Source organism: Nostoc sp. LEGE 06077 (assembly GCF_015207705.1).
Taxonomy (GTDB): Bacteria; Cyanobacteriota; Cyanobacteriia; order Cyanobacteriales; family Nostocaceae; genus Nostoc_B.
The window spans coordinates 57,672-103,865 of the sequence record NZ_JADEWI010000019.1 but is presented as its reverse complement, the minus strand read 5'-3'; the positions used below and the strand labels follow the sequence as shown (position 1 = coordinate 103,865).

Below are 46,194 nucleotides of genomic sequence, written 5' to 3'. Positions count from 1 at the left end.
CCCCACCGCCGCCGCTCGTTTCAATCCCTAATAGGGATTAGTTTGAATTGCAATTTAGCATGATTTGAGTTATTGAAAAATACTAATTGTTTCAATCCCTAATAGGGATTAGTTTGAATTGCAATGCACAAATTGGCGCTTATTTGAGTGTCAAACTTGTTTCAATCCCTAATAGGGATTAGTTTGAATTGCAATTACAAATTCACCGTTGACCCCGATAAAAAATCATGTTTCAATCCCTAATAGGGATTAGTTTGAATTGCAATATTTGACGTTGAACGACCTCAACGTTTTTCGCAGGTTTCAATCCCTAATAGGGATTAGTTTGAATTGCAATCGCCTTTACAATGTCGAAAATATTACTGGTTTCATGGTTTCAATCCCTAATAGGGATTAGTTTGAATTGCAATCTCCACAGACTGCAACGGTGTGTCCCACCGCCAAAATATTCCGTTTCAATCCCTAATAGGGATTAGTTTGAATTGCAATGAACAGGGTCACTTTCTATTATTCTTTCAATAGATGCTGGTTTCAATCCCTAATAGGGATTAGTTTGAATTGCAATCAGTGAATACATACCAAAAATATGAATCGATTAATTTGTTTCAATCCCTAATAGGGATTAGTTTGAATTGCAATTTCAGGGCTGGAAGTAGTATGCGATCGCCACACTATCAGCAGTTTCAATCCCTAATAGGGATTAGTTTGAATTGCAATCTGCGGGGATTGAGTTTGGAATTGAGTTGGAATTCAACGTTTCAATCCCTAATAGGGATTAGTTTGAATTGCAATGCCAGCAAGCTGGATTCTGCACAAGGAATGCCTGCCAATAGGTTTCAATCCCTAATAGGGATTAGTTTGAATTGCAATAATGACGTACAGTCCTAGCTGGCAACATGAGGAAGATGTTTCAATCCCTAATAGGGATTAGTTTGAATTGCAATCTCCTTATACTAGTAACTATCGTTTTTCCAAATCCTCGTTTCAATCCCTAATAGGGATTAGTTTGAATTGCAATCCAAGACCAAGGGCGATGATCAAGCGATCGCTGGTTTCAATCCCTAATAGGGATTAGTTTGAATTGCAATTTTTTGCCCCTGCAAGTTTGTGCCTTTGGTATTGTGAAAGTTTCAATCCCTAATAGGGATTAGTTTGAATTGCAATTTAGTGTAATTCGTAGTTCGTAATTAATACTGCGAGTTTCAATCCCTAATAGGGATTAGTTTGAATTGCAATTATTTTTCATTTTCTCTATGCCCAATAGCTTTTGTTTCAATCCCTAATAGGGATTAGTTTGAATTGCAATCAAAATCTATCAATACCTCAGATAGAGTATGAAGTTTCAATCCCTAATAGGGATTAGTTTGAATTGCAATCCAAAAGCGCAAAAAATCCTCCGATACTGCCGACTGTTTCAATCCCTAATAGGGATTAGTTTGAATTGCAATAGCGGGAGCCGGAAAAGCTTACTGTATTTAGTTTTCAAGGTGCGGTTTCGCGGATGGGTTAATTCTAACATAGTGAAATGTCAGTTGATTTACATGAAATAGCTGAAATATAGACTGTGTAAGGTGCGCGGATAATTTCAATTAAAATTTTCTCTAAAAGCTTGTCCTTAAAGGAATCCAGCCATTGTTGAGCAAAGGCGATTTTCTACACCTACCCATCCGCGCATTTTGCGAAATTTTGTCTTACGCTGTCGATATATCCGACTGTTCTCAAAAGTCAGGTATTTCGATATTACATCAAGATTTACCACAGCTAATCCGCTATTCTAAGCAATAATCTTGCACAGAATCGCGGTAATGACCCACCACATCTTAAAAGCCACCAAAGAAACAGTGCATCTTGGTGGCTTCTCCCATTTATTAGCACCAGCACTGACGATTGATTCTGGCGACACCATTGATGTGGAAACCTTCACAGGTTACTACATTTACGACAAAGCACCGCCAGAGTTTCTCACCCCAGAGTTTGTGGATATCTGCCAAAATCTACCACCCGAACGGAAAATTGCTGGGGGGCCGCATTTACTCACAGGGCCGATTTATGTGCGCGATGCTGAACCAGGAGATGTATTAGAGGTAAGATTAGAAGCGATCGCACCTCGTTTACCAGTTGGGTTTAACGCTATTCGTCCAGGTTGGGGAGCTTTACCAGAGCAGTTTACCCAACCTGCATTGAGATTTATTCCCTTAGATTTAGCTAATAATATCGCCGAATTTCCCGCCAATAGTGGGATTAAAATTCCCCTCAAACCATTTTTTGGTATTCTTGGTGTGGCGACTCCTGCAAGCGATCGCAATTCTATTCCCCCTGGTGATTACGGCGGTAACATCGATAACCGCGAACTCCAAGCAGGTTCTCGGATATTTTTGCCCATTTACCTGTCAGGGGCATTATTTTCTCTGGGTGATGGACATTCCGCCCAAGGCGATGGGGAAGTAAATGTTACCGCCATTGAGACTTCCATGAACGGTAAAATCTCCCTCAAACTTCGCAAAGATTTATCACTCACCACACCCATAGCCGAAACCCCCACAGACATCATCACAATGGGCTTTGCTCAAACTTTAGATGCAGCCCTAGAACAAGCTTTAATCAATATGATTGATTTTTTAAAACATTTTGCCAATTTATCAGCAGAAGATGCATATATTTTATGTAGTTTAGCCGTGAATTTTCGCATCACCCAAGTTGTGAATAGTCCCCAAAAAGGTGTTCACGGAATGTTACCCAAATCAATCTTGTCACATAAAATTAGTTTGTGATTCCACACAAAACAAATACTTTGTATGTCTAATATTCTTGTACAAATGCTGCTCATCGGTCTAGCTGCTGGCGTTGCTGGTGGGATGTTTGGTATTGGTGGCGGTGCAATTATGGTTCCAGCAATGGTACTTTTGGTAGGAATGGATCAAAAATTTGCCACTGGTACATCCATCGCCGCCCAAATTTTACCTATTGGGATTTTAGGCGCAGCAGTTTACCATCGTAGCGGCAACATCAACATTAAATATGCAGTCATGATTGCGCTTGGTTTAGTAGTCGGCAACCTTTTTGGTGCATTATTTGCCAATCAACCATTTATTAGCAGTGAAACCATGAAGAAGTTATATGGCATCTTTTTATTGCTGATAGGTGGAAGATATTTGTTCTTCCGATAATTATCAGGACTAACGCACAAAGATTATCTGTGAAGAATGGGTGTAAGGGTGTAGGAGCATAAGCGCAGCCTACGCCCCTACCATCTTGAAAGTCCTACTAACTGCCCCAAACCCTTGATATTGAAGATATACTCAGCACGGGCTAAACGCCCCGCTACCGCTACCAGCACTCATCATTGCACCTGAGTAGGAAAAGCACCAGGACGCACAGATAAATTCAAGGTTTGTCCATTACGGCGTAACTCTAAGCGCAAATCTCCGCCAATTTGGCTGCTATCAACTGCCTTCTGCACACTACCTGCATCTGTAACAGCGTTACCGTTGAGTTGTTGAATAACGTCACCTGCACGTAGTCCGGCTTTGGCTGCTGGTGAATTAGGCATAACTTTCACAACTAAGACACCTTTATCTTCATCAATACTCAAACCACTATTAGGATCAGAATTAATAGTTTGTTTTAGTTGTGGTGTTAACCCAATCATCTGTATTCCCAGATAAGGATGCTCGACTTTACCTGTAGATATCAGTTGATTAGCAATACGTTGCGCTGTAGCGATAGGAATAGCAAAGCCTATACCTTGCGCTCCTTGAATAATAGCTGTATTCATCGCAATTACTTCACCACGGGCGTTGAGTAGTGGCCCGCCAGAGTTACCAGGATTAATTGCTGCATCAGTTTGAATAAAATCTACACGTTTATCAGGTGCGCCAATTTGGTTACTACTGCGTCCAGTAGCGCTGATGATGCCTGTAGTTACTGTATTATCTAAGCCTAAAGGATTACCGATCGCGATCGCCCATTCTCCGGGTTGCAATTGCTCGGAGTTACCCACTGTGACTGTTGGTAAATTGTCGGCTTGGATTTTGACAACCGCAACATCAGTTAATTCGTCTTTTCCTAAAACCTTACCTTGAAAACTCCGCCCATCTTTGAGGATGACTGTCACTGTATCAGCACCATCAACAACGTGAGCATTGGTAAGGATTCGACCATCACCACTGATAATAAACCCAGAACCAGTACCACGCTCTACTCTTTCTTGGCTTTCTGGTAGTTGCGACCCAAAAAAGCGGCGTAAAAGTGGGTCGTTGAACTCATCTGGTAATTGTGTTTTCACGGTGCGGGAAGAATTAATCCGCACGACTGCTGGCCCTACCTTCTGTACTACCTGAGTGACAAAATTAGGATCTGTACCAGCCACAATTGGTGGTGCAGCATTAACGCGACTCAATGCTAAATTCGATGCACTTTCCGACACCTGCGACTTATGGTTAGCAAGATAACCACCTGTCAAGGTCATACCAGATCCTAACAACACTAGCGATAAGGAAGCTGCTGCTTTCTTCCAAGACGCTTGTTTGCGGTATTTGGTATCTAAATTGCTATTTAATGGGTTATTTCCGTCTGGTATTTGATTTTGCATTGCTGTCTGAAAAGTTATTTGAATCTATTACTAATGTAGACAGCGTTTATTACACTTTTGTTACGGAGTTATAGCATTAATGTGAAAATGTGAAAATTTTCCTAGTCAAGAGCCTTCCTTGGGGTATTTTACCGCTGTGAGAGGATTTAGGCTTGTAACGCGCGGCTAGAAAGTATCCGCAGAAAAACGAAAAATCAAGGGTTTTAACAAGTTTATAGGGGTTTAGGTATCTCAAATCCTTACACCCTTATACCCTTTCACCCCTACACCCAATCTTCACAGACCATCTTTGTGCGTAAGTTCTATAGTCAGGCGACTAAAGCATCGATTCACTAATCAAAAACCTAACCCCCCAGCCCCCTTCCCTAGTAGGGAAGGGGTAGCTTAACTCCCCTCTCCGACTCGGAGCGAAAAGTTTGCGCGTCCGGGTTTCCCGGCGCAAAACTTTTCAAGACAGAGGGGACGGGGGAGAGGTTCTTCCAGGATTACTGAATTGGTGTTCTAAGAATTGAGTGAAGTCGAAATGCGTCTTCTAAATGATTATGTCTACCTACTTATCTCTATCTTCGGAAATTAAGCTTGTTGATTCATCGTTATTTCTTATAACTTCCGAAAGAAGTTTTTATGGCTGCTAAAGTCCAGAATTAAAAAACATTATTTTGGCAAGTATATATCTCATTAGAATGGCAAACTTAATTGAATTTAGATTATTTGCTCCCCGGAATGAACAGGCAACTTTAATTGGTTCTTTTTCTGACTGGCAAGATATCCCATTAGAAAAAACTGAAAATGGTTATTTCCAGACTCAGATACCATTAGAAGATGACATTTATTCATATAAATTTCGGGTGCAAACAAAAAGTCCGCAGTTTGAGATGAATGAATGGGTAGATGTGATTGATCCCTATGCCACAGATATTGATGAAGCCAGAGAATATGGTGTAATTCAGATTAAAAATGGTGAACGAATTGTTGATACATATATTTGGCAGTATGATGATAATCCTCTGTCGCAGAATGAGGAATTAGTCATATATGAATTGCACATTGCCGATTTTACTGGGGATGAAGTTGAGCCTGATAAACGAGGTAAATATTTAGGAGCGATCGCCAAACTAGATCATCTTTGTGAATTAGGCATCAACGCTATTGAATTAATGCCCGTAAATGAATATCCAGGTGATTATAATTGGGGTTATAAAGTTCGCCATTTCTTCGCTACAGAATCTAGCTATGGAACTACAGCAGAATTAAAGCAGTTTATTGATGAATGTCATAGTAGAGGCATTCGGGTTTTTCTGGATGGAATTTATAATCACACAGATGAAGAATGTCCGTTAATGCTAATTGACAGAAATTATTGGTATTACGAACATAAACACTATCCTGAAGACCCTGACAATTATTGGGGGCCAGAGTTTAACTATAATAATTATGATGAAAAATTAAATATCAAACCTGCTTGGAAATATATCGGTGATGTAGTCAAATTTTGGATTGAGGAATATCACATTGATGGTATTCGGTTTGATGCTGTGCGCCAATTAGCTAACTTTGAATTTTTAGAATGGTTGGCGCAAATAGCAAAACAAAGTGCCGCACCAAAGCAGTTTTATAACATTGCCGAACATATTCCCGATACTAGCACTGTAGTGCAACCAGATGGGCCATTAGATGCTTGTTGGCATGAGAGTTTCCACTATTTTATTATTCCCCTAATTTGTGGAGAAAAAGTTGCATTAGAAGAAGTAATATCGGTGTTAGATCCGAGAAAGCAAGGTTATGTTAATAACACAAATGTCATTAATTATTTAGCCACCCATGATCGTGAACATCTGTTGAAAGAATTAGGTGATCGCGGTATTTTTGATCAAGCAGCATTTACCAGAGCTAAATTAGCAGCCACCATCCTCATGACAGCAATGGGTGTACCAATGCTATGGATGGGAGATGAATTCGGTGAATATCAACAAAAAAGTGAAAGCGTCACTCAACCTAATAAGATTAATTGGTCTTTACTCGCAAATGACCAAAATAATGAGTTATTCCAGCATTACCAAAAACTTATCGCTTTACGTCAGCAAACTCCAGCTTTGCAAAGCAACAATATTGAGTTTTTCCACACCAATAAAGAGGCTAAAGTCTTAGCATATATTCGTTCCCATCAGCAAGGTTCTCAAGTTGCTGTAGTCATTAACTTTTCTGATCAACATCTCATTGATTATTGCTTTGCAGATTTTCCAATGACAGAATCTTGGTGTGATTGGTTTGATAACTGTCAAGTCAAATTTAGTGAAGATGGTTTATTAACTAATATCCCAGGCTATAGCGCCAAGATATTCATTTCCCAGTCAGATTAATAATTAGATTGGCGCTGAGGAAATTTTTATGTTATGGTGTCTTTTTTTACAGGGTTCCCTACTTCCAACTCATGATTAATCGCCACCAATTTCCCAAATCTCTAGCATTTTTATGTTTATTAGCAGCGTTAGGTATTGATATAGTAATTCCTAACGCTGTTGCCCAAACTAGTATAAAGACATCTTTCGCTAAAAGTGTAGCATTTACCTGCAATGACAGTGAAACAAGCATCAAAGCGAAAAACGGGCCGAAGATATCTATTGGCGGAAAAACTATCTACATTGGTTATCAGCAAGTTTCATCCCAGAACCAAGATCCTCGGATTATTCGCTTTGATAACGGTGTGAAAAAATGGTGTCGCAGTGACTATGAAACGACCATTGATGATGGTAGAGGTTACGGATTGTTATGGGATGGCGGAAACGTTTTGTATGGCGTTTTTTCTTCAACCGGTAGCCAGACTGGTAACGATTTTCGTCGCTTTGCTAAGAACGGTTGGCTGTCTTCTTATGGTAACGGTGGTGGTGCAAAAGTAGCCGTTATCGCCAAGATTAATCCTACTAATGGTAGTGTTTCTGCTGCCACATTTGTCACTGCTAAAAAGCCTAATGATGGTAAAACTAACTCTTTAGCTATCACTAACTTATCGTGGAATGGCACAACTTTAAAAGTACTTGCAGATTCATGGTGGAGTCCACGGCGTGCTGATAAAAATTCCATGACTTGCACTGGTTCATCACCTTATAAATACACAGCCGTATTTACTGGTGATTTAACAAAGGTAAACTCGGCTACGGCTATTAATTGTAGTTAAGAAGGTTATAGGTTATAGGTTACAGGTGATAAAAAGGGGTGTGAGGGTTTTAAATACCTACATTTCTACGGAGAAGTCAAAATTCAAAAGTAAGAGAATTTTTAACTTTTAACTTTTGACTTCATTTTGCACCTACACCCTGTTTTTTATTCCCGATTAAAACTCAGCATTTTGTGGTGTACGCGGGAATGGTATGACATCACGAATATTCCCCATTCCAGTCATGAATTGCACAAGTCTTTCAAAACCCAAACCAAAGCCAGCATGAGGAACAGTGCCAAACCGCCGTAAGTCTAAATACCACCATAAATCTTCGGGTTTCATATCTTGCGCTATTATTCGCCGTTCTAGCACATCTAAACGTTCTTCTCTTTGAGAACCGCCGATAATTTCCCCAATTTTGGGTGCAAGAATATCCATTGCGCGGACGGTTTTTTCATCTTCGTTTAACCGCATATAAAATGCTTTAATCTGCGCGGGATAATCGGTAACAATTACTGGCTTTTTAAATAGTTGTTCTGCCAGATAACGCTCATGTTCTGATTGTAAATCTAAACCCCAACTCACAGGATAATCGAATTTAACATCAGCTTTTTCTAATAACTTGATGGCATCTGTATAAGTCAGACGTTCAAATTGATTGTTAATTATATTCTCGGCTGTTGCTAAAACAGTCTTATCAATACGCTCATTGAAAAATTCCATATCTTCGGGGCATTTTTCTAACACATAATTAAAAATATGTTTGAGAAATGCTTCAGCTAAATCCATGTCACCTTCTAAATCGCAAAATGCCATTTCTGGCTCAACCATCCAAAATTCTGCGAGGTGACGAGAGGTGTTAGAATTTTCGGCACGGAATGTGGGGCCGAAGGTATAGACATTAGAAAAAGCCATCGCCATGACTTCAGCTTCTAACTGTCCACTAACTGTTAAGTATGTGGGTTTAGCAAAAAAGTCTTGGCTATAATCTACAGCTTGGTTGTCAGTTCGCGGAACATTTTTGAGATCTAAATTGGTAACGCTAAATAGTTCACCTGCACCTTCGCAATCACTGGCGGTGATAATGGGGGTGTGTACCCACAAAAAGCCCCGTTCTTGGAAGAATTGGTGAATGGCTGTCGAACAAGCATTCCTGACGCGGAACACTGCACCAAAGGAATTTGTACGCGATCGCAAATGTCCAATAGTACGCAAAAATTCAAAAGAGTGGCGTTTCTTTTGCAAAGGATATGTTTCGGGATCAGCTTCACCGTAGACTTTCACCGCCTCGGCTTTTAATTCAATGCGCTGTCCCTTCCCTTGGGAAGCCACCAGTACGCCGTTAACTTCAACTGACGCACCTGTATTCAGTTTTTTCAAAATCGCCTCAAAGTCTGGCAAATTCTGATTGATGACAACTTGCAAATTCGCTAGTGATGAACCGTCATTGACTTCAATAAAAGCAAATCCTTTCAAGTCACGCTTTGTTCTTACCCAGCCTTGAACTACAAGAGACTCATCAGGTTGACCACTTCGCAATATTTCTGCAATTCGTCGATTTACCATATTTACCCAGCATAGGATTTTAATATCCAGCCTATGATAACGCCCATTCCCCCAAAGCGTATGACTTGCCAGAAAGGTTTTTTCAAACTACGCCAAGAAAATAGCTGGCTTTCTAAGTTAAGTTCTAACAATTCCAACTGCTTTTGAATTTGCCGTAACTCAGCTTTGATTTCTGGTGTCTGAGGTTTATTGTCTTTTAATTGCTGCTGGCGTTGTTGCCATTGTGCCTTTTGCTCTTGATCGTGCTTAATTTGAGTGTATCGTTCTTTGATGGAGACGAGCGATCGCTCTACTTGGGCTAATTCTTGCTCAAAATCTGGTGATTGATTTTCTTCAGACGAAGAATTATATGACTTTCTCGGCGGCTTCATTGACTGGTAGTAAATTAAGATTAATGTAAGCTCTGCTAATAGTTAAAAGTTACTAGTCAATCCCCAAATTTATAGCTATGGAATCTCTTAATACTCAGCCCTTAGCACCCAGCACTCAGCACGGGCTAAACGCCCCGCTACCGCTAACAGCACTCAGCACTCAGCACGTAGAACTCAGCACTCTAGAACTAGCACAAGCTCTCATGGAAAGACTCACCATCTCTCCTAACGATTGGCATCGCCTCAAGTCTAACCGCAATTCTCGCGCTAGTGAACAAGCTGCGGCGGCTCTAGTATTTCTCCTCAAAAATCAGCCACAAGAAGCCCTCGCCCGCTTAGAACAAGCCGCCGGTTGGTTAGATAAATCAATATCTGCGCCTCCATGTCCCACACATGGACACAAGGAACCAGGAAGTTAATCAGTTTTTATTTTGCGCCACTAAAATACAAAATTGAATTGCGAGAAGTAACGATATAGATAAAAACTTCTCGCAATTGCAGAAAATTATTATATCTTAATCTTGATAGGTGTCCAATTACACCTGTAGCACTTTAATTCAAAAGATGAATATTTGTAAATAGCATAGCAAGTAGTTAATTAAAAATATAACTTTCAATCACAAGTAAATAATTTTACTTTTAATTTATATTGACTCTTTAGAAGATAAGCAATAATCATCTTAAATAACGAAATTAAAACGAACTTAGTAAGTACGCTGATGTTATTTTGGAAGCTAAGAGGGCGAACATTTATAGTAAAGGTAGTTTTTGCTCTTTTATCTATAGAATTAGGGCTTATTGCCATTCCTGGATATGCTCAATTCACAACAAGACAGTGGATAATTGTTGGTAGGACTGATGATGGTTTCTACTATGTAGATGTAAATAGTATTAAAGGAGAAGAAAACTATAGAACTTTCTGGTATAAAAGAGAAGCAAAAGAATCTAGATATTCTCTTAATGGTTCTTCTCCGGGTAAAATATATACCAAACAAATTACTAATTTTTATATAGACTGTGATACTAAAAAAATAGGAATAATTCAAGCAGTAGCATATTATCCTTCAGGTGAAATTGAAAAAAGATATGAATCTGCTTTAGATTCTTATCCCGAAAAATTAGATTCTGTTATCCCTGAATCAATAGGTGAGAATTTACTAGAGTACGTTTGTTCTTTGAGAAGCAATACTCAAACACTTCAAACTCAAAATATACCTAATACTAAACTTCCTACCCAACTAAATAATCAAAATACTAACGTTACTCAACAGGTGTTACCAAAGTTAGAACTCAACTCTACTGGTAGTGCGGTAGAGTTATTACAACAAAAGCTTAAGAAATTAGGTTTCTTTAAGGATGAGATTACAGGTTACTATGGTCTTGTTACCCAAGATGCTGTAATTACATTTCAAAGAAGTAGAGGTATCAATGCAGATGGAATAGTAGGACAACAAACTTGGACAGAATTACTTAAGTGAAAATTGATTATTGCTAGATATCAGATTTTCCTTCTGTACTCCAAGTAATACACTTTAATTCTGAGTTATCTACCCAATATTCACAACCTAACTTAATAAAACCTTGAGGTAACTGCCTTGCTGCTAATGGGTTATGAAGCAACACAAAATCATCTCCAAATTTATTTGGACGATTTAGTGCATCCATACATGAAAATAGTATTGCACTGATACCACTGTATTCCGATTTAAGAAAGATATCAGTTGATACTAATGAACCAGATTTTTTACGTGAACTATCTTGATACTGATAAAATCGCTCTATAGGTATACCAGATTCAGTATCTATATTCATGGATTCATTACCAAAAGGTAAAACACTGCGAATAATTCTTGGAATTTCACGCTCACGTCTAGCAGATGGAATCGAACTTCCATTGATAGCAATAATGTAGCAATCTTCAGGCTTAACAATTTTTTTAGCTAAATAATCTTTATATTTTTTATTATATTTTTCTTCAATGGCTGAACGGTAACGAAGTTTTATTTTCTCATCTGGAACCTTTCTAAGAACACCAAACTCCATCTGAGATACAGCATCCACTCCCTGCCCTGGTTTTGGTGCTACTGCCTCAATCCAAATCTTTAATTCACCTGTATCTATCAGTATATCCGGCCCTTCATCTTTGGAATCAATAGATAGTCCTTGAAATATTAGTGAACAAGCTAAATACATTTCCCATATACGCTGATTAAAATCTATCTTTGATTGCTCTAAAAAATTAGTATCAGCATATTGCTCATAGCTTAACCACATTTCTTCAATAAATTTTTTATCATCCACATATTGTGACTGATCCCTGATGCTTATGTAAGCCCGATCTGCATTTTCAGGAAGAATATCAGAAAAAAAATACGTCATTTATTTTTTTAATTTTACTTGCTCACTCTTATCATCAAGTAAGCCACAAAGAATAGTTTATTCCTTAGAATACATAGCAAATAGAACGTATTCAAAAGGATGAAATAAGCTGTTCAGCATTAAAATAGAGAGAGCAATCTCGACACAGAAATTACAATACTGTAGAGACGTTACATATAACGTCTCTACATATTTTTGGGTTTTACACTTGTACCTTATGTACCCGAAACGTGCTGAATGTTAAATTTCATACTTCACACTTCACACTTCACACTTCATACTTTCTTCATCGCCTCAAAGATAAGCGGGGGCGATTTTCCATCTGTTTACACAATCTTAATTCTGTACCTTTGCGGCTCCATTGCACCTGATCAAAAATTTGATGCAGGAGACATAAACCGCGACCACTTTCTGACTCATCAGATGGTAAATAGTCTGTCGGATCTTCATCAGAACTTGGTTCTGGCTTAAAACCTTGACCTTGGTCTGATATGACCCACCAATACTGATTATCTATCAAAGAAAAACGAACTACGACTCTTTTACTGGGATCGAGATTATTACCATGTTTAGCGGCATTTACTAAGGCTTCTTGGAGTCCTAGCCGCAATTCTGCTTGTAATTTAGCTGGAATTTCTGCCAGCAGTAAATCTAATATGGGACAAAGATAGAGAGTAGAGGCAAAACTAAGTGTGCCCCAATAGCGTCCAACTGGACGGAGCGAAATACTAATCACAAGAGAAACCCCATAGCTTTCAGTTAGCTAGACATCAGTTTGCTTGTACGCGCACCCTGACAAAATTGGAGGTGGTCATGCTGCCTTCAAACTTGCGTCTTTTATACTAAGTTTTGAAAATGCTAGGGAGCATTTACTCTGTTGATGAAATTCGATTGTTGATACATAAAAACGGCTTTTAAAAAACTGCTATTGCAGTCAGCAAATGGGAATTTGCTGGAAACTTTTACAATTATTAGGATGACTTTTGTATTGCCGATTCGTATGTCAGACAACCTGATTCATAACTAGTGAGAGTCTATGCAACGTTAGTTGTTTTAACAAAATCATTTCTATTTTTAGGTTAATACGATTTTAGCATTGTTGCTATGCAAGAGACTACAAATTTGCAATTTAAGATTTTGATAAAGAGTTAGTACTCTTATTTAAATGTCATAACACAAGAAAGGCAGCAGCTTCTACATGAGATGTTTGTGGGAAGAAATCAGCAGGTTGCACCCGTGTAAGTGTATATGTACCTCCTTGACACAATAATTTCAGATCACGCGCAAGTGTGGCTACCTTACAGCTGACGTAAACGATGCGAGCAGGTTTCGATCGCAGTAATGAATCGATGACAGTGCGATCGCATCCTTTACGTGGCGGATCTAGTATGACCACATTCGGTATTATTCCCATTTGCGGCAGTAAATTCTCTACCGCACCGACTTGAAATGTAACGTTATGTATACTGTTGCGATCGGCGTTCAAAATAGCCTGTTCTACAGCTTCGGCTTGCAGTTCCAAACCCACTGCTTGGCGCACTCGCTGGGCTAGGGGCAGAGTTAAGGTACCAATTCCACAATAAGCGTCAACTAGCACCTCATCTCCTTGGAGGTTCAATTCTGATTGAATTACCTCTAATAGTGCTTCGGCTGTTTCCGTGGAAACTTGGAAAAATGTATCTGGACGGACTTGAAATTCTAAATCAGCAAATTTTTCTTTGAGATAGGGAACACCTGCAATGGTGCGAGTTTCTGCCCCAAAGATGGCGTTTGTCCGTTCTGGGTTGCGATTTAAAGCAATTCCCACTAATTGCGGATACCGCTGCAACCACTCCTGGGCTTGTTCAGTAATTCCCGCTAACTTCCACTCAGTAACAACCAAAGTCAGCAACATTTCCCCAGTCCGGCGGCCAATACGTAAACCTAAATGACGAATTTGTCCTTGATGTCGTTGTTCATCATAAATTTTCCAGCCGCGCTTTTGAATGTCTTGCTTCACTTCAGCGAGTAAAGGATTTAAGCGAGAATCTTGGACAGGGCATTGATTTAAGTTAACTAAATGATGGCTACCCTTTTGGTAATATCCTGCTTGGACTTGCCCAGTACTAGAAACACTGACAGGATAAGTGGATTTATTGCGGTATCCCAGAGGTGACACAGCAGTCAATACAGGATCTACTGATGGTGCAGTAAAACCACCGATGCGCTGCAACGCTTGAATAACTTGATTGCGTTTAGCTTCTAGCTGATATTCATAATCAATATGCTGCCACTGACAACCACCGCACTTGTCAGCCACAATGCAACTCGGTCGAATGCGGTGCGGGGATGGGTGCAATAGCTGGATAAGTTTGCCATGAGCATATTTAGGCTTGACGTGTAATAAGCGTACCTGGACGCGATCGCCTGGTACAGTATCTGGTACAAATACCACACGTTCCTCATAACGACCGACACCATCACCAGTATCAGTGAGATCGGCGATCGCAACTTCAATTAATTCACCTTGCTTCCAAATATTAGTCATTGGTCAAAAGTCATTAGTCATTTGTCAAGAGATCGAAGTTTAATTTCACACTTAATACTTCATACTTTTATTTCCCTTCCCCTGTGTACCTCCAACTCGTTAAACTAGCAGATAATATTTCTCCTGATTACAATAATCATGACTGTAATTAGCCAAGTTATTCTCAAAGCTGACGACGAACTGCGTTATCCCAGCAGTGGCGAACTCAAAAGTATCAAAGAATTTTTGCAAACAGGCGAGCAACGGACGCGCATTGCTGCGACCTTAGCTGAAAATGAAAAAAAGATAGTTCAGGAAGCTACCAAGCAACTTTGGCAAAAGCGCCCTGATTTTATTGCACCTGGTGGCAATGCTTACGGTGAACGCCAACGCGCTCTCTGTATCCGCGACTTTGGCTGGTATCTACGCCTGATTACCTACGGCGTACTTGCTGGCGACAAAGAACCAATTGAAAAAATTGGTTTAATTGGTGTGCGGGAAATGTACAACTCTCTGGGTGTTCCCGTTCCTGGAATGGTAGAAGCCATCACTTCTCTGAAAAAAGCTTCCCTTGACCTACTAAGTGCAGAAGACGCAGCAGCAGCATCACCATACTTTGATTACATCATTCAAGCGATGTCTTAATCTAAAGTAATTTTTGCTTCTTTAGCTTTGGCCTCCTGTCTACTAAAGTGAGTGCAGAATATTCGCACTCTCAAGATAAGATCTCTAATTTGATCATACTCTCCCCACAATTGGTAGTGGTTTTGGCCATCTCTGTGTCAAGCTATCAACCAACTGTGGGGAAATTTTATTTGGTCATTGGTCAATAGTCTTTCTCCCATATTTCCCCTACACGCCTAAATACATACAAAAAGCCGACAGATTTTCATCAAAGCTGTCGGCGATTAGTGTGTTCCCTATTAATGACTCGGCTAGAGTTCAGTTGTATGTAATTATGCCAATTTGCCTAGGGGAACGAGACGATCTCAATCATGTTTCTATGTGATTGTCGTCACTCAAGTGTTAATATCGAGCGGTATCTACTTAAGTGAGCCATAGCGCCATAGGTTTGAGTTGAGATCAGGGAGAAGGACTATTGACCATTAACTATAAAATAGTCTTCTGTCCCCTTGGTGCATTATTCCCATGACCACCACCCCAAAAGATCCGTTTTCTCCCCAAGAAATTGCAGCCGAAGGTATTAAGCCAGAAGAATATGCCGAAATTGTCCGCCGTTTAGGCCGCCATCCTAACAAAGCAGAACTGGGAATGTTTGGGGTAATGTGGTCAGAACATTGCTGCTACAAAAATTCCCGACCATTACTCAAACAATTTCCGACTACAGGCCCCCGCATTCTCGTAGGCCCTGGTGAAAATGCTGGAGTTGTTGACCTAGGTGAAGGATTACAACTGGCCTTTAAAATTGAATCTCATAACCACCCTTCGGCTGTCGAACCCTTCCAAGGAGCCGCTACAGGTGTCGGTGGTATCCTCAGAGACATTTTTACAATGGGGGCGCGTCCCATTGCATTGTTAAATTCTCTGCGCTTCGGTTCTCTAGAAGATCCTAAAACCCAACGGATATTTACTGGTGTAGTAGCAGGAATCAGCCATTATGGTAATTGTGTTGGGGTACCCACTGTTGGCGGTGAAGTCTACTTTGACCCTGCTTATGCTGGTAATCCCCTAGTTAACGTCATGGCCTTGGGATTGATGGAAACGCCGGAAATTGTCAAATCTGGCGCATCAGGTTTGGGTAATCCTGTTTTATATGTCGGTTCTACTACGGGACGCGATGGGATGGGTGGCGCAAGCTTCGCCAGTGCGGAATTAAGTGATGCGTCAATGGATGACCGTCCGGCGGTGCAGGTGGGCGACCCATTTCTAGAAAAGTCATTAATTGAAGCTTGTTTAGAAGCATTTAAAACAGGTGCAGTTGTCGCCGCTCAAGATATGGGTGCAGCGGGGATAACCTGTTCTACTTCCGAAATGGCTGCCAAAGGCGGTGTCGGCATTGAGTTAGATTTAAATAAGATTCCGGTGCGGGAAACTGGCATGGTTCCCTATGAATACTTGCTGTCGGAATCTCAAGAACGGATGCTGTTCGTTGCCCACAAAGGTCGAGAACAAGAGTTAATTGATATTTTTCACCGTTGGGGACTTCAGGCAGTTGTTGCTGGTAAAGTGATTGCTGAACCCATTGTGCGGATTTTATTCCGCGGGAAAATTGCCGCTGAAATTCCCGCTGATGCTTTGGCAGAAAACACCCCGCTTTACGAGCGTGAGTTATTAGCAGAACCGCCAGAATATGCCCGCCAAGCTTGGGTATGGACAGCAGATGCTTTACCTGCTTGTACACTTGCGGGTATCGGCAGCCACAGTTGGAATGATATTTTATTCACCTTACTAGATACACCCACGATCGCCTCGAAAAATTGGGTATACCGTCAGTACGATCATCAAGTACAAAATAATACTGTCACTCTTCCAGGCGGTGCAGATGCGGCTGTGGTTCGCTTACGTCCATTAGAAGCCATCCCCAATCTCACATCGCAAAATCTCAAATTAGCTGTGGCGGCTACGGTAGATTGCAATCCCCGTTATGTTTACCTTGATCCCTATGAAGGTGCCAAGGCGGTTGTCGCAGAAGCTGCACGCAATCTTAGCTGTGTGGGTGCAGAACCGCTGGCGGTGACTGATAATTTGAATTTTGGCAGCCCCGAAAAACCAATTGGTTACTGGCAATTGGCTGAAGCTTGTCGGGGTTTGGCAGAAGGTTGTCAAGAATTAGCCACACCAGTCACAGGCGGGAATGTTTCTCTCTACAATGAAACACTCGATTCTCAAGGGAACCCCCAACCAATTTATCCGACTCCTGTGGTGGGGATGGTCGGGTTAATTCCTGATTTCACAAAAATTTGCGGTCAAGCTTGGCAAGCGAGTGGGGATGTCATTTATTTATTAGGGTTAACCGTACAAGCCAAAGTTGAATTAGGCGCATCGGAATATTTAGCTACTATCCACAACACTGTAGCTGGCAGACCACCACGGGTAAATTATGACTTAGAACGCCGTGTGCAGCAGGTTTGCCGTGAGGGCATTCGGGAGGGTTGGGTGCGTTCAGCCCATGATTGTGCTGAGGGCGGCTTGGTTGTCGCTTTAGCAGAATCGTCAATTGCTGGCAACTTGGGCGCGGAAGTGACATTAGAAATCTCCCCAAACCAGTTACAACGTCTTGATGAAGTGCTGTTCGGTGAAGCTGGGGCGAGAATTATTGTTTCCGTGGGATCAGAACAACAAGAAATGTGGGAATCATACTTACAGGCACATCTGGGACAAAATTGGCAAAAACTAGGCACGGTTAATAATTGCGATGCTGGTTTGACGGTTTTAACTACTGATAATCAAACCTTAATCACAGTTAGTATTAAAGATATGAAGGATCGTTACAACAATGCGATCGCCAAACGCCTAGCAGCATAAAAAGTCTCAAGTAATCAGTATGAAGTCTAAAATTTCACACTTCAGACTTCATACTTCATCCTTCTTAAGGTACTGTTTTAATAAGTGGTTAAAGATTTGTTAAGAACAAGTAACCACTTAAAGCCATAATCCCAGTGACTTGACACCCCCACCAGGAGCAAAGCCAGCATGATCCCCATCCATTCCGTCACTTCGGATGAATACCCCGAACAGACTTACAACTCAATTAATAGTCAAGAAAATCGTCCTGACAAGCCAGAAGAAGCTTGCGGTGTCTTCGGCCTCTACGCACCAGAACAAGACGTTGCTAAACTGACCTACTTTGGATTGTATGCCCTCCAGCATCGGGGTCAAGAGTCAGCTGGGATTGCCACTTTTGAGGGTACAAAAGTTCACCTGCACAAAGATATGGGCTTGGTGTCTCAAGTATTCAACGAGTCTGTTTTAGCAGAGTTACCAGGAAATCTCGCCGTTGGTCATACGCGCTATTCCACCACTGGTTCTAGTCGCAGAGTTAACGCCCAGCCGGCGGTAGTGGAAACGCGCTTAGGTTCCATAGCACTTGCACATAATGGAAATCTTGTCAATACAACACAATTGCGCGAAGAATTACTCAAGAGCAATTTTAACTTAGTCACTACCACTGACTCAGAAATGATTGCTTTTGCGATCGCCGAAGCAATCAACGCTGGTGCAGACTGGTTAGATGGGGCAATTCAAGCATTTCACCGCTGTCAAGGAGCTTTTAGTTTAGTCATTGCTACACCCACTGGGGTGATGGGAACCCGTGATCCGAATGGTATTCGTCCATTAGTCATTGGAACTGTCGGGACTAATCCAGTTCGTTACGTATTGGCTTCGGAAACTTGCGGTTTAGATATTATTGGCGCTGAATATCTACGAGATGTCGAGCCAGGAGAGTTAGTCTGGATTACTGAAGAAGGTTTGGCCTCTTTCCACTGGAGTCAACCGCAACGTAAATTGTGCATCTTTGAGATGATTTACTTTGCGCGTCCTGATAGCATTATGCACAACGAAAGCTTATATAGCTATCGAATGCGCTTAGGCAGACAACTCGCCGCTGAATCTTTTGTTGAAGCTGATATTGTTTTTGGTGTGCCTGATTCTGGTATCCCTGCCGCTATTGGATTTTCCCAAGCTTCTGGTGTTGCTTACGGTGAAGGACTGATTAAAAATCGCTACGTTGGACGAACCTTTATTCAACCAACCCAAAATATGCGCGAGTCGGGTATCCGGATGAAACTCAATCCCCTCAAAGATGTGTTGGCGGGGAAAAGAGTTGTGATTGTCGATGATTCCATTGTCCGGGGAACTACTAGCCGTAAATTGGTGAAAGCCTTACGCGATGCAGGCGCAACGGAAGTACATATGCGAATTTCTTCCCCACCTGTTACCCACCCCTGCTTTTATGGCATTGATACCGATAGTCAAGATCAATTAATTGCGGCTACTAAATCAGTTGCAGAAATTACCCAACAACTAGAAGTAAACTCCCTTGCCTATCTCAGTTGGGAAGGAATGCTCACAGCTACCAGAGAAGATACCAATAGTTTTTGTTCGGCCTGCTTTACAGGAGATTACCCGGTTACTATTCCGGAACAAGTGAAACGTTCTAAATTGATTTTAGAGAAGGTAGTCGTCTAAAGCAGTAATTACATAGTTCACTGATCAATAGAATATCCGGCTATTAGACCACCGAAGTAATCTGATAGCCGGATTTTTATCATATAAAAAACTTATATTTCCTAATAGAAATTGTAATAGTAACTTTTTGCTGGCTATATTTATTAACTTTGATCATAAATGTCTGATAATGATCACAAAAATCATCTTTTAGAGGCTTGTGGGAAATAAAGCGATCGCCTTCAGATAAAAGCTAACTATTGGTTTAATAGACTTTTAATTTTATACAATTAAAGTAAAATTATTGACTGTGCCACTTTGTATGGCGGAATGTTAGATAAAAAACAAATAACCAAAAAGTGGTAGCAATATAGCAGTTTCACTCAAAAACTCACCTCTAACCGAAACTTTTCTCACAAATGAGTTCACTATTGCCTCGCCCTGACAAAATTTTGGTTGTCGATGATTCTCCAGATAATGTTTTTTTAATTAAAACCATACTTGAAGAAGAAGGATATGTAGTTAGCACTGCCGAAAACGGTATTGTAGCATTAACACAGTTAGAAGCGTCCCCCTGTGACTTGGTATTGCTGGATTTAATGATGCCAGGTATGGATGGCTATGAAGTCACCAGGCGCATCCGTGGGGAAATGAATTTGCAGCAATATATTCCCATTCTGTTAATTACGGCTCACGATGCGCCCAATGTCGCACGTGGATTAGATTTGGGCGCTGATGATTTTATTCGTAAACCTGTGACGGTAGATGAATTACTCGCCAGAGTGCGATCGCTGTTACGGCTAAAGCATAGTATGGATGAGCGTGATGAAATTGCCCGTCAGCGAGAAGATTTTGTTTCCCGCCTCACCCATGACTTACGTACGCCCTTAGTCGCCGCAGATCGAATGTTAATGCTATTTGAGCAAGGTGCTTTAGGTAACTTATCACCACAAATGCACGAAGCACTCACCATTATGGCGCGTAGTAATACCAACTTGCTGTCGATGGTGAATACCTTATTAGAAGTTTATCGATTTGAAGCCGGACGCAAAACCCTAGCATTTCAACCAGTTGATTTAAAACAGTTAATCGTCGAAGTAGTTGGAGAACTCACTCCTTTAGCACAAGCTAAAACTCTAACTATCAAACAGGAGTATGCAGAGGAATTAACTAACAGTAGTATCATGGGCGATCGCTTAGAACTACACCGCCTGTTAACTAACCTGATAGGTAACGCCATCAAATTTACTGAATCTGGTTATGTAGCAGTTCACCTCTTGCCTGTGCAGGAAAATCAAGAAATTTCCGTCTCTAGACTCTCGTCATCTACCCCTAGTGGTGACTATATTAATATTGTGGTAGCCGATACTGGTTCAGGCATTCCGCCTGAAGAACAAACTACCTTGTTTCAACGATTTCGCCAAGGCAGCCACAAAAGTTCTGGTAGTGGTTTAGGATTATACCTATCTCGTCGGATTGTCGAGGCACATCAAGGCCAAATTTTTGTTAATTCTGTACTAGGTAAGGGTAGTAAATTTATTGTATATTTACCAATAAAACCCTAAAAAAATCATAAATGATAAATTATGAGTTATGGAATCTTTTGATTGCTTAACTCATAATTTATTATTTTCTATTTTAGTTAATTATCAAATTAAATATATTTACAACATCTAGAGGATCACATCATGATTGCTACTGAATTATCTAACATTAATCAGCTGATTCATAAGCAACGCCAATTTTTCCAAACTGGAAAAACCAAAGATATAGCTTTTCGTTTAGATAAACTCCAAACTCTCAAACAAGCAATAGTTGAAAACGAAACAGCTATTGTTCAAGCTTTGCAAGCTGATTTACATAAGCCAGAATTTGAGTCTTACATCACAGAAATCAGTGTCACCAAAGAAATTGATTATGCTATCAAAAATCTCCACTCATGGGCTAAACCGAAAAAAGCCGAAGTTCCCTTAGAGTTTTTTTCCTACTCAGCGAAGATTTATGCGGAACCTTTGGGTGTTGTTTTAATTATTGGCCCTTGGAATTATCCTTTTAATTTGATTATTGCACCCTTAATAGGCGCGATCGCTGCTGGTAATTGCTCAATTCTCAAACCTTCGGAAATTGCACCTGCTACCTCTAGTTTGTTAGCCGAGATGATGGCTAAATATTTTGAACCAGAGTTTATTGCTGTAGTTGAAGGTGGTGTAGAAGCCAGTCAAAAGCTACTGGCAGAAAGATTTGATCATATCTTTTTTACTGGTGGTACAGCTGTGGGCAAAATTGTTATGGAAGCAGCTGCCAAACATCTCACTCCAGTTACTTTAGAATTAGGTGGCAAAAGCCCTTGTATTATTGATGCTGATGTAAATTTAGAACATACAGTTAGACGGCTTACTTGGGGGAAATTTATTAATGCTGGACAAACTTGTGTTGCGCCTGACTATCTATTAGTTGATCAAAAAATTAAACCCGATTTAATCAATGGGTTGAAAAACAGCCTCCAAGAATTTTATGGAGATAATCCCTACAATAGTGCTGATTATGCTAGGATTATCAGCCAAAAACATTGTGAAAGATTAATTAAACTTCTTGATCAAGGCGAAATTATTGCTGGTGGAGAAAGCAAACTAGAAGAACGCTACATTGCGCCGACAATTATTGATCAAGTCTCGTTAACAGACCCAGTAATGCAGGAAGAAATATTTGGGCCGATTTTACCTGTAATTGAATATACAGATATTACAGAAGCGATCGCCTTAATTAATTCCAAGCCCAAACCCTTAGCTTTATACTTATTCTCACAAAACAAAAACCTGCAACAGCGAGTTTTACAAGAAACTTCTTCTGGCGGTGTTTGTATTAACGACACAGTACTGCATCTTGGTGTCTCATCTTTACCCTTTGGTGGCGTTGGCGATAGTGGTATTGGGAACTATCATGGCAAAGCTGGTTTTGATACCTTTTCTCATCATAAAAGCGTCCTACGTAACTCCTTTTGGGTAGATTTAAAATGGCGCTACGCTCCATATCAAGGTAAATTGGCTTTCTTGAAGCGATTAATTGGGTAATACCAGAAGAGGCGTTGCATTGCAACACCTCTTACTAACAAAGTCTCAAATCAAAACCTACCGCTATAACGTTCTTCAGCCCAAGGTTCACCCCGGCGGTGATAGCCGTTACGCTCCCAAAAACCCAGTTCTTCTTTTTTCAGAAACTCTAAACCATTAATCCACTTGGCACTTTTCCAGGCGTAGAGGTGGGGAACAACTAAACGTAAGGGGCCACCGTGTTCTGCGGGTAATGGCTCGCCAAATAATTGAAAAGCAAAGAAATTTTCTGCCCGTACAAAGTCTTCTATGGCGATGTTAGTAGTATAGTCACCATAGCAATGTTCCATCACATGGGCTGCTTCTGGCTCTAACTCTATCAGATTCATCAAGTCTGTCACCTTAAAACCAGTCCACTTGACATCCAGTTTTGACCAGCGGGTGACACAGTGGAAATCTGCTGTAAATTCGTGCTGTGGTAGCGCCATTAAGTCTGACCAAGTGAACACAGCCGGCTTGGCTAAACCCCAAACGCGAAATTCCCACTCTTCTATATTGATTTGGGGAGTTGCACCATAGGTGAGTACAGGGAAACCTTTAGCTAAGTGTTGTCCTGGTGGAACTCGTTCTCCCTGTGCTTGATCTGGTTTTTGAAAAAACTTTCCTAACATATTTTCATCTGAGGGGTAGGGGTTTAGGGTGTAAGGGTGTGAAAACCAATTATCTGCTTGCTTACACCCTGACACCCAATCTTAATAAGTAGTCTTTATGCGTAAGTCCTAAGAGTGTCAAATAGCCTGAGTATCAACAGATAGGCTCAGGCAGAGAAAAATATTAATTTTGCTGAACAGCCAATAATTAGGATATCTAGATACTTTACTGTTTGATTATGATTATCTGATCATCAGTCATGGGTAAGAGGTAATGGATAACGGATTTTCCGAATTATTCATTACCGATTTTTTTGTCCAATTAGCTGCTGCACACCACGCATAACTTTTTAATTTATTAGGCAATTTACGATAAACTGCCGAAAAGCCTGAGCGGTAGAAGTCACCGCTCAAATCTTCGGTGATGCTAGTTTTTTTCCCAATTGGAAATTATGATTCTTCGTCCTCTTCTTCAGGAGTAGGATAGACAAATGTAGAACGTCCAGTCAAAATTGACTTGCCAAGGGAGAGAGCTTTTTGAGCTTCAACAGCAGCTTTATGTCTCCAAGTAGCTCGACGTTTATCGCGTTTAGATTTGGAAGTTTTCTTCTTAGGGACAGCCATAGTAGCGGATATCGCAGTTTTTGACAACCTTTCTATTTTAAGCCATCTCTTGGGATCTGCAATGGTCTTCCCCATCATGAAGGAATATTTAAACGCAAAGGAGCGCTAAGGTCAACGCAGAGGGACGCTGAAAGGAAAAATATTACGGTGTGGTAGCTGCTGGTGCGACTGTGGTGATGGGAGGGAGATTAACGGGATTGCTGGGGGTTGTTTCAAAGAATAAAAGCGATCGCGCGGTTTTAAAGTAAGTCGCCCAACGTTGGGCATCAGGACGAGAACGCCATTGGGGACGGCTCACATCTAAAGCTAAAATTGGGGCGATCGCTCCGTAACTTTGTACGGAAACAATAATCGATACTTCTGTAGCTAATATATCTTGATCAAAACTGCGTTGCGCGGCTGCTCTAGCTGTTGCCTCGGCTCTCCGTAGTGTAGTTTCATAGTTTTCATCTGGTAATCTATCAATAATTAAGTCAACTCTGGCGGTGTAAGCTCTTACCATCTGTGATGAAATCGCTTCTGCTACAATCCATACTGGTAGGCTAGAAAGGAGCAAAAATATTAATGGAAATATCCGGATTTTTTTGGCAACTTGGCTAATAAATAAACAGGAAATGATCGATGATAGTTGGTAAGCAACATTCCTGGTCATAACCTTAAAGCTCCTGACTAATTAATGGCCTGTAATTGAAATTGTCTGAGAATTTTTACTGAAATTAAAGGCAATAAAAATTACTTAGTTTTTAGGGTTCCATGAGAAACTCTTAGACTATAAGACATAGGTTAGCTTTGTTTTTTCAGCAAAGCCAACCGCAATTTTAGGCAAGTCAACTACAACCTACAAAGAGCGGATGGCAAATTACTGGGCGATCGCAATCGGCATCAATCAATATCAATTCTTTCAACCTCTACGTTGCGCCCAAGCTGATGCCGAGGCGCTAAAAGAATTTTTGGTTCAAGAAGCAGGTTTTTCACCCCAACGCTGTCTATTAATGACAGATACTTCGGCACCAATTAGCGATAGATCTACCTATCCGACAAAAGACAATATTCTGCTGTTACTAGAAGATTTAGCGGCAGCCTGTTGGCAACCAGGCGACCATTTGTGGTTTTTCTTTAGCGGTTATGGTGTCAACTACGCAGGTCAAGATTACCTAATGCCAGTGGAAGGCAATCCAGAGTTGGTTCAGGAAACTGCCATAGAAATGCGATCGCTGTTGCAAAGTCTGCAAATCGCTGATCTCAATGTTTTGGTGCTGCTAGATATTAACCGCGCTTCCAGTACCCAAGCTGATGCGACCGTTGGGCAAGAAACCATTGAACTAGCGAAAGAATTACAGCTGGCGACGATTCTATCTTGCGAACCAGAACAATTTTCCCGTGAAAGTAGTGAGCTAGGTTACGGATTTTTTACCGCTGCTTTGTTAGCTGCTTTGCGTTCTGGTCATGGCAGTAGTTTGACAGATTTAAATAGCTATTTAAATGTTTTCACTCCAGAATTATGCCAACACTATTGGCGACCTACACAAAACCCAGTAGCGATCGTACCTGGTGATCCCCTGGCTATTTTGCCGCACCTAGAGGTAAATCATAGCGTTACACAAGTTCCCAGTACTCTGGAACCAACAGAAGCCGCACCGCATGAATTAGAGTCAAGTGAAGCGGAAGGAAATATTTTCCCAGAGGAAAACTTTGCGATGGCTTTAGCGGCTCCCCCTTTAGCACCATCACCCAAAAATCCAGCTAATTCGCCGCAAATAGATATTTGGGAAGAATCCTTGTCTTTACAGTCTGTTGTGAGTGCTAGATCCCCGCAGCTGACATTCCCAAATTTCCCCTTGGGAGAACAAAAACTGTCTAAATCACCGGATTTAGTCGCCAAAGCAGAGTATGGCAATCAACGGCCTTCATTAGCTAGTTCCTCCCCAGAAACAGCTACGGGAAACAGGTTCATTCCCGATGTTCCCCAACCCTACATCTCGCGTTTGTCGCAGAAACAAGCGAACACCTCGTTTTGGCAGCAGTTCTGCTTTTGGGGAGGTGGTATGATGTTGGTAACAGCTTTAGTGGCAGTGGTTTTGCTTCGCAATCAAGAAAAATTGGTTGCAGGTCGAGAAATGTTATCGGCTTCGCCACAGGATCGGTTAATTCCCGCCAAAAATCAATCTAACGCCCAAATAGCCTCTCTTTCTGAGTCAAAGAGTCGCAATCAAGCAGTATTAGACTTGGCAAAAATGTCTCTCAGGCAAACTCAAGCCACTGACCTGAGTTTAGCGATCGCCACTGCACGTAAAATTCAGGCAGGTGAACCGCTGTACGAACAAGCCCAAGAAAATATCAATATTTGGAGCAATATGATCCTCAACTTAGCTGAGGGTCGCGCTAAACAAAGACAATATGCTAATGCGATCGCGGCGGCGCAGTTAATCAGTAAAGAGGGATCACTTTATCCCCAAGCCCAAGCAGCAATTAAGCAGTGGCAACAAGAAGCCAAGCAATATGTGGCTAACAAAACTTTGCTAGATGCCGCAAATGCCTTAATTAAGCCAGGACAAGCTTCTACATATAATCGCGCCATTGAAGTAGCCAAAAGAGTTCCTCAAGGTCAACCAGGGTTTGATTTAGCGCAAAAATCAATCAACAAATGGAGCGAGAAAATTTTAGATCTGGCGAAAAGTCGTGCTGCTGAAGGTGATCCCCAGTCTGCTATTGCCACCGCATCCTTAGTTCCAGAGGAGACATCTGTTTACGAAGATGCTCAAGAAGCAATCCGCAAATGGCAAAAAAAATAGTTATTAGTCCAAAGCAAATAGTCCATAGTCAAGAGTAATTAGCTTTGACTATGGACTATTGACTATTGAATTCTTGTATAGCGGTAGTCAGATATGTGAGGACAATTTGAAAGCTTGAATGCCAGGAATAGTAAGACTTTTTCTCCTGCCTTCTGCCTTCTGCCTCCTGCCATATTAACAGTACTGCGAAATGTCTTCGCCGCATTCATCTGCTAAGTAGCACATAGCCCGGAACCGCAAACTCACGACTTCCTCATATAAAGGGTTGAGTTTGCACATTGGCGGGATGTGTAAGATGGTTTTGCCGAATAATTTAATATCGCGTTCAAAAGGACATTGGGCGGGGATCATTCGGCACAAACGATGAGCTAATTCGCGATCGCGGATTTGAATGTTGTTTAACCTTCGTCGTAGAGGGAGGAAAATATCAAAGCCTGACTGGGGATTTGGATGGTGCAGCTGGGTTACATGGGTTTTGCTAACCTCTGCCGGACTTATTGAAACCCAGCTGGCAAGAAAAATCTTTTTTGTGGTATTATCGAATACCTTCATGGTTCAGCCTCTGTATTATTGAGGGTATTCACCTTTCTGATGAATATATACAATGTGACAACCACATTTACCGGAAAAATCTCGTTCTGACAGAGATACAATAAGACATTAATGTAACTATTGAGGTCAGAACCTATTTCTTTCTACGTTAAGTAAATCGCAATTTTCTCGGAAACGGTAGTGTAGTAATACGATCTTGTTTATAACTTGACACAGTTTAAATTTTAATAAAGACATCTATCATTGGACGGAATTTAGAGTAATAGTTACAAAACTTAATATAACAATGAGAATCTGTATTTACCGCAGATATAAATCTCAAGCTATAGCGAGTAATTTGCAGATAGACAAACTGTGTCGAGATAGATTAACAGATAATCAGATTTTATTACTATAAATAGCGTGAATCATTAGGGCGATTGTCAAGAGACTTAGTACAGTTTAAATTCGCAGTAAACACAATCAAACAAACTTTGCGCTTCTCTGCGCTGACCTTTGCGCCACTTTGCGTTTAGATTTCCCACCTCAATTAGCGTGGCAAGATATCTGTAGGCTGAATATTGGGCAATCTCTACTTAAAACAGTACTATTGTTCTAGTATAAGCAGAGTAAAAATAGTATTATTAAGAACTGTTTCACACTGCCTCTCACTATCAGCCTGCCAATATGTCAGATAATCAGTTAGCCGCATCCCTCCTGAATGGTCATCTTCCCCACACTCATCACAATAGTCAAAATACCATTAGGATTCGGGGCGCTAGGCAGCATAATCTGAAGAATATTGACTTGGAATTGCCGCGCGATCGCCTGATAGTGTTTACTGGTGTATCAGGTTCGGGTAAGTCGTCGCTGGCGTTTGATACGATTTTTGCGGAAGGTCAACGGCGTTATGTCGAATCTCTCAGTGCTTACGCCAGACAATTTTTAGGACAATTAAATAAACCCGATGTAGAGGCGATTGAAGGTTTAAGTCCGGCGATATCCATTGACCAGAAATCTACATCCCATAACCCCCGTTCGACAGTGGGGACAGTAACGGAAATTTACGACTATCTGCGACTGTTGTATGGTCGGGCTGGTGAACCCCATTGTCCCATATGCGATCGCTGTATTGCGCCCCAAACCATTGATGAAATGGTAGACCGCATCATGGACTTACCAGAACGCACTAAATTTCAAATTCTTGCGCCTGTGGTGCGGGGTAAAAAAGGTACTCATCGCAAGCTGTTATCGAGTTTAGCTTCCCAAGGTTTCGTGCGGGTGCGGGTTGATGGCGAAGTGCGGGAACTATCAGATTCTATTGAATTAGATAAAAATCTTAACCACACCATTGAAGTTGTTATTGACCGTTTAGTGAAAAAAGACGGTATTCAAGAGCGTTTAGTTGATTCTTTATCTACGTGTCTGAAACAATCTGGTGGTATTGCAACTATCTTGGTCGCTCTGGCTACGGAGAATCCAGAAGAGCAAGAAGAAATGGTATTTTCCGAAAACTTCGCTTGTCCTGAACATGGAGCGGTGATGGAAGAGTTATCGCCGCGTTTGTTTTCGTTTAATTCTCCTTATGGCGCGTGTCCGCACTGTCATGGTCTTGGGACTTTAAGAAGATTTTCAGCGGAGTTAGTTATACCTGACCCTGAAGCACCAGTATACGCGGCGATCGCACCTTGGTCAGAGAAAGAGAATTCTTATTACTTAGAATTACTTTATAGTTTAGGTCAGGCACACGGCTTTGAATTACAAACAAATTGGAGCAAGCTGACAGACGAGCAACGGCTGGTGATATTAAATGGAGAAGAGAAAAATAAAGAGACAGCCAAAACTCAATTTAAAGGTGTTCTACCAATTTTACAGCGTCAATATGAAGGTGGTTCAGAATTAGTTAAACAAAAATTAGAGCAGTATTTAATTGACCAACCTTGCGAAGTCTGCGGTGGTAAACGCTTGAAAACCGAAGCTTTAGCGGTAAAGTTGGGACAATACGGAATTTTAGATTTAACAGGCGTATCAATTCGAGATGCACAGGAAAGAATTGATCAGTTAAAATTAAGCGATCGCCAATTACAAATTGCTGATTTAGTCTTACGAGAAATCCGAGCTAGATTGCAATTCTTGTTAGACGTTGGCTTAGATTATCTCACCCTTGACCGACCCGCCATGACTCTCTCTGGTGGGGAAGCACAACGCATTCGCCTAGCCACACAAATCGGTTCTGGGTTAACAGGAGTTCTCTACGTTTTAGACGAACCAAGTATTGGTTTACATCAAAGAGATAACGGCAGATTACTCAAAACTTTAATTAGATTACGTGATTTAGGTAATACCTTAATAGTAGTTGAGCATGATGAAGAAACCATCCGGGCTGCTGACTATTTAGTTGATATTGGCCCCGGTGCAGGAATTCACGGCGGACATATTATTGCTGAAGGTGATTTACAAGCCTTACTCACAGCAGAAAAATCACTAACTGGCGCATACTTATCAGGAAGACAGGTAATTCAAACACCAAAAGAACGCCGCGAAGGTAACGGGAGAAGTTTAATAATTAAAAATGCCCGGCGCAACAACTTAAGAAATATTGATGTCGAAATTCCTCTAGGTAAACTTGTCGCTGTCACTGGCGTTTCCGGTTCAGGTAAATCAACTTTAATTAACGAATTACTTTACCCATCCCTACAACATCACCTCACCAAAAAAGTCCCTTTACCGAAAGAATTAGAAAAAATTCAAGGCTTAAATTCAGTTGATAAAGCCATTGTCATTGATCAATCTCCCATCGGACGCACACCACGTTCTAACCCGGCAACTTATACAGGTGTTTTTGATGTAATTCGAGATGTGTTTTCCCAAACCGTCGAAGCCAAAGCTAGAGGTTATAAACCTGGACAATTTTCGTTTAACGTTAAAGGTGGACGTTGCGAAGCTTGTAGTGGACAAGGTGTGAACGTCATTGAAATGAACTTTCTTCCTGATGTTTACGTGCAGTGCGAAGTTTGTAAAGGTGCAAGATATAACCGCGATACTTTGCAAGTCAAATACAAAGATAAGTCTATTTCTGATGTTCTCAATATGACAGTTGAAGAGAGTTTAGACTTTTTCCAAAATATTCCCAAAGCAGTTACAAGACTACAAACTTTAGCTGATGTTGGCTTAGGTTACGTTCAACTCGGACAACCTGCAACTACCTTATCTGGTGGTGAAGCACAGCGCGTTAAATTAGCCACAGAATTATCTCGCCGCGCCACCGGAAAGACACTTTATTTAATCGATGAACCGACAACAGGCTTATCTTTTTACGATGTCCATAAATTGTTGGATGTGTTGCAAAGATTAGTCGATAAAGGTAATTCGATTTTAGTCATTGAACACAATTTAGATGTGATTCGTTGTGCTGACTGGGTAATAGATTTGGGGCCAGAAGGTGGGGATAAAGGCGGAGAATTAATTGCAGTGGGAACACCAGAAGATGTGGCGAAAAACCCCAAGTCTTATACTGGGCAATATTTACAGCAGGTTTTACAACAATATCCGGCTGTAAAGAGGTAGTGCGGTTAGGACTGTATTCGTAAATTTAAGGCTCCTTCTATGTGCCGCGTATGCCTTATATATTGATAAGTATTTTAGTTTGCAAACTTTAAATAGATTTTGCTTCAATACTTGTGTGATTATTTTTGTAGCATCATTGTAGTATGTTAAATTTGAATCACTTACAAGTAAATTTTATTACTTATGAACTCAAGTACTTCAATATATGATAGCTTGATAAACCCTGATAATCTCAAACTTGCTTGGGAGCGCGTTCGCTACTGTGATCGTTCTGATTCACGAGATTGGGTTGGGTTAAAAGTATTCGCTGCTAATCGTGACTACAACCTTGAACTCATCAGACAAAGTTTGATGGGTAGAACTTTTGAACCTTCATATCCAGAAATTAAGTACTTTCCTAAAGCTTCTCAAACTCTACGTCCAATGGCAATATTAGCAGTCAGTGATCGTATTGTATATCAGGCTATAGCTAATGTTGTTGCAGAACGAGCCAGACCGATGCTGTCTACAGTAACTAATCGGCAGTCTTATGCTAACGTTTTGTCAAATCCAGAAGAAAAACGTATGTTTATGCCCTGGAAAAAACAATATCACCTATTTCAAAATAAATTTAAAAGTCTCTACCAAGAAGGTAATGTCTGGTTAGCAGAAACAGACATGGCAGCTTTTTATGAAACGATTGACCAATCCAGATTAATCAAGTATCTGCTTGAAAAAGGTCTTCTTGACGAATTAACATCTGAACATCTTGAAAAATACTTACCTATTTGGGCTTCAGTTAAGGAATCAGAACAAATACGTCGTGGGCTTCCACAAGGGTGCTTGGCATCAGATTTTTTTGCAAATATTTTTTTGTATGAATTTGATAAAGAATTATCTATTCAAGAATATCATTACATTAGATATGTCGATGATATCAGATTACTTGCGAGGACTAGAGAAGCAGTTCAGCAAGGGCTTATTCGAGTAGATAGAACCTTAAAAACTTTAGGACTCTTAATACAAACAACTAAAACAACGGTACGTCAAATTAGCAATTTTGACGAAGAAGCAGATCGAATGGCATCTAAATTATCTGAGGTAGATCGTAGACTTCATGAACTAGATGATTTATCAGACATAAATGATACTTTAGAAGAACCATCATTACATGACGTAGCCCTTTTGGGTGAAGACTTTGATGTTGAGAATGAAAATCTTGATTTATTAGTAGCTCATTCAGCATTACAAAAAGATTTACTTGATCTGTTTTGGCAATCAAAAAAATCTATTGATGGTAGTGCTAGTGATCCGTTTGCTGAACGTCATTTAAAGTTCTGTCTGAATCGGTTAGATCCAAACCTTGAAATTGTTACAGCAATATTACCATATTTACTTGATCGACCTTGGCTAACTGAACAGTTACATCGGTATTTAAGAAAATGTGAGCTTGACAAAGATACCATTGAGTATCTTGAAAAAAATATTATTGCTACAAACACTGTATATGACAGCACAGTGACATTTGCACTTGAAACTCTGATTCGTCAAAATGTTTCACTTCGTTCTCATCATGGTTTATTCAGAACATGGCTAGCTGATAATAAGCGGGACTGGCCACTACTCTGTGCTGCTGCAATGGCATTAGGTGAGAACGAAGAGAATATGAGTATTTTGCTCAAAGTAATTTCATCATCTTTATACAGTCCATCCATAAGACGCACAGCAATTATACAAGCCTTAAGGTTGGCAATTGATGAGCATGAAGCATCATGTATCCTGCAACAAGGTATCTATGACCAATCTCCAATTGTGATTGATGCTTTGCTTTACCAGCTATATGTTGAATATGGTCTAACAATTGATATGTTAGGTCTTGATAAAAGTCAGGATATTAATGAATATACTATTAATTCTGCTAGAGGATATGATAATTCATTACCTCATCTTAAACAATGCTACATACGTTACACTTTTACAAAGTTCTACAAAGTCAAGTTCACTGAGCCAATAGATTTTCACACTTTATTAGGTTTAGAATATAAACGTGCAACTGACTTTCTATGGCAATCTGAAAAATCATATCTTTCTAATCCTTCACGCTATGTTTCACAGTTGGATTTATTTCATGAAGAATTACTATATCCCATATTAGTAGACAAACTAAAGTGGAAACCTAATAGAGAAGATATTGCAAAAGTATCTTTACCAGACCGAATGAAGCATATACAAAGCAAAGAACAACAACTTCAGATTTTTGCTAGTAACTTGTTGAAGTGCCATCAGTTAAGATCATCAAGTACAGAAGCTCATACTAGATTGGATAAAATTTTAGATCCAACCAATCCAATTAAGTGGAACGAGCGCGATACTCTGAAGAAGCAGCTATGCGGAGCTTATCAAGAGTTGGTAGATTGGCTAATAATTCAGAGTAGAAGTAATGGTACGTCTACTTAAAAGTTGTTTATTGTGCAATTTAAGCTTTAGTGCGATCGCAACTATAAAAACCTTCAAGTTACCAAATAACATTTATTCCAGATGAAGTTATTTTGGAGTCTCGACTAATTAAGGGTAAACCTAAATGCTTGGCGGTAGCTGCAATAATTCTGTCAGGCATATCAGGAATACTATTTCGTGATATTGTTGCCAATGCTGCAACTACTTCACCTGTAAGATTTGCTAGAATTAAACTACTATTTTCAGCTATTAACGCAGCATCTAGCTGAGTCTTCATTTGTGCTGATATACGCCCTTTCTCTTGTAAATAAACAATTTCTACAAGACAAATTGTGGGAATATAAATAACAATCTCACCGCGATCGCATCTTTCAAAAGCCTGGTTAGCAGCAGTGCTGAGGTTTGGACTATCTTCTAAATACCAAATCAAAGCATGGGTATCAGTTACTAAATTAGACATCAAACATCCTCGCGGGGAAAGTTTGACCACATTTGCTGTCTCACTTCAGCAATATTTGACTCTGTTATTTCACTACCCTTCCATATTCCTCTTAAGGAAGTTCGCTGTTTAGGCTGAACTGTTATCAACTCTTCTTCAATTTGGGGTGCAACTTGTTCAATCAAACGTATTTTATCTACTAACGAAAGTTGCTTTACCAAAGCAAGAGCATCTTCTAACGTTACTGCTTTCTTCATTCTTGATGACCTTAGCTCTGATTAACAGCTTATCATTCTACTGAAAGGTTGTGTGTTGTACGATTTCAACTAAGTGCGATCGCCCATTTTCCACGCTGCAATTTACCAGATAATTGCCTAGAAAAGTTTCTAGCATAAAAGCTACTTGATTCAACAACATCTGGGAATATAGCTTTACTCTCTAATTTTAGGGATAGTCATAACTTTAAGCTATATAGAATAAATTATGAATAAATTTTAATCTGTAGCAAATGATTCTAATTTAGGTTTCGTTAAGAGTTAAGATGGCAAAATTACGTTAAATTGTGGTTAAATCTACAAAAAATTGTCACAACAATTAATTCATCCGGGTTTTCCAGCCTCCATTTTTCGACTCGACAATGGTTTAACGTTTATTCATCAAGAGATTCCGACTACTCCTGTAGTTGTGGCGGATGTATGGGTGCGTGCTGGAGCAGCCAGAGAGCCAGAACAGTGGTTTGGGATGGCTCATTTTTTAGAACACATGATTTTTAAAGGGACAGCTACACTCGCCCCTGGAGACTTTGATCATAAAATTGAAAATCGTGGTGGTGTGAGCAATGCAGCAACCAGTCACGACTATGCTCATTACTGTGTGACAACAGCTGCACCCTACTTAGCAGATACTTTGCCTTGTCTAGCAGAACTACTAGTAAATGCGTCAATTCCTGATGGTGAATTCTTGCGCGAACGGGATGTAGTGCTAGAAGAAATTCGCTCTTGTCAAGATGATCCTGACTGGCTGGGATTTCAGTCGCTTATCAAAAATATTTATCAGCACCATCCTTATGGACGTTCGGTGTTGGGTACAGAGATGGAACTTATGCAGCAGTCACCCGATGATATGCGCTGTTTTCATCGCGCTCACTATCAGCCAGAAAACATGACTGTAGTAGTTGTTGGTGGCATTGAGCAAGCCAAAGCCTGGGAATTGGTGAATTGCTCATTTGCTAATTTTACCGAACCTCTTGATTGTCCACCATCAATCCCCATAACACAACCAGTCATTCAAGGTATCCAACGTCAAGAACTGTGTTTGCCCAGGATGGAACAAGCGCGGTTGCTGATGGCGTGGACTGCACCGGGAGTTGATCAACTCCGCACCGCCTACGGCTTAGATGTATTATCTGTATTTTTAACAGAAGGGCGCACTTCTCGCTTAGTCCGTGACTTGCGGGAAGAGCAGCAATTAGTACATGGAGTTTGTAGTAATTTTTCTCTCCAAAAAGAATCCAGTTTATTTACTATCACTGCTTGGTTAGAATCAGAAAATCTTGAACAAGTTGAGTGCTTAATTCGCAACCATTTACATGATTTGCAAACGGAAGGCATTACCGAACAAGAATTAGCGAGAATGCGTCGGCTGTTATGTAATGAGTATGCCTTTTCGACAGAAACACCCAATCAACTGACAGGACTTTATGGTTACTACAACACTATTGCTCAAGCTGAAGTGGCGATAACTTATCCGCAGCAAATTCAGTCATTTACTACCCAAGAACTGCAACAATTAGCTAAACAGTATCTCTCACCGCAAAATTATGCAGTGACTATCCTGAAACCATGTTAGTCCAGATTTTTTTCTAGAAAAGGCAGGGAAACAGGAAGGCGGAAGCGCATAAAGACTATTGACTATTGACCATTGACTATTGACTATTCACAAATGACAACTGTAAAACCTTCCCTTTCTCACTCCTTTATTCATCGCACTGTACTCAACAACGGCATTGTAGTGTTGGTAGCGGAAAATCCAGCTGCGGATATTATTGCTGGGCGGATTTTTCTCCGGGCTGGTAGTTGTTACGAACAACGAGAACAGGCGGGGTTAGCACATTTACTTTCCGCAGTCATGACTAAAGGCTGTGATGGGCTTTCCAGCTTAGAAATTGCTGAACAAGTAGAATCTGTGGGAGCAAGTTTGAGTGCAGATACATCTACAGATTATTTTTTGTTGTCGTTGAAAACAGTCACCTCAGACTTTGCGGAGATATTAGGGCTGACAGGGCGAATTTTGCGATCGCCTACCTTCCCCGAAGAACAAGTAGAATTAGAACGGCGGTTAGCCTTACAAGATATTCGCTCCCAAAAAGAACAGCCTTTTACTTTAGCCTTTGAGCAAATGCGGCGGGCAATATATCAAAATCATCCCTACGCTACATCATTGCTAGGTGATGAAACGACAATGAGTCGCATTACCCGCCAAGACTTAGTGCAGTATCACCAAACTTATTTTCGTCCAGATAATTTGGTCGTAAGTATTGCCGGCAGAATTACTTTAACAGAAGCAATTGCATTAGTAGAACAAGTATTCGGTGATTGGCAAATACCCACACAACCACAACCAGTTTTGAATTTGCCAGAAATTCCAGTTAACCCGCAACAGCTACTCAAGCCGCTACAAACACAACAATCAATAGTCATGTTGGGTTATTTAGGTGCAGCCGTCAATTCTCCAGACTACGCCCCACTCAAACTGCTTTCTACCTACTTAGGCAATGGCTTATCCAGTCGTTTATTTGTGGAATTGCGAGAAAAACGCGGTCTAGCTTACGAAGTCTCGGCCTTTTACCCAACGAGGTTATATCCTGGTTCCTTTGTCGTTTACATGGGAACAGCCCCAGAAAATACTACCATTGCTATTGAAGGATTGCGGGCAGAAGTCGATTTACTTTGTACTACAGAAGTCTCAGCCAACGCCTTCCAAGCTGCAAAAAATAAAATTCTCGGACAGTATGCTTTAGGTAAACAAACTAACGGGCAAATTGCTCAAATTTACGGCTGGTATGAAATCTTAGGCTTAGGCATTAATTTTGACAGCCAATTTCAAGAGCTAATTGCTGCTGTAAGTGTGGAAGATGCTCAAGCCGCCGCTAGTCGATATTTAGCAACACCTTACTTATCTTTAGTTGGTCAAGAAGAGGCAATTAATCGGGCATTAAACTAAAAAAAGCAAGGTTCATCATAGCAGAGGACAGGTGAGAGGTGACAGAGTGAAAAGTCTTTTATCATCCAAGTTTTATCGTTTACCGATGTCCTAACTACCTGGACTTGATATTCAGCCTTTGAGCCATTTTTAAGTAGATTCTTTTAATTACAAGACTGAGTTAAAAATGCTTGAATACGGTTAACCAAATATTCCAGTTCGGAAATTAGTTCAGTACTGCCTCTACGTTCTTGATACACAGCCAGTTGTTCTAATTTTTCAGCCACTAAATGCATAGATTTAGCCCCGATATTGTTACTACTGCCTTTAATTTGATGGACTTGTTGCGCCATTTGCTGAAAGTCACTGTTTGCGATCGCCTCTTTAGTTAACTCTAAACGAACGTACATATCTTTAACAAAGATATCTAACAGTTGCTCTTCAAATTCAGAATCATTTTCGGAAAGTTGGTGTAAGTGTTCCCAATCAATAGGCAAGGTATCTAAATTTTCTTCATCTGGAGAAACTGCATTGTCAGAGGGAATTTCTGTAGTAATTGTTGTGAGAAACTGGCTCCAATGTTCCAAGACTGCGGCTAGATTTTCTTTCATCACAGGTTTACTCAGATAATCATCCATACCAGCATCTAAACATAATTGTTTATCTTCTTTCATGGCATTAGCTGTCATGGCAATGATTACCGGACGACGACGGTTAGCAAAATAACTTTCATACCAGCGATGAATTTCTTTTGTGGTTTCCAAACCATCAAGCACCGGCATTTGGCAATCCATCAAAATCACATCGTAAGGAATTTTTTCTAATAGTTGCAGAACTTCTTGACCATTAGCGGCAACATCGGCAGTGTAGCCCAGGCTTTGAAGTTGCTTAAGAGCGACTTTTTGATTGACTAAATTATCCTCAGCGATGAGAATTCTTAATTTAGAGGAGCCAGCCGCAAGATGAACGCGGCTATTTGGCAAATTTTTCATTTCTAACCCCTGATTACTTGGTAGATGCTGTTGTTCTGGTGGTGATTGGAACCCTAAAATATTTGTGAGAGTATCAAGGAGACGGGATGGCTTCACCGGTTTGACTAAATAAGCAGCAAATCCCATTGTGAGCGATCGCTGTATTTCATCCCGTTGCTGAGTAGATGTGAGCATAATTAAAGGTATCTCAGTCATAGCAGCCTGAGCCTTAATCGTTTCTGCCAACGCCATCCCATCAGTTTGGGACATCTGCATATCAATTAAAACAACATCATAGGGATTTCCTTGCTGGTCAGATGTTTCCATAGCCCTCAGAGCCACTTCTGCACCATCAGCTTTGTCTACCTGCATTCCCCAAAGGGTGGCTTGATAATCGATAATTTTGTAGTTAGTCTTGTTGTCATCCACTAATAGCAAGCGGCGATCGCGCAAAATTCCGCGATCGTCTATGGACGCAATCGGCTGGAGTTGTTTGGTAAAAGGAATCTCAAACCAAAATTCTGAACCTTTACCTAACTGACTTTCTACACCAATTTCTCCTCCCATCAAGGTAACAAGTTGCTTGCAGATCGCCAATCCCAAACCAGTACCACCATACTTGTATTTATTGGCAGTATGCACTTGGGTAAATGGGGTAAATAATTGACGTTTGTTTTCTGTCGTAATACCCAGACCTGTATCTATGACGGCAAAGCGGATCTTAGCTGTCGTGGTATTTTCCCAGCGCAATTCAGCTTTGACTATGACTTCTCCCACACTGGTGAACTTAATCGCATTACTAATCAGGTTCATCAAAATTTGTCGGAGGCGGCTAGCATCTCCTTGCAGGTGAGTCGGCACGTTGCGATAAATTAAAGCGGCAATTTCTAATTGCTTTTGATGAGCTTGGGGAGCTAATAAATCTAAGACTTCTTCTACACAAATTGATAAATCAAAATTGAGAGTTTCTAAAGTCATTTCCCCAGCTTCAAGTTTGGATAAATCCAAAATCTCGTTAATTAGGCTTAATAGCGCATTGCCACTAATGCGAATTGTTTCGATAAAATCTTGCTGTTCTTGGTTGAGGGGAGTTTCTAGCATTAAGCTAGTCATACCCAATACAGCATTCATGGGAGTCCGAATTTCATGACTCATATTAGCCAAAAATGCACTTTTGGTTTGAGAAGCTAATTCAGCTTGGCGACGAGCAACTTCCAGTTCTTCGCGTTGTTGAGTTTCTACGTTGAGTAATTGCGCTTGGGCTATAGCAATGCCTACTTGGTCAGCTATTTGGCGAAGAAGATGAGTTTCAAAACTTGACCATTGATGAGGAGAGACACACTGATGGACGATTAATAAACCACAGAGTTCATCTTTGACGAGTATGGGAATAACTAAATTGGCTTTTACTCCCAGCTGTTGCAATAATTGGAGATGACTTTGTTGAATGCCAAGGAAATCTAACTCAGCAATCACTGCCATCTGCTTTTTGCGGTATTGTTGGAGATAGTATTGTTGTTGATATTCTGTTTGTAAGTAAGAGTCAGCAATATTTTGTTCTTTAATTGATGTCAAGCCAGACACTACTGCCTCAATTAATATATTCTCAGAGCCAGCGAGGGACATCTGAGAAATTAAAACTCGGTCAGTTTGCAGAATTTTTTGGACTTCTTTGACAGTGATTGCCAGAATTTCTTCAATTTGCAAAGATTGCCGAATTTTTAAGGTAATTTCTGTAAATAGTTGCGATCGCAAGTTTTGCCGTTGTAGTTCTTCTTCGGCTTTTTTGCGTTGAATAAACTGTCCGACTTGTTCGCCAATAGAATGAATAATTTTGGCTAAATCTGGGTCATATTGCTGAATCTGATGGCTAAAACAGGTAATCACCCCAAAGATTTTTTGTTCACTACGAATTGGGAAACTAAAAGCGCCATGTAATCCTAATTGCATTGCAACTTGGCTACGCAAAAAATTGGGGTCGCTTACAACATCAGTTAACCAGGCAAGTTCACAACTAGCCCAAACACGACCAGGTAATCCAATTCCGGGTGCAAATGTGATTTGCTGACTCAGGGTTTTAAATTCTTGCATCTGTAAAGATTCACGATGCCACAAATCAAAAAAACTGAGGACATTTGCTTGCTGGTCAATCATCCAAATTTCACTCACATCCCATCCCAAGCTCTCACAAATAGCTTGGAGAATCTGGGGAATTGTTTGAGCGATGGTTGTCGACTCTGCTAAAACGCGGGTAATAGCATATTGTGCAATCAAATGCTGTTGTGCGCGTTTACTATCGGTAATGTCAATCCCTGTACCAATCACATATTCCACTGAACCTTCGTAGTTTTGCAGGATGGCATTTGACCAGGCAATCAGCCGCAGACTGCCATTTTTAGTTACCCAATAGTTTTCGTAATTTTGATAGCCTTGAGTATGATTACCTGCTTGTAACTGTGCAAACACTGCTTTGACTGGCTCTACTTCTTCTGGAATTAACAGCAAATTCCAGAAATATCTACCCCTAACCTCATCAAATGAGTAACCTGTGATTTGCTCACAAGCTTGATTAAAACGAACAATTTGCCCTTGAGCATCAAGCACTATTACCAAAGCACTGGCTGTATCCAGCACTGTTGAAATAAAGTTGCGCTCTTCTTTGAGAGTGTCTTCTAGCAACTTCCGCGTCATGAATTCACGATAAATTAGGTAGTAGAGCGCAGCCAAAATTACAAAGCTGAGACAAATAGCGAAAGCCAAGGTCAAAATCATGTAGTGAGCGCTGGCTTTCGCTGCTTGTGATTGCTGTTTTAATAATTTGTTTTCCTCTTTCTTTATCTCATAAATGACCTTGCGGATATCATCCATTAGGTTCTTGCCTTTATGGGTCAAGATCATCTGCAATGCGGCATCAAATCCCTGGTTCTGGCGCAAATCAATAGTTTGCTTCAATATAACTAGTTTTGCTGTTATCAGTTTTCTCAGGGTTAGTAACTGTTGTTGTTGATGAGGTTTATCTGCTGTGGAAAATTGCAGATTTGCAATTTTTTCATCAATCTTTGCGAGTGCTGCTTGATATGGCTGTAAATAAAGCTTGTCTCCAGTTAAAATGTAACCTCGTTGTCCAGTTTCAGCATCTTTCATTTCAGAAAGTAGCGCTTCTAAGCTATTAATTTGCTTTTGCGTTTGTTGAACTTGATTATTTGTATCAATAGTTACTTTTGTGCTGTGATAAGAAATTAGTCCTATAAAGACTAAAATTACCGAGGCTAAACCAAAGCCGCCAGCAACTTTTTTAAAAAAATGCTTATGTACCTTCTGTGTATGTTTGCGTTCCTTCGTTACAAGTACTAAATTTGCTAAATTACGCCGCATTTCCATTTGCTTGATGACTTGGCGGCCGAGAGTGCGTAATGCCTCTACCTGCTCAGGAGACAGATTTCGTGGTACACGATCAATTACGCAAAGTGTGCCTACAGCATAGCCTTCAGGGTTAATCAACGGCACACCAGTATAAAACCGAATATCGGGGTCAGAGGTAACTAATGGGTTTGTTGCAAAGCGTTCGTCAGCTGTTGCATCAGGTACAGTAAAAATGTCAGGCTGTAAAATAGCATGGGCGCAAAAGGCTAAATCTCTGTGTGTTTCTAGTGCATCCAGCCCGACTTTTGACTTAAACCACTGACGATTGCGATCAATTAAGCTGATTAAAGCAATCGGAGTTCCACAAATATACGATGCTAAATGAGTCAGGTCATCAAATGCTGCCTCAGATGGAGTATCGAGGATTTTATACTCTAAAAGCGCCTCTATTCTTTGCGCTTCATTATCAGGTAATGGTGCTTTCATCCTATTTTATTTATGAACTTACTTGTACACCTAGAGGACAGGAAATAAGTTTGGGAAAATTAGTTGTTTGCAAATAACTTAATTTTCTTAGTGGTGGGGTAGGGTGTGATTTAATGTTTTAATAAAACTTACTAATAAATAGACAATAACGGTTATCTGTTGTCCGTTCATAACTTAATTTATCGGCGATCGCTGACATAATTTTTAACCCGCGCCCTCTTTCTTGATCATTGTCTTCAAGTTCAGAGGTTTCGCGCAATTCTTTTTCTAAATCAAAAGGTTTTCCTTGAGAAAATATGCGGATTTCTATCTGTTGGTTTGATAAACAAACTTCTATCTCAATGGGAGTCTCTCTTGGTAAATTGTTGTGAGCATGTTCAACAATGTTAGCAAACCCCTCTATTAACAATGTTTGACATTGCCACCAAATTTTTTGATTAATCATCAATGTTTGATTGATTTGCTCAAACCAAGACAAAATCTCTGATGAGGCATTCAGGTCTGTATTGACTTTTAAACAAATTTTATGATCCACTTTGATTTTATTAAATGTTGAGCTTATATCATAAGCGGAACTTAATTTATTTAATTTGAGTATTTTCACTATACATTAATAACTAAAATATAGTTATTTTAAAATAAAGAAAAATATTTAATTATTATTCTATTTAGTAAGCTATAGTTTATGGTCAAAATTCTTGTTATTGATGATGACCCGATTGTTCAGGCAGTACTCAAAAGAACACTTCAAAATCAGGGTTATGATATCACTGTGGCTAAAAATGGCCAAGAAGGTATTACCCAAGCACGGTTACTTCGCCCAGCTTTGATTATTTGTGATTGGGTAATGTCACACTTAGATGGATTAGAGGTATGTCGACAAATTAAAGCAGATCCAGAGTTGGCTACGACTTTTTTTATTTTGCTAACGGCTAAGGGAGCCGCTAGGGGAGAAGAAGACGATAGAGTTAGGGGATTAGATGCGGGAGCAGATGAGTTTATCTCTAAGCCGATTGAGATGAATGAGTTAAAAGCCAGAGTTCGGGCCGGACTCAGGCTATATCAACTCAATCAGGATTTACAAAGTCAAAAACAAGCTTTAGAAATACTCAACCAAACTTTGCAAACCCAAAAGCAAATTATGGAAGCCGAATTAACCGAGGCGGCTGAATATGTGCGATCGCTCTTACCGCTACCACTGACGGGAACCGTAGCCACAGAAGCACTGTTCATTCCCTCTGCACAGCTAGGGGGTGATTGCTTTGATTATTACTGGCTCGATGATGAGCATTTGGCAATTTATCTGCTCGATGTATCGGGACATGGGGTAGGTTCGGCGCTGCTTTCGGTATCTGTGTTGAATATTTTGCGATCGCAATCTTTACCCAACACCAATTTTTGTCAACCCAGTGCAGTTCTCAAAGCACTCAATCATAACTTTCAAATGAGTAATCACGGTGCTAAATATTTCACTATTTGGTATGGGGTTTATCACCGCATTCAGCATCAACTTGTCTACGCCAACGCAGGGCATCCACCTGCTGTACTGCTATCTGGTCAATCTCAGACGAGCTTACAAGTTCAACAACTAACATCTTTAGATTTACCTATAGGTTTTTTGCCGGAAGTTGACTTTGCAGAAGCTATTTTTGATATTGCAGAAAACAGCACTCTCTACATATTTAGCGATGGGGTTTATGAAATCAAGCAGCCAAATGAAAATATATTAGGAATCGATGCTTTCATTGAAATATTAGTCAAATATAGCCAAACACATAATTGTCATCTCCAAAATCTATTAATGCAAATTATAACCTTAAATATTCAACAAAATTTGGAAGATGATTTGTCTTTGCTCAAAGTTTCTTTTGGTAATGCAACCTAACTCATATTTTTAATTGCTGAATATATCACATGGTTGTCAAAACTTGGCGTTTAAAATCCTCTTGATCGATAAAAGTTTGAAAAATTCGATCAATTTTAGTTAATTCAAATAACATCCTTACTTGGTCATTTACCGAACAAATGAATAGTTTAGTATTAGCAGTTTTGGCTATTTGCATTGCTGATACTAAAGACCCTAAACCAGAACTATCCATAAACTTGACTTCTTTCAAGTCAATCAACAAAATATCTGTACCCTTCTCCAGGATGTCGCTAATTTCACGACGCAAATGATTACCTTTAATACCATCTAAAATTCCAGATGGTTGAATTATCTCTATTCTAGAATTCATAATTTAACTGCCTTTTATTAGAGAGGATTGACACTTTTATATTTTGGCATTTGTATACTGTAACCGCAAGTCTTACGCTAAGTTAACTTTTGAGATAATAGTTGTTTTTTACTATTAGCCCATGCCGAAAAGAAATTAGCATTCACCCATTGCCGAGCAATTTCAAAAGCTTCAAAATAGCCATCTTTCTGACCTAATTCTCTAGCCCAAAACCGAGACAATACAAGAATAGCATCAAGTTGCATAAAGGCTTTGTTGTTTTCCGATTCATAACAACCAATAGCGGCAACTTTTTCTTCAATTACTGAAGTAATATCTACAAAAAAGTTTGGCTCAAATCCACGTAAGAATACGGGAGGTGCAGAATACCACAAGGGAAGATTTCTCCTGGTAGCAACATTAGAAACTGCGATCGCACATACTTCATGATCTCGATGTCCATATTTTTCTGGTTGTGGTGCGTGAGTAATAATTAAATCCGGTTGCCAGCGTCCAATAGCTTCTTCCGTAACTTTAATCACCGCTTGTGTAGAAAAATTACACTCTTCAAGAGCATAAAATTCATAAGTTGCACCGATGATTTTACCGGCTGCATCTGCTTCTTGGTGACGTGTACCTTTAATGAGCGAACTAGAAAGATTACCTTCAGTTAAAATCAGACAGCGAACATTCCATCCTGCTTGGGACATTAAGCGTAAAGTTCCAGCAGCAGGTAAAACTTCATCATCGGCGTGAGCATAAATTGTTAAGACAGTTTGCTGATCACAGTTGTTCAAACGTTGATAATTCATGAGTTTTTGAAACTGATTTTTGTTTATTTTTTAAGACTCTTTGGTTGGTTGCCAAACAGAGGCGCGAATGATGGCTGACAAAAGTAGCAAGTTATAGATAGCCCACACACTATTTAGTAGATGAACCCAAGGATTATTGAGATGACCAATTGCAAAGAGGAAAATACTCCATAATATTCCTAGAATAGTCAGAATAAAGACAAGTAATTGAGGCCAAACCATTCGCAGATAAATACCAGCTTGCCGCTGCTTAGGTGTAACTTGGAAGTTAATTTTCTGTCCAGTGAAGACACTCCAGACAGCTTGAATTAATAAGGGAAATAATGCGATCGCATATTGTTCAGAGCGCCACACTTCACCAGCCGGAATGCCCCAAGTTACCGCTAGGAAAGTCAGACGATTGAGAATAAAAGCTGGTAAAAAATGGAGAGCGAAATCAGAACCATAGGTTTTTACTGGAGCAATTTCGGTGAAGAAATAAATAATTGGACAAGAAATAAACACAAGAGTGGCAAAACCAGAAAAGTAGCTATACATCGTCTTAAAATATTGCAGACGTTGCCAAAATGTTAGCCCTGGTTTGGCAAAGGGATTTTCTCTGAGTAAAACTTGGATAGTTCCTTGCGCCCAACGCAGTCGCTGTTTTAAAGTAGAACTCAAATCATCGGGAGCTAAACCTTCTGCTAAAAGTTCATGATGATAAATAGATTTCCAACCACTACCATGCAGGCGCATAGCTGTATTCATATCTTCTGTAATACTATTGCTAGATACACCCCCAACTAATTGAAATTCCTCTAACCGTTTTTCATCTTTACTAAACTCATCAGCAAAATATTGCAGTCCTACATTAATTAGTGCTTCCCGGCGGAGAATGGCATTGGTTCCTGTATAAAAAGCCGCATTCATCCCATCTTTGCCTTGTTGCAGTGGCCCATAAAATAAACTCGCTTTATGCCCAAAAGGATCACCCGCCGGAATATTATAAAAATCTTGTGGTGTTTGGACAAATGCAATGCGGTTTTGTTCATACTTGCCACTTAAAAGATTATATGTGTAGAAATATGGCAAAACTCGCTTGAGAAACTGTGGTTTAGGGATATGATCTGCATCTAAAGTGAGAATGAATTCTCCAAAAGTTTCTCCAGAAAAAATGGCATAATTGAGATTACCTGCTTTTGCATGATGTGGTATACCAATGGGTTTAGGACGGGCAATATAATGAAATCGTGCTAGTTCAACTAATTCTAGTTCTTTGCGGTAAATAGCTTTTTCTAAAGCCTGCTTTTCAGTGTTGAGTTTTTCAGTAATACTTTGATTTTCTGGGGGCAACCACAAAATAAACTGTTGCAGACT

At 40.2% G+C, this 46,194-nt stretch carries 34 protein-coding genes and 1 CRISPR repeat array (1 of these 35 cut by a window edge); of the genes, 17 read left to right on the top strand and 17 right to left on the bottom strand.

The window, feature by feature from the left end:
• Positions 1 to 17: 17 nt before the first annotated feature.
• Positions 18 to 1,448: direct repeats of the CRISPR family, unit length 37 nt; unit sequence GTTTCAATCCCTAATAGGGATTAGTTTGAATTGCAAT.
• A 357-nt stretch (positions 1,449 to 1,805) separates the two neighbouring features.
• Positions 1,806 to 2,771: an acetamidase/formamidase family protein gene (locus IQ244_RS14985; protein WP_193895332.1), complete on the top strand. Its 966-nt coding sequence runs from the start codon at positions 1,806 to 1,808 to the stop codon at positions 2,769 to 2,771.
• Between the two features lie 24 nt (positions 2,772 to 2,795).
• A complete protein-coding gene (locus IQ244_RS14980) occupies positions 2,796 to 3,167 on the top strand; it encodes a sulfite exporter TauE/SafE family protein (protein WP_193895330.1) in 372 nt (123 codons plus the stop codon).
• Positions 3,168 to 3,340: 173 nt separating this feature from the next.
• Here the strand turns inward: IQ244_RS14980 and IQ244_RS14975 are convergent, their stop codons facing one another.
• Complete coding sequence (locus tag IQ244_RS14975) at positions 3,341 to 4,591, bottom strand: HhoA/HhoB/HtrA family serine endopeptidase (protein ID WP_193895328.1); 1,251 nt, start codon at positions 4,589 to 4,591, stop codon at positions 3,341 to 3,343.
• 683 nt (positions 4,592 to 5,274) lie between these two features.
• Here IQ244_RS14975 and IQ244_RS14970 point away from each other — a divergent pair.
• Both IQ244_RS14970 and IQ244_RS14965 read left to right on the top strand, forming a co-directional pair.
• A complete protein-coding gene (locus IQ244_RS14970; RefSeq protein WP_193895326.1) occupies positions 5,275 to 6,951 on the top strand; it encodes an alpha-amylase family glycosyl hydrolase in 1,677 nt (558 codons plus the stop codon).
• Positions 6,952 to 7,022: 71 nt separating this feature from the next.
• Entirely contained in the window at positions 7,023 to 7,766 is a 744-nt protein-coding gene (locus IQ244_RS14965) for a hypothetical protein (protein ID WP_193895324.1), read from the top strand.
• Between the two features lie 156 nt (positions 7,767 to 7,922).
• Here the strand turns inward: IQ244_RS14965 and asnS are convergent, their stop codons facing one another.
• Both asnS and IQ244_RS14955 read right to left on the bottom strand, forming a co-directional pair.
• Positions 7,923 to 9,314, bottom strand: coding sequence for an asparagine--tRNA ligase (gene asnS / locus IQ244_RS14960; RefSeq protein WP_193895322.1), 1,392 nt, complete (start codon positions 9,312 to 9,314; stop codon positions 7,923 to 7,925).
• Between the two features lie 2 nt (positions 9,315 to 9,316).
• A complete protein-coding gene (locus IQ244_RS14955; RefSeq protein WP_193895320.1) occupies positions 9,317 to 9,685 on the bottom strand; it encodes a hypothetical protein in 369 nt (122 codons plus the stop codon).
• A gap of 77 nt (positions 9,686 to 9,762) precedes the next feature.
• Between IQ244_RS14955 and IQ244_RS32515 the strand changes: the two genes are divergently transcribed.
• Together IQ244_RS32515 and IQ244_RS14945 are read left to right on the top strand one after the other, a co-directional pair.
• Positions 9,763 to 10,104, top strand: a complete 342-nt coding sequence (locus tag IQ244_RS32515) for a DUF6439 family protein (protein WP_228058933.1) — start codon at positions 9,763 to 9,765, stop codon at positions 10,102 to 10,104.
• A gap of 300 nt (positions 10,105 to 10,404) precedes the next feature.
• Complete coding sequence (locus IQ244_RS14945; RefSeq protein ID WP_193895318.1) at positions 10,405 to 11,163, top strand: peptidoglycan-binding domain-containing protein; 759 nt, start codon at positions 10,405 to 10,407, stop codon at positions 11,161 to 11,163.
• A 13-nt stretch (positions 11,164 to 11,176) separates the two neighbouring features.
• On the opposite strand, the gene IQ244_RS14940 is transcribed toward IQ244_RS14945, so the two are convergent.
• The 3 genes from IQ244_RS14940 to rlmD form a co-directional block, all read right to left on the bottom strand.
• Positions 11,177 to 12,064 (bottom strand): hypothetical protein, encoded by an 888-nt coding sequence (locus IQ244_RS14940; protein WP_193895316.1) that lies wholly within the window; start codon positions 12,062 to 12,064, stop codon positions 11,177 to 11,179.
• A 286-nt stretch (positions 12,065 to 12,350) separates the two neighbouring features.
• On the bottom strand, positions 12,351 to 12,800 hold the full coding sequence (locus tag IQ244_RS14935) for an ATP-binding protein (RefSeq protein WP_015113752.1): 450 nt from the start codon (positions 12,798 to 12,800) through the stop codon (positions 12,351 to 12,353).
• A gap of 432 nt (positions 12,801 to 13,232) precedes the next feature.
• Positions 13,233 to 14,591, bottom strand: a complete 1,359-nt coding sequence (gene rlmD / locus IQ244_RS14930) for a 23S rRNA (uracil(1939)-C(5))-methyltransferase RlmD (RefSeq protein WP_193895314.1) — start codon at positions 14,589 to 14,591, stop codon at positions 13,233 to 13,235.
• A 138-nt stretch (positions 14,592 to 14,729) separates the two neighbouring features.
• Here rlmD and IQ244_RS14925 point away from each other — a divergent pair, with 138 nt between their 5' ends.
• The 5 genes from IQ244_RS14925 to IQ244_RS14905 all read left to right on the top strand — a co-directional run bounded on the left by IQ244_RS14925 (position 14,730) and on the right by IQ244_RS14905 (position 22,771).
• Positions 14,730 to 15,215: an allophycocyanin subunit alpha-B gene (locus IQ244_RS14925; RefSeq protein ID WP_193895312.1), complete on the top strand. Its 486-nt coding sequence runs from the start codon at positions 14,730 to 14,732 to the stop codon at positions 15,213 to 15,215.
• Positions 15,216 to 15,719: 504 nt separating this feature from the next.
• Entirely contained in the window at positions 15,720 to 18,056 is a 2,337-nt protein-coding gene (gene purL, locus IQ244_RS14920; protein ID WP_193895310.1) for a phosphoribosylformylglycinamidine synthase subunit PurL, read from the top strand.
• A 168-nt stretch (positions 18,057 to 18,224) separates the two neighbouring features.
• The gene (purF, locus tag IQ244_RS14915) at positions 18,225 to 19,721 is read left to right on the top strand and encodes an amidophosphoribosyltransferase (RefSeq protein WP_193895308.1); all 1,497 of its coding nucleotides are present in this window, start codon (positions 18,225 to 18,227) and stop codon (positions 19,719 to 19,721) included.
• Positions 19,722 to 20,119: 398 nt separating this feature from the next.
• Positions 20,120 to 21,265, top strand: coding sequence for a hybrid sensor histidine kinase/response regulator (locus tag IQ244_RS14910; protein WP_193895306.1), 1,146 nt, complete (start codon positions 20,120 to 20,122; stop codon positions 21,263 to 21,265).
• A 123-nt stretch (positions 21,266 to 21,388) separates the two neighbouring features.
• Positions 21,389 to 22,771, top strand: a complete 1,383-nt coding sequence (locus IQ244_RS14905; protein WP_193895304.1) for an aldehyde dehydrogenase — start codon at positions 21,389 to 21,391, stop codon at positions 22,769 to 22,771.
• A 50-nt stretch (positions 22,772 to 22,821) separates the two neighbouring features.
• On the opposite strand, the gene IQ244_RS14900 is transcribed toward IQ244_RS14905, so the two are convergent.
• The 3 genes from IQ244_RS14900 to IQ244_RS14890 all read right to left on the bottom strand — a co-directional run bounded on the left by IQ244_RS14900 (position 22,822) and on the right by IQ244_RS14890 (position 24,676).
• Positions 22,822 to 23,421 carry a sulfite oxidase-like oxidoreductase gene (locus IQ244_RS14900; RefSeq protein ID WP_193895302.1) on the bottom strand — a complete coding sequence of 200 codons (600 nt, stop codon included), beginning with the start codon at positions 23,419 to 23,421 and terminating at the stop codon, positions 22,822 to 22,824.
• Between the two features lie 429 nt (positions 23,422 to 23,850).
• Entirely contained in the window at positions 23,851 to 24,024 is a 174-nt protein-coding gene (gene rpmF / locus IQ244_RS14895; RefSeq protein ID WP_015113744.1) for a 50S ribosomal protein L32, read from the bottom strand.
• A 142-nt stretch (positions 24,025 to 24,166) separates the two neighbouring features.
• On the bottom strand, positions 24,167 to 24,676 hold the full coding sequence (locus IQ244_RS14890) for a hypothetical protein (protein ID WP_193895300.1): 510 nt from the start codon (positions 24,674 to 24,676) through the stop codon (positions 24,167 to 24,169).
• A 199-nt stretch (positions 24,677 to 24,875) separates the two neighbouring features.
• Here IQ244_RS14890 and IQ244_RS14885 point away from each other — a divergent pair, with 199 nt between their 5' ends.
• Positions 24,876 to 26,816, top strand: a complete 1,941-nt coding sequence (locus IQ244_RS14885; protein ID WP_193895298.1) for a caspase family protein — start codon at positions 24,876 to 24,878, stop codon at positions 26,814 to 26,816.
• Between the two features lie 174 nt (positions 26,817 to 26,990).
• Here IQ244_RS14885 and IQ244_RS14880 read toward each other — a convergent pair whose 3' ends face one another.
• Positions 26,991 to 27,368, bottom strand: coding sequence for a Mo-dependent nitrogenase C-terminal domain-containing protein (locus IQ244_RS14880; protein WP_193895295.1), 378 nt, complete (start codon positions 27,366 to 27,368; stop codon positions 26,991 to 26,993).
• Positions 27,369 to 28,034: 666 nt separating this feature from the next.
• Here IQ244_RS14880 and uvrA point away from each other — a divergent pair.
• On the top strand, positions 28,035 to 30,914 hold the full coding sequence (gene uvrA / locus IQ244_RS14875) for an excinuclease ABC subunit UvrA (RefSeq protein WP_193895293.1): 2,880 nt from the start codon (positions 28,035 to 28,037) through the stop codon (positions 30,912 to 30,914).
• A 183-nt stretch (positions 30,915 to 31,097) separates the two neighbouring features.
• Positions 31,098 to 33,350 (top strand): RNA-directed DNA polymerase, encoded by a 2,253-nt coding sequence (locus IQ244_RS14870; protein ID WP_193895291.1) that lies wholly within the window; start codon positions 31,098 to 31,100, stop codon positions 33,348 to 33,350.
• Positions 33,351 to 33,408: 58 nt separating this feature from the next.
• Here IQ244_RS14870 and IQ244_RS14865 read toward each other — a convergent pair whose 3' ends face one another.
• Positions 33,409 to 33,810 (bottom strand): type II toxin-antitoxin system VapC family toxin, encoded by a 402-nt coding sequence (locus tag IQ244_RS14865; RefSeq protein ID WP_193895289.1) that lies wholly within the window; start codon positions 33,808 to 33,810, stop codon positions 33,409 to 33,411.
• The gene (locus tag IQ244_RS14860) at positions 33,810 to 34,046 is read right to left on the bottom strand and encodes a hypothetical protein (RefSeq protein ID WP_193895287.1); all 237 of its coding nucleotides are present in this window, start codon (positions 34,044 to 34,046) and stop codon (positions 33,810 to 33,812) included. Before IQ244_RS14860 ends, IQ244_RS14865 begins: the two co-directional genes overlap by 1 nt.
• Before the next feature lie 325 nt (positions 34,047 to 34,371).
• On the opposite strand from IQ244_RS14860, the gene IQ244_RS14855 reads away from it, so the two are divergent.
• The gene (locus tag IQ244_RS14855; protein ID WP_193895285.1) at positions 34,372 to 35,637 is read left to right on the top strand and encodes a M16 family metallopeptidase; all 1,266 of its coding nucleotides are present in this window, start codon (positions 34,372 to 34,374) and stop codon (positions 35,635 to 35,637) included.
• 93 nt (positions 35,638 to 35,730) lie between these two features.
• Positions 35,731 to 37,011 carry a M16 family metallopeptidase gene (locus IQ244_RS14850; protein ID WP_193895283.1) on the top strand — a complete coding sequence of 427 codons (1,281 nt, stop codon included), beginning with the start codon at positions 35,731 to 35,733 and terminating at the stop codon, positions 37,009 to 37,011.
• Positions 37,012 to 37,154: 143 nt separating this feature from the next.
• Here IQ244_RS14850 and IQ244_RS14845 read toward each other — a convergent pair whose 3' ends face one another.
• Positions 37,155 to 41,810 (bottom strand): response regulator, encoded by a 4,656-nt coding sequence (locus IQ244_RS14845; protein ID WP_193895281.1) that lies wholly within the window; start codon positions 41,808 to 41,810, stop codon positions 37,155 to 37,157.
• A 118-nt stretch (positions 41,811 to 41,928) separates the two neighbouring features.
• On the bottom strand, positions 41,929 to 42,345 hold the full coding sequence (locus IQ244_RS14840; protein WP_193895278.1) for an ATP-binding protein: 417 nt from the start codon (positions 42,343 to 42,345) through the stop codon (positions 41,929 to 41,931).
• A gap of 150 nt (positions 42,346 to 42,495) precedes the next feature.
• On the opposite strand from IQ244_RS14840, the gene IQ244_RS14835 reads away from it, so the two are divergent.
• The gene (locus tag IQ244_RS14835) at positions 42,496 to 43,695 is read left to right on the top strand and encodes a SpoIIE family protein phosphatase (protein ID WP_193895276.1); all 1,200 of its coding nucleotides are present in this window, start codon (positions 42,496 to 42,498) and stop codon (positions 43,693 to 43,695) included.
• 25 nt (positions 43,696 to 43,720) lie between these two features.
• Here IQ244_RS14835 and IQ244_RS14830 read toward each other — a convergent pair whose 3' ends face one another.
• From IQ244_RS14830 to IQ244_RS14820, 3 genes are all read right to left on the bottom strand, one after another.
• Positions 43,721 to 44,047: an STAS domain-containing protein gene (locus tag IQ244_RS14830; RefSeq protein WP_193895274.1), complete on the bottom strand. Its 327-nt coding sequence runs from the start codon at positions 44,045 to 44,047 to the stop codon at positions 43,721 to 43,723.
• A 77-nt stretch (positions 44,048 to 44,124) separates the two neighbouring features.
• Entirely contained in the window at positions 44,125 to 44,838 is a 714-nt protein-coding gene (locus tag IQ244_RS14825) for a PIG-L deacetylase family protein (RefSeq protein ID WP_193895272.1), read from the bottom strand.
• 30 nt (positions 44,839 to 44,868) lie between these two features.
• A protein-coding gene (locus IQ244_RS14820) for a glycosyltransferase (protein ID WP_193895270.1) crosses the window boundary here: on the bottom strand, positions 44,869 to 46,194 show its 3' portion. The gene runs 660 nt beyond the window's last position; only the last 1,326 of its 1,986 coding nucleotides appear in the window; the start codon falls outside the window, past its right edge; its stop codon occupies positions 44,869 to 44,871.

What these genes read in the sequence shown, in the direction of transcription:
- IQ244_RS14985 (WP_193895332.1), top strand. Translation starts at nt 1,806, where the DNA reads ATGACCCACCACATCTTAAAAGCCACCAAAGAAACAGTGCATCTTGGT.
- IQ244_RS14980 (WP_193895330.1), top strand. Translation starts at nt 2,796, where the DNA reads ATGTCTAATATTCTTGTACAAATGCTGCTCATCGGTCTAGCTGCTGGC.
- IQ244_RS14975 (WP_193895328.1), bottom strand. Translation starts at nt 4,591, where the DNA reads ATGCAAAATCAAATACCAGACGGAAATAACCCATTAAATAGCAATTTA.
- IQ244_RS14970 (WP_193895326.1), top strand. Translation starts at nt 5,275, where the DNA reads ATGGCAAACTTAATTGAATTTAGATTATTTGCTCCCCGGAATGAACAG.
- IQ244_RS14965 (WP_193895324.1), top strand. Translation starts at nt 7,023, where the DNA reads ATGATTAATCGCCACCAATTTCCCAAATCTCTAGCATTTTTATGTTTA.
- asnS (WP_193895322.1), bottom strand. Translation starts at nt 9,314, where the DNA reads ATGGTAAATCGACGAATTGCAGAAATATTGCGAAGTGGTCAACCTGAT.
- IQ244_RS14955 (WP_193895320.1), bottom strand. Translation starts at nt 9,685, where the DNA reads ATGAAGCCGCCGAGAAAGTCATATAATTCTTCGTCTGAAGAAAATCAA.
- IQ244_RS32515 (WP_228058933.1), top strand. Translation starts at nt 9,763, where the DNA reads ATGGAATCTCTTAATACTCAGCCCTTAGCACCCAGCACTCAGCACGGG.
- IQ244_RS14945 (WP_193895318.1), top strand. Translation starts at nt 10,405, where the DNA reads ATGTTATTTTGGAAGCTAAGAGGGCGAACATTTATAGTAAAGGTAGTT.
- IQ244_RS14940 (WP_193895316.1), bottom strand. Translation starts at nt 12,064, where the DNA reads ATGACGTATTTTTTTTCTGATATTCTTCCTGAAAATGCAGATCGGGCT.
- rlmD (WP_193895314.1), bottom strand. Translation starts at nt 14,591, where the DNA reads ATGACTAATATTTGGAAGCAAGGTGAATTAATTGAAGTTGCGATCGCC.
- IQ244_RS14925 (WP_193895312.1), top strand. Translation starts at nt 14,730, where the DNA reads ATGACTGTAATTAGCCAAGTTATTCTCAAAGCTGACGACGAACTGCGT.
- purL (WP_193895310.1), top strand. Translation starts at nt 15,720, where the DNA reads ATGACCACCACCCCAAAAGATCCGTTTTCTCCCCAAGAAATTGCAGCC.
- purF (WP_193895308.1), top strand. Translation starts at nt 18,225, where the DNA reads ATGATCCCCATCCATTCCGTCACTTCGGATGAATACCCCGAACAGACT.
- IQ244_RS14910 (WP_193895306.1), top strand. Translation starts at nt 20,120, where the DNA reads ATGAGTTCACTATTGCCTCGCCCTGACAAAATTTTGGTTGTCGATGAT.
- IQ244_RS14905 (WP_193895304.1), top strand. Translation starts at nt 21,389, where the DNA reads ATGATTGCTACTGAATTATCTAACATTAATCAGCTGATTCATAAGCAA.
- IQ244_RS14900 (WP_193895302.1), bottom strand. Translation starts at nt 23,421, where the DNA reads ATGTTAGGAAAGTTTTTTCAAAAACCAGATCAAGCACAGGGAGAACGA.
- rpmF (WP_015113744.1), bottom strand. Translation starts at nt 24,024, where the DNA reads ATGGCTGTCCCTAAGAAGAAAACTTCCAAATCTAAACGCGATAAACGT.
- IQ244_RS14890 (WP_193895300.1), bottom strand. Translation starts at nt 24,676, where the DNA reads ATGACCAGGAATGTTGCTTACCAACTATCATCGATCATTTCCTGTTTA.
- IQ244_RS14885 (WP_193895298.1), top strand. Translation starts at nt 24,876, where the DNA reads ATGGCAAATTACTGGGCGATCGCAATCGGCATCAATCAATATCAATTC.
- IQ244_RS14880 (WP_193895295.1), bottom strand. Translation starts at nt 27,368, where the DNA reads ATGAAGGTATTCGATAATACCACAAAAAAGATTTTTCTTGCCAGCTGG.
- uvrA (WP_193895293.1), top strand. Translation starts at nt 28,035, where the DNA reads ATGTCAGATAATCAGTTAGCCGCATCCCTCCTGAATGGTCATCTTCCC.
- IQ244_RS14870 (WP_193895291.1), top strand. Translation starts at nt 31,098, where the DNA reads ATGAACTCAAGTACTTCAATATATGATAGCTTGATAAACCCTGATAAT.
- IQ244_RS14865 (WP_193895289.1), bottom strand. Translation starts at nt 33,810, where the DNA reads ATGTCTAATTTAGTAACTGATACCCATGCTTTGATTTGGTATTTAGAA.
- IQ244_RS14860 (WP_193895287.1), bottom strand. Translation starts at nt 34,046, where the DNA reads ATGAAGAAAGCAGTAACGTTAGAAGATGCTCTTGCTTTGGTAAAGCAA.
- IQ244_RS14850 (WP_193895283.1), top strand. Translation starts at nt 35,731, where the DNA reads ATGACAACTGTAAAACCTTCCCTTTCTCACTCCTTTATTCATCGCACT.
- IQ244_RS14845 (WP_193895281.1), bottom strand. Translation starts at nt 41,810, where the DNA reads ATGAAAGCACCATTACCTGATAATGAAGCGCAAAGAATAGAGGCGCTT.
- IQ244_RS14835 (WP_193895276.1), top strand. Translation starts at nt 42,496, where the DNA reads ATGGTCAAAATTCTTGTTATTGATGATGACCCGATTGTTCAGGCAGTA.
- IQ244_RS14830 (WP_193895274.1), bottom strand. Translation starts at nt 44,047, where the DNA reads ATGAATTCTAGAATAGAGATAATTCAACCATCTGGAATTTTAGATGGT.
- IQ244_RS14825 (WP_193895272.1), bottom strand. Translation starts at nt 44,838, where the DNA reads ATGAATTATCAACGTTTGAACAACTGTGATCAGCAAACTGTCTTAACA.